Source organism: Mucilaginibacter sp. (genome assembly GCF_025359345.1).
Lineage (GTDB): Bacteria > Bacteroidota > Bacteroidia > Sphingobacteriales > Sphingobacteriaceae > Mucilaginibacter.
This window is the reverse complement of record NZ_JANYGQ010000005.1, coordinates 115344-173014: the sequence shown is the minus strand read 5'-3', so window position 1 is coordinate 173014 and position 57671 is coordinate 115344. Positions and strand designations below refer to the sequence as shown.

Genomic DNA, 57671 nt, shown 5'->3' with positions numbered 1-57671 from the left:
ATATTCGCGAAATTCCAATTCTGAGCGGCCAGTCGCGCCCGGTGTTGGGTGATGTTGCCGATTTTAAGGTTGACACTACCTACGGTGAAAACGACAACATTGGTTCTGTGCCAACATTGTCGGTAACTGCCAATATCCACAAAAAAGATTTAGGTACTGCCACCAACGATGTAAATAAGGCTATTAAAGAATTAGGCAAACCACCGCGCGGACTAAGTATAGAACTACGCGGTCTTACACAAACATTAACCGAAACGTTAGACAGCCTGCAAACAGGCTTATTGGTGGCCATTATCGTAATATTCCTGATGCTGGCGGCTAATTTCCAGTCGTTTAAAATGTCGCTGGTAGTTTTGTCAACGGTGCCTGCGGTATTGTTCGGCTCGTTGCTGCTGGTAAAATTAACCGGGGCAACGTTAAACCTGCAATCGTATATGGGGATGATTATGTCGGTAGGCGTATCCATATCAAACGCTGTGTTGCTAATAACTAATGCCGAGGAATTGCGGAAACACAATGGCGACGCGCTCAAATCGGCCCGTGAGGCCTCTGCGCTACGTATACGGCCTATATTAATGACCAGTTTGGCGATGATTGTAGGTATGATACCGATGGCTTCGGGCCTGGGTGAGGGTGGAGACCAGACTTCGCCGCTGGGCCGCGCCGTAATAGGCGGGCTGCTGGCATCAACCTTTGCTGCGTTACTGATACTGCCGCTTGTATTTGCCTGGGTACAGGGCAATGCCTCAACCGATTCTGTTTCGTTAGATCCTGAAGATAAAGAAAGTAAATTTTATGTCCCTTTGCACCATCATGAACATTCAACAAAATAAATCAAAACTTGCCTTATTGGCACTTTTTATATGCGCAGGTTTGCTGTCGTCATGCGGCCCCGATAAAAAGCAGCAGGCGGAACAGGCCGAAGCCATGCAGCAGGAAGACGCTGTTGAAACCCCGACTGTTAAACTTATCCCGGTTGAAAGGGGCATGTTAAGCTCAACCATTGCTGTTCCCGGAGAGTTGTTGCCTTACCAACAGGTTGATCTTTATGCAAAGGTAAACAGCTACGTTAAAAAGCTGCAGGTTGATATAGGCTCGCAAGTGCATACCGGGCAATTGCTGGCTTCCTTGGAGGCCCCCGAAATAAACTCGCAGCTGGCCGGCGCACAATCGCGTATCAAACAGCAGGAGGCCATTTATTATGCCAGTAAAGCCACTTACGACCGTTTGCTGAATACCAGCAAAACACCCGGTACTGTATCGCAAAACGATTTGGAACAAGCTGAAGCCAAGAAAAACTCTGACCTGGCTAATGTGGAAGCCGCTAAATCGGCCTATAAAGAGGTTGGCGCAAGTGTTGCATATCTGGAGATACGGGCGCCGTTTGATGGCATCATCACCGCCCGCAATGTAAATTTGGGCGCCTATGTAGGCCCGGGCGGCAAAGGCACCGACCCGCTTTTTGTTTTGCAGGATCAGACAAGGTTACGCCTGGTGGTATCGGTACCTGAAAGGTATACTGGCGGCTTAACCAATAAAAACGAAGTTACTTTTACTATACAGGCACTCCATAACCAAAAATTTACAGCCAAAATACAACGCCTGGCTGGTGCGCTGGACGAAAAGTTACGCTCCGAACGTTTGGAAATGGATGTGTACAACAAAAATAAAAAACTATTACCCCACATGTTCGCCGAAGTAAATGTTCCGCTACCGTCAAGAGACAGTACCATTATCCTGCCAAAAACAGCGGTAGCTACTTCAACAGAAAGAGTATTTGTAGTACGGGTAACCAACCATAAAGCCGAATGGGTGGATGTGAAGAAAGGCCTCGAAGCCGATGGCAAAATTGAAGTTTATGGCAACATTAAACCCGGCGACCAAGTGGTGCTGCATGCATCAGACGAGATAAGGGATGGCTCGACGGTGAAGTATTAATAGATTTACGAATTTAGATTTACGAATTACGATTTTTAGAAGACTAGCAATAGAACAAATCTAAAAGCGTAATTCGTAAATCGTAATTCAACCCTATCCCAGCACCTCTTCCAGTACCTCGTGCGATTTTATATTCCCAAATCCCTCAATGTGCAGGGCATAATAGTCAAGCAATTTATTGATGAGGTATCGGCGCTCGTCGTTGTTTAGTTTTATACCGGCAATATTTTCAAAGGTGCCTTGCAGCAACATGGTAAAGTTTTGCGTATGGGGTGGTGAAAGGTATAAAACGCTGTCAGGCTTAAAGCGGCTGAATGTCCCGTTTTTTAGATCGAAATAGTCGGCCTCGCCTGCCAGGTAGCGGTCCGGGTAAAAGCCGAGGTAACGGGTAAGGCGTACTAAAAATAGCAAGTGAAAGTTGGCAATTCCATCGGTCTGGTGGTCCAGCCATTCAATCGCACTAAAAACAAAATCAAACATATTTTCGTCTGCCGATTGTTGTTTAACCGCCTTATACAATATCTCGTTTAGAAACATGGCCAGGCTGCTTTTTATCACATCGTAAGGTATAGACTGCAGCTGCGGCGAGTTTTTAACCTCTTTTATACGCTGTACATTGCCGGTTTCTTTATGATAAACTACCATATCAAGCAGGTGCAGCGGCTGCAGCATATTTCGTGCTATTTTTGCTTTTGGCTTTTTAGCCCCATTTACAATGTACGACTGTAGCCCGAATTTTTCGGTAAATACCTGTACCACTACGCTGCTTTCGCCATAGTCGGTAGTTTTAAACACTATGCCGCGGGTTTTATGCAGCATGGTTAAAAAGCAGTAATATTTTAGGGAGGAAGATGATTAACCCGGTTACCAGGGCAAAGGTTGCCGCAATTACTACTGCCCCGGCGGCCATATCTTTTACACGGCCGGCCTTTTCGTTAAAACCTGGCGAAACCAGGTCAACCAGCGTTTCAATCATGGTGTTAAATATCTCGGTAACCAGTACTATGGTGACGCAAAGCATTACCCATTGCCATTCGCCCGAACTGATATGAAGGATGAAGCCTGCAATTGTTGCTAACACCGTCGCCACCAAATGGATGCGGAAATTTAGCTGGCTTGTGGTTGCATAAGCCACTCCTTTAAATGCATAACCAAAGCTACGTATTAGTTTTTTCATGTCACGTTCTTATCTATTCTCAAATTTCCGATTCCCCAAATCATCAAAGTTTCACATCTTCAAATTCAAACTACAAATCTGCACATAATCTCGTAGTTTTGCCCACCTGAAAATCATCAGTGAATAATGACCTGGAAAAAACTTGCTGACTTCATCCTGAAAAATCGATTGGCCGTATTGGTCGTCGTTATATTGGGCTGCCTTTTTATGGGCTACCATGCAAGTAAGGTACGCATAACTTTCAACGGCGGCAAAGTGTTGCCGGTGACCGACTCAGCCTATATCCGCTATAACCAGTTTAAAAAGCTTTTTGGCCAAGACGCAACTTCGATGGTGATGGGCTTTCAATCGCCAAAGATATTTGATAAAGATGTTTATAACGACTGGCACAAAATAGCCAATGATATTAAAGCAATAGAAGGCATTAACGGCGTTATTTCGGTGGGTAATGTGTTCGATGTGGTAAAGGATACTGTTCAGCATAAATATGTTCTGAAGCCTTTATCTCCGGCGTTAATTACTACTGATGAAGGAGCAGATAGCGTTAAACAGAAATTCCTTTCGCTGCCGTTTTATAAAGGGCTTGTGTTGAGCGAGGACGGCCGGTCGACTTTAATGGCCATAAGTTTCGATGGCAAAATAATCAACACCCCTAAGCGTGTCCCTATTTTGAAAGCGATTTTAAAAGCGGGGCAGCAATTTGAACAAAAGCATAATATACAGGTACATTATTCAGGCTTGCCGTTGATACGTACTGTCGCCGGCGATTTAATAAAGAACGAATTTGTGTTGTTCCTGGGCCTATCACTGCTGATTACGATAAGTATCCTTGTGCTGATATTCCGCTCGTTTTATGCGGTGTTTTTTCCGGTGGTAGTGGTTTTGTTGGGTGTAACCTGTAGTTTAGGTACGCTGGTGCTTATGCATTATGAAATTACCATCCTGACCGGCATAATGCCCTCGCTGGTGGTAATTATCGGTATACCTAACAGTATCTTTATCCTTAATAAATATTACTACGAATACAACCACACCGGTAATAAAATGCAAGCCCTGCACACTACTATTGCAAAGGCCGGTGTTACCACGTTTGTGGCAAATATTACCACTGCTATAGGTTTTGGCGTGCTTTGCTTTACCAATAGCGAATTGCTGGTGCAATTTGGCATGGTGGCGTCGGCAAGCGTAATGGTAACATTTATATTAAGCATTATACTGGTGCCTATTATTTTCAGCTACCTGCCAAACCCTAAAGAGCGCCAAAGTAAAATAAAGGATCGCCCGGTAATTCAGGGCCTTTTAAACAAGCTGGACTATGTAGTTCATAACCACCGCAAAGCAATTTACGGTGTAACTGTAGTGTTGATACTTGTTTGTATTTTTGGGATAACCCTAATAAACGTTAATAGCTACGTGGTTGACGATTTGCCTAAAAGCAACAACACGGTAAAAGATCTGCGCTTTTTTGAGGCCAATTTTAAAGGTGTTTTACCGCTTGAGGTGAGTATTGATACCAAACGCAAAAATGGGGTATTGAACAATGCTGTGATCCGCAAGGTTGAAAGGCTGGAAAAGTTGATATCATCAAAGCCCGAGTTTAGCCGTTCGTTATCATTAACACAGGGTTTGAAGTTTTTAACCCAGTCGTTTTATGGCGGCAACCCCAACTATTACCGCTTACCCAGCGGCCTCGAGCAGGGGTTTATATTAAGCTACGCCGGTAACTCTGGCAAAAGTAATGACATGCTGAAAACCTATTTGGACAGCACCCGTCAATATACCCGCGTAACTTTCGAAATGGTTGATATCGGCTCAAAGAAGATGAATGTTGTGTTAAAGGATCTTCAGCCAGGCATCGACTCCATATTCAATCCTAAAAAATACCATGTCGAACTTACTGGTTCGAGCATTATATTTATAAAGGGCGCCAACTATATGGTTAAAAACCTGTACGAGAGCCTTGCCCTGGCTATTCTTTTAATTGCAGGAGTGATGTGGGTGTTGTTCAGGGGGATAAAAATGATAGCTATATCGTTATTGCCAAACTTAATACCGCTGGTTATTACCGCAGGTTTAATGGGTTTTTTCGGTATCCCTTTAAAGCCATCAAGCATCCTGATTTTTAGCATTGCCATGGGTATATCTTCTGATCAGACGATTTATTTTATCACCCGCTACAGACAGGAGTTGAGAAGCACCAACAAAAGCATATCGGCCATTGTATCTGATACCATCCGCGAAACCGGCATCAGCATGATTTATATTGCTATTATTTTATTCTTTGGCTTTGGCGTATTTGCGGCATCTACCTTTGGCGGAACCCAGGCTATCGGTATCCTGATTTCGATAACTTTATTCGTATCGATGATCAGTAACCTTACCCTGCTGCCTGCATTTTTGCTCAGTATGGAGAAGAGGACGGCTAAGTCCGAAAGTCGGAAAAGTCAGTAAAGCCCGAAAGAAAGAGCCTCCTGCAAGTAGTTTTGAATTTATAACGTTTCAACTTTACAACGTTCAAACCTTACAACAACAAAAATGAATTTAAACCTCACCAACAAAGTCGCCATTGTGCTTGCTGCCAGCAAAGGCTTGGGCAAGGCAATAGCAACTTCTTTATCTGCCGAAGGAGCGAAGATTATCATTGGCTCGCGTGATGAAAATGAGCTGGCTAAAACGGCCGCTGAAATACACGGAATAACCGGCGGCGAAGTTATCGCTATGCCTGTTGATGTTTCGAATGGAGAAGCTGTTGAAGAGTTTATTGCACAGGCTGCCGCCAAATTTGGCCGGATAGATATTTTGTTGAATAATGCGGGTGGCCCGCCTTTTAATAAATTTGAGAATTTTGACGACGATGCATGGCAAAAAGCTTTTGAGCTTAACCTGCTTAGCTTTGCCCGCACCAGCAGGCTGGTATTGCCACATATGCAGAAAACAGGCAGTGGACGCATTATAAATATCATCAGCGGCTCGGTAAAGGCGGTATTGGCAAGTTCGGTGCTTTCAACAGCTATGCGCATGGGTGTTGTGGGTATGGCAAAATTAATGGCTGATGAATTTGGCCCGTACAACATCACGGTAAACAATGTTGCGCCTGGTATGATATTAACAGATCGGCTAAAACATACTATTCCGCAAGGCATCGACCCCGAACAGGCTCTTGCTGAAAAAGCTAAAAATATTCCGCTTGGCCGTATTGGTAAACCCGAAGAACTGGCAGCGCTGGTTACTTTCCTTGCCTCTGAACAGGCTGCTTACATTAGCGGTACTACCATTCAGGTTGACGGCGGGGCAAGCCGCGGAATATTTTAGAATAATTATTTGTTAACTTGTATGGAAAATATCGTACGGTTAACGATTTGTTAACAAGTAAAACAGTTTGATATTATAATAGTTATAGATATGACAGTATACTGTCATATCTATGAAGACACTTTACATTCTACCCCCTAAAGCACCGGTTTTTATTTTAGGCCTGTTGCTTTCCTTTTGCACTGGTGCGTTGGCCCAGGTAACGCCTATTGACACCATTAAGCCCGGCAAAGGCGACCCCAAAGAGCAATTAAAACAGATTAAAGCTGCCAAAGTAAACCAGCTTTCCGACTCTGCCGCCACCCAACCAAAGAAAAGTCCCTTAATTGATACCACCGTGCGTAACAAATATGGCGATTTATTAAATGATGATATTAAATTTAACCCCAAGTATCCTTTTTGGAAACCGGCGATTGAAGTTTTGGGCATCAACGTGTTTACCAACGGTCTCGACCGCGCTCTGGGCGAAGATTTCTCGCATGTCGGCCCCTCAACCTGGAACTATAATTTTAATAAAGGATGGGAATGGGATGCGGACCGCTTTGGTATTAACTTTATTGGCCACCCTTACACCGGGTCGATGTATTTTAATGCCGCAAGGTCGCAGGGATATGGATATTTCCAATCAATACCTTATGGTATTGGTGGCAGTTTAATGTGGGAATATTTTGGTGAGACAACGCGCCCCTCATACAACGACCTCATCAACACCACATTAAACGGCGCACTTTTAGGCGAAATGTTTTACCGGCTGAGCTCCAATATTTTGGACGATCGCACCCGAGGCGGTAACAGGGTGTTTCGCGAAATTGCCGCCGGGTTAGTTGACCCGGTGAGAGGCTTAAACCGGTTATTACAGGGAAAGTCCTTCAGGCATACCAACACCGAAGTTTATCAAAAGGAACCGCTTAACATCACCATATTTTCGGGTGTGCACAAAATAAACGATCAGAATAGCACTGTATTTGGCACAGGGCCAACGGAGATATTGCTGAATGTTCAACTTGATTACGGTAATCCGTTCGAAGACATCTACCGCAAACCTTTCGATTTTTTCCGCCTGCGTACCGAATTTAGCTTTGGCTCGGGCCGTAAATTTCTGGATAATTTGACGGGCTATGGTATTTTAGTTGGTAATAATACCAACATTGGCAAGCTATCGGTAATGTATGGCGCTTTCCAGTATGATGATTACTGGGATAATAAAACCTTTGAGTTAGGCGCCCTTGGTGTTGGCGGCGGCGTGTTTACAAAATACCCTATCAGTAAAAATGTGATGCTTTACACCAACGCCCACTTTGCGCTTGTGCCTTTAGCCGGCAATAGCACCCGTTTTGGTCCCGACACTTCTCAGGTTAGAGACTACACTTATAACGATGGAATTGAAGCCAAGGTAGAGAGCACTATTAACTTTGGTAAATATGCAAGCGTATCGATGGTATACTACTACTTTTTAATGCATACCTACTACGGTGCGCCGGGCAATAACTACATCAGCATATTAAAGCCCCGGGTTACGTTTAGGATAGCTGAGAACCTCAGCCTTGGCTTTGAACACTTTATTTATTACGACGACAGGTATTTAAAGGCACTGGCGCCAATACATTCGGCACGCACAGAACAAAAAGTATTCCTTTCCTGGTTTTTGGAAGACCCGCAGCGTAAAGGGAGATATAATTAAAAAAAGAATCAGGAAGTTAAGAATCAAGAGCCAAGATCCAAGAAGCAAGAGCTAAGACTAAAACAATACAGTCGTTTATCTTGATTCTTGACCTCTTGATTCTTGACTCTATTCCCTATAGTAGCTTCGGGTTCAGCTCCGAATCAATCTCTGAGCCAATGGGCACACCCATCAGCCACTTTTCATGATCGTTTTTTTGCCAGTTGTTTTTGTGAGGTGTCACACGGGCGCCGTCGGCTACGTAAATAATGGTCATAACCTCGCGCATTTTGTTTGAATTATTGCCGTTGGCATGATGCATGGTAAATCCACGGTGCCAGGTAGCATCTCCGGCCTTCATGGTATTGGCGCGGCTTATCGGGAACTTGTGTTCTGTCACATAATCGGCAAAAGCACTCTCCGATTCATCCGAAATCTCGTAGTTAAAAATAGATCCTTCGGTATATGAGCCCGACGCAAAAGTAAGCATGCCCATATCAACATCAATATCAACCAGCGGCATCCACATGGTTATGGTATTAAAGGTGTCTATTGGCCAATAGTATTGATCCTGGTGCCATGGGGTTGGGCCGCCACCCGGTTCTTTAAAAAGGGCTTGGTCGTGGTAAATTCGTACATTTTCCACCCCCATCAGGTCAGCAGCAATTTTCGCCATCCGTTTGGCTAACACAAACCTGCGCGTATCTTCATCATTTTGCCACAGGTTCATGATCTGCAAAAATGCTTTGCCATAGGTATCGCGGTCTTCCAGTTTACGTTTTTCTGTATTATAACGGTCGGCTGCACCTACTATAACTGGGCGGTACACGGCAATTTCTTCTTCAGAAAGTACACCCGTTACAAGTGTGTGTCCCTTTTTCCGGAATTCATCAATATTGTCTTGGGGTACTGTCTTAATATCGTCGAGCGATGGCAATGTTATGGTACTCATTGTGGCAAATTGGTTTATTCTCAAAGTAAATTATACTTTTTTCTGAAAAAAATGGTTTAAATGGAATAATAATGGATTATTTTATCCGTACATTTAATCTATCATAATAAATTATTAAAATATACTATGATAAAGGCTTCGTACGAGATACTGCAGCCGGCAAACGGCCAGTCGTTCCTCTTCCGGAAGTTCGATAGTGTTGGCTTTGATGCGCCGTATCACTTTCATCCCGAGTACGAACTCACTTACATTCTTGAAGGCACGGGCAAACGCTACGTTGGCAGCCACATGCAAAACTTTACCGCCGGCGATTTAGTGCTCTTAGGCCCCAATCTGCCCCATTGCTGGAAACTGGAGCACGGCAACCACACAGAAAACAAGGGAAGCGCTATTGTAATTCAATTTGACGGTGCTTTTTTAGGTGATGATTTTTTCGATAAGAATGAATTGCAGCACATCAAACGCCTCTTTCAAAAAAGTGGTAGCGGCATCAGTTTTCATGGTGATACCCAAAAAATTGTCAGCCAAAGCCTGTTGGCATTAAGTGATGAACAAAATGCCTTCAAATTGCTGATAGGCCTGCTGGAAGCTTTGCAACGATTAGCGCAATCGTCTGAATATGTCCAGCTTGACCAAAACCAGGTGATAGGTGAGCGTACACTCGCCGAGCAGGAACGTATTAACCCCGTATTTGCCTATTTGGTTGAAAACTTCAGGCAGCAGGTATCATTAGACGCCGCAGCCGGCATTGCCAATATGACTACCAACGCATTCTGCAAATACTTTAAAAAAATTACCCGCAAAACCTTTATGGAAACCATAATTGAGTACCGCCTTAATTATGCTACACAACAATTAGTGCAAACCGATAAACCTATATCCGAAATTGCCTTTGAAAGCGGCTTTGGTGACGTATCGCACTTTTATAAAATGTTTAAGGTGAAAATGCACCTCAGCCCGCTTAATTACCGCAAAAAATTTATGCGAAGCTTCCACGAAACTGATGATAAGAGCGTAGCTTGAGGAGAGAAGCAAGAGTCAAGAAGGCAAGAATCAAGATAGCAAGAGTCAAGAATCAAGAAGTCAAGAATCAAGAAACTTATCGCATTAAGTTTGCTGTATTACACAATCGCTGCGTCTGTGACGCAATCGGGATAACCTTTTCTTAAGGTGTCGCCTGCAGAATTCATCTGGAGAAATAGGCTTCGCATCACCACTATAGTCTTTTTATCTTGGCTCTTGATTCTTGACTTCTTGATTCTCAACTTCTTGCCTCTATTTTTCATACATCAACGCCACAACGCCGCAGTTAAACGGTGTAGCTTTCACTAGTTTTAAATTGAGTTTTTCTGCAACATCTTTAAAAATAGCCATGCCACTGCCGATTATTGTTGGGTTGATGAACAATTGGTATTCATCAATCAAATTGTGCTTTATAAGGCTCGATGCAAAGCCTGCGCCGCCATAGGTAATAATGTCGCTGCCTTGCTGGTTTTTTAAATTGTTTACCTCTTCCACAATATCGCCTTTGGCAAGCACGGTGTTTTCCCATTTTGATTCTGTCATCGTTTTTGTGAAAACCACTTTGTGGGTATCGTACATCTTTTTGCCAAATGCATTACCCTCATCTTCCGGGTTTGCTGCTACATTTTTCCAGTGACCTACGAAACCTTCGGGCATGTGGCCGCCTAAAAGAATGGTATCGATAGGGTCGGTTATGGCATTAACGTAGGCTTTTATGTCATCGCCCCAGTTCCATGTCATCCAGTCCATTTCGCCGTTTGGGCCTGCAACAAAGCCATCGAGCGATAGTTGCATCTGTAATCTTAATTTTCTCATCGTAGTTTTTTGTTTGATTTTTATACTACAAATGTATGCCAGGTATTTAACCCATGCGGGGTGCGGGCACGACAATTACAAGGGGAAAAGAGGACAGGGCATCGTTGTATCGCTTGTATCGGTGTATTGAGCAATCTGGTGATACAGAACAATCAAACGGGTTGGATATAAATAATAGAAGGTTTGGGTATCATGCTTATGTTATATCGACCGATGCAGATAAGCTGGGCGTTGTTTTAATAAGCAGGTTGTATCGCGTGTATCGGTGTATTGAACAATATAGTGATACAGAACAATCAAGTAGTTAACTGTTATTTTCATTAAGAAATATATAGATTGTATTAAGTATAAAAGGGTTTATAATAATTATATATTAATAACTCTTTCTATTGATATAGCTATACTCCTTTGTTTGTATTGCTGTATCGCCAGTTGATTCACTACAGTGATACAAGCGATACAGCTGGTATTAATTATAAAAGCATTTATAATAATTATATATTGATAACTCTTTATATTGATATATCTCTTGTTTGTATTGCTGTATCACTGTGGCGTCCATTATACCGATACAAGCGATACAGTAAGATTAATCTGCCCACACTCCAACTCCATACGCCGGCAAACTCACCGCCATCGAACTGCTATTGCTAACCGGCATTACCTTACCATAAACTATCTTAAGCTTATTGCCCAACCCGCGAATGATGTTTGCAGTTACCGGTTTATCTGAAAGGTTAACTGCTACTATAAATTGTTTATTACCGGTATACCGCATAAAGCTGAATAAGTGCTCATTATCATTAGCCAGTGTTTTATAAGTTCCGGTTGAAATTACCGGGTTGGCCTTGCGGATGGCTATTATTTGACGATAAAAGTTCCACAGTGAATTAGGGGCGTTTTGCTCCTCTTCTAACGACACACCGTCATTGGGCTTATCACTGTTAAACGAGTCTTTATGCGGCCCTTTTTGTTTATACCAGTAAGCCATGCCCTTGCCCTGGTCGGTTTTATACCATTCAAAAGCTTCGCGGTCGGGCAGTTCATTAGCATCGGTTGCGCCGAATGTTGCGCTGTTACCCGTCATCCCTAATTCCTGACCGTAGTAAATGGATGGTACGCCACCCATCAGCAGGTTGAGTGCGGCGCCAATTTTTAGTTTGTCCACATCGCCTTTTACACCAAAACTGAAACGCGGCGTGTCGTGGTTCTCAATAAATACTATTTGCTGCTTATTTGCAGGCGTTGCCAAAAAGGTTGAGTCAGCATTTTCTGTCAGCATTTTTTTGCTGAAAGCCCGAATTGAATAAGCCAGCCGGAATGCAAATACCCTGTCGACACTACCGTGATCCAGGTAATCAAGCCCGAGGCTTAGCCACTGGGCCTGTTCGGCAATAATTTTTATTGTGGGGTTTACTACGCGTAACTTGTTTATCAGCGGGTTCCAAAAGGTATCAAACAAATGGGGCATCAGGTGTTTGCCGTCAAGATCGTCCATCATATGGTCAAGCCTGAAGCCATCCACGCCATCATCAAATTTGCCATCTCCGTTGGGATCCATCCAGTATTTAAAAAGCCCGTAATTGTAATCCAGTACTTTAGGGCTGTTTAGGTTTACGGTGGTTATTTTGCGGTAAACGCTGTCGTAACCCAGCAGGCCATTTACACCAAACACAATGCTGGTGGGTTTGGTATGCTCTTTATCGTCGTAAATAATATAGTCGCTGTATTTCGATGTGGGGTTGTTTATCCCATCCTTCCACCAAATATGGTCTTCGGTTACATACTGGGTTTCCATATCCATATAAAATTTCATGCCACGGTGGTGCAGGTCTTTTACCAGCGCCAGGTAATCGGCTAACGTCCCATACCGGGGATCTATCTTCTTAAAATCGCTCGAGAAATAGTTGTGATAAAACACCGACTCGTACAGCGGCGTAAGCAATACCGCTGTAACGCCCAGCTTTTGCAGGTAATCCAATTTTTGGTGTATCCCGTTAAGGTCGCCGTGTAAATCGCCATTACTGTCGTAAAAACTGCGTTGAAAAATGTGGTATATTATTTCTTCGTGGTTAACGGGTGGTTTCTTCTGAAACGCGCTGGCAGTACTGATAGTTAAAATGCTCAGCAACAGCGCGCTTATTAATGAATTAGCTTTCATTTAGGATGTTTATTGGCAAGGTGAAAGTAAATATCAGGCCCCGGTTAAACAATGCCGAACTTATTATAAAAATGGTAAATTTTATCATTAAAGGTTAAGATAGTTGTTGACAGACAGCGTAAATGATATGATAATGAATAATATCCCCCAGCAAATAGGCTATATCTTCATTTTTTAAACTAAAAATTAACCTTTCTTTTGCGCGTTCGTTTTATGTTGTTGCTTTATTTGGATGCCGCTTAATTGTTTTATTGACAATTGTAGCAAATTGCCTAAACTATACGTTACAGCCTGGAAGCGGAGAATACATCTGCATTAAAAACAACCTTACAGCTCAAAATACAATGGTCATATTTCGTACCAGGCCGGAAACTATTACGCCAATGCCCCGATTTAAAACTTTAGAGATATCGAATCCGGCATACGAAAGTAATAATCTCCGGTTTATAACAGTAAAAACCCCAAACCTAAAAGGCCGGGGTGATATTTGCGTTTACGTTCCACCCGGTACCGGGCCTAATGATACTTTACCCATCGTTATACTTTTACATGGTGTTTATGGCAGTGCCTGGAGCTGGCCTTTAAGTTCAGGCGTTCATATTAATGCCCATGAACTTATCGAAAAAGGTCAGTTGCCGCCTATGATAATAGCCATGCCGTCCGACGGAATGTGGGGCGATGGATCGGCATTTTTACCGATCGATGGTTACAACTTTGAAAAATGGATAGCCGAAGATGTACCTGACGCAATAATTGAAACAATAAGGGGTGCAAATAAGCAATCGCCATTGTTTATTGCAGGATTGTCAATGGGTGGTTTCGGTGCATTGCGTATTGGCGCAAAGTATGGCCATAAATTCAGGGCCATTGCCGGGCACTCATCAATGACCAGCCTGCCGCAAATAAAGTTTTTTGTTGAAGAATCGCTAAAGCATTACGCGCAGGACAATATTACCGACGAAGATGTTTTTGAAACGTTTTTAAAATATCGCAAACAGTTGCCGCCGGTAAGGTTTGATTGCGGCGTCGGCGACTTGCTGATCAATTATAACCGAGCCCTCCACAAAAAAATGGATAATGAAGGCATGCTGCATCAATATGTTGAAAATGCGGGTGGCCACGAGTGGAGTTATTGGGCAGCGCACATCATCCACACCTTAAAGTTTTTTGCCTGTTACCTTTAGTTGCGCGTCAATCACAAATTAACGGTTAGTCTCAAGTCGAAAGTCTTGAGTTCTAAGTCAGAAAAGACAAGAATTCGACCAATGACTTTCGACTAAAGACTGTTGACTTAACAGTAGTTTAAGCGGGTTTTAGCTAAATTATCATAAAAACGTAAGTTTTTTAATTTTAATAAAACACTAAGGCCCTAATTGCGTTATTAGGGTGTATAAATGCATTCTCGCATTTATAATTGTGATAAGGTTTAGGTTGAAAGCCCCCAAGCAGCGAGTGCAAGGGGGCTTTCGTATTTTACAGTCTCTTCTAAACAAAAACGCTATCTTTCCGGCTTTCACTACGTCAAAAAAATGAGCCAACTCAAACAACAACTATATAATCAATGCTTAAGTTATGTACAAAAAAGCATGGAAGCTGCCCAGCTGGCAATTAACGAGGCACAAAAGGCATCAACCGACGATACAAAGAGCAGTGCCGGCGATAAATACGAAACCGGGCGCGAAATGATGCAGCAGGAAACCGACCGCAACATGAAGCAGCTAAATGAAGCAAACAAATTAAAGGTTGCCCTAAACAAAATTAACCCAAACACTGTTTCTGATAAAGCCGACACCGGGAGCGTTGTGATAACTGATAATGGTAATTTTTACATTGCCGTTAGCGCGGGGATATTAATGGTTGATGACGGAAAATATTTTGCTGTTTCGCCCGCATCGCCCATTGGAACAAAGCTTTTAGGGCAAAAAGCAGGGGCAATGTTTAAGTTGAACGACAAAACCTATCAAATAAAACAGGTTATTTAATGTATTTTTAAAATAAGTTGCGTGTATTTGTAAATAGTTGCAGTAAGTATAAAATATCTATTACTATATTTGATGTTAATAAAAGGTGGTGAGCAAAAAGTAGACTCGCCCGTAATAAATTAAATTTTGATGAACATATTCGTAGGAAGTCTTCCTTTCTCATTAGAGGAAGCCGATTTAAAAGAGCTTTTCGAAGCCTATGGTGAAGTTAGCACCGTTAAATTAATTAGTGACAGGGAAACCGGCAGAAGCAAGGGTTTCGGCTTTGTTGAAATGCCAGACGATGAGGCTGCTCAGAAAGCCATCACCGGCTTAAACGGCGCTGATGTTAAAGGCAGGTCAATTGCAGTTAGCCAGGCTGAAGAAAAGAAACGCGACGATCGCAGAGGCGGCGGCGGCGGCGGTTATGGTGGCAACCGCGGTGGCGGTGGTGGCTATGGCGGCGGCGGTGGCAACCGTGGTGGTAGTGGCGGTGGCGGCGGCTACTCAAGGGATAACAACCGTGGCGGTGGCGGCGGTGGTAGCCGTTGGTAATATAAAATACAAGTAAAGGGCCTGCCCGCCAGGGTGCGCCTTTTACTCTCTATCTACCTGTGTAAGCAAACTCACAATTTGCAGTGCTTTTAGTCCTTTAGGTCTTTCAGTGGCTTGCCTTTGGTTTTTGTGTACTAAACCTTGTTAAGTTGGTAATTGTTTAAATTACCGGGATGTATTTCCTATGCTTTTTTGGTGCGGCAGGTCAACGCCTGATTCGGTCAATCTTAAATTGATCGGGGTTGAGGTATTTTCTTAAATTTTTTGTCGTTCAATATTTATTATTGAGGATCCGCACTTGTTTTGCCCTTTGCTTAGCCAGTCCATCAGGCGCCCGCAGGTTTAATCTTACAAGTTAACGCTTTGGCGCATAAACTAATAACAACTGGCTGTTTATTTCCAGATAGTATAATCGCTGTTCACATTTTTTTCTTCCTCACTCAGCGACTTCTCTGCAATATCCGTGGTTAAATAACCTCTAACCTTACATACTACAACTCCTCTACAAAAATCTGCCCATCGCCCATGTTATTAATGTTTTTTAAAAAGATATACCTCCTTATGTAATTATAACAGAAACGATACACGAAAAATAAAATAATAGCCCTTATATTTAAATCAATTTATACAAACCTGGTTAAAAACCCTTTACAATGCTTCAGCCAAAACGCCTCTTATCTATCGACGTGCTCCGGGCAATCAATATGTTTTTCATGATTTTTGTTAACGACCTCAGCGGCGTTAGCCATGTACCCCAATGGATTGACCATGTAAAGGGCTGGGAAGACGGGATGCACTTTGCTGATACCATTTTTCCGCTGTTTTTGTTTATCGCAGGTTTGTCAATTCCGCTGGCAATAGGCCGGCGGCTCGAAAAAGCTAATTTTGGGGAAATTGCTGGCTATATTCTTTTGCGCTCGTTTGCCCTTATAGTGATGGGTTTTTTCCATGTAAATATGGAAGAGTACAGTAGCCAGGCGCTGCTGCCCCATGCCGTATGGGAACTTTTGCTCACCGCCAGCTTCTTTTTAATCTGGCTTGATTACCCCGAAACCATGGCCAAAGCCAAACGCTACGGACTAATGGGCCTTGGCATTGCGATATTGATTATTCTCGGCATTTTATATAAAGGCAATGCCGAAGAAGGAACTGGTACCCGCTGGTTGGAGCCATCATGGTGGGGCATATTGGGCCTTATTGGCTGGGCCTACCTGGTTTGTGCCGGTACATACCTGCTGGTAAAAGGCAACTTCGCCTGGCTGGTTGTTGCATTGGTTGCGCTGGTTATAGTCAATCTTATTTCGCATGGCGATGTGTTCCTGGTTTTCAAGGATAAAATTTACCGGTTGAGCATATGGGTAATTAAGGATGGGTCGTGCGCTGCGCTGATGATGTTTGGGGTGGTAGTATCGTTGCTGTATTCAAAAATAATAGCCAAAGGCAGCTACAAATGGCTATGGCCAACATTTACGGCGCTGGGTGCAGCTTTAATTGTGCTTGGCTTTATTGTGCGCCCTTATACTCATGGCATATCAAAAATTCACTCCACACCCTCATGGATATACCTTTGCACCGGGATAGGGGTATTATTGTTCGAGCTGATTATATTTTTGGTTGATGTTAAAGGCAAACAAGACTGGTTTAAAATTATCAAGCCTGCCGGCACCAGCACGCTAACCTGTTATTTGATACCTTACCTTTTGGTGGGCCTCATGTCGCTGGTTCATTTCAGGTATCCTGAATTTTTAGATGAGGGCACAGGTGGCATTATCCGGTCGTTTGCCATATCATTCATTGTGATATTAATTACCGGGGTGCTGGAGAAGAAAAGGATAAGGCTCAAAATTTAAAACATAATTTACATCGGTTTTATGAAAAACGTAAGGCAATTGGTAAGTGCTAAAGGCAATGCTATGGGCGGGGTGATGTTGCGGGAGTATAATTCAGACCTGGAAGGGGACCTGCCGGATGGGTTAAACCGGGATTTAAAATGGCTATAAAACAAAAAAAGAGGAAGCGGGCGCTCACTCTTTTTTGTAGTAACTGACCTCATTATTCATCATAAAGAACTAATTGGTTAGGACGAAAATAATAATTAATGCAAAGATATAATCTATAGAATTACGAGACTAATTTTTTCGCAACTATTTTTCAAAAATTAACACTTTTTAACTGAAAATAACTAACAATGGTCTATTTACCAACATTTACGGTGTGATTGCACTTATTTTGGACGATTTTGGCCTGTAGTTGTACCAGAATGAACCTGAATATATTCAATTTGTATCAAAAATGATGGAAACAGGGGTAATATCAGGGAAATATATGTATAATCGATTATATAATTACTAAAACCACCATAATTTGAAGCTCTCACTTTTACTCATTTGCTGCCTGTTTAGCCTGCATATTTTAGCTCAAAAGAAGAATAGCAACTACCAATATCATATCCACCGGGTAACCTCGCCGGTTAAAATTGATGGCATTATTGACGAGCAAGTCTGGCAGGACGCCGAGGTTGCCAAAAACTTCAGGATGGTGCTGCCGATGGATACCAGCGTGTCAAAAGTTCCCACCGAAGTACGGATGGCTTACGATGATAAAAACATTTACATTGAAGCCACCTGCTATAAAGCTTTACCCGGCCAAAGTATGGTTGAATCGTTAAAGCGTGACTTCGCTTTTCAGAAGAACGACAACTTTATTTTCTTTATGGATACCTATAACGACCTTACCAATGGCTTTAGCTTTGGTGCAAATGCCGTAGGGGCGGAGTGGGACGGCACCATGTACGAGGGTGGCAAGGTTGATTTAAACTGGACAAATAAATGGGAGTCGGCGGTTAAGGATTACCCTGATAAATACATTTTTGAAGCGTCCATACCTTTTAAATCTATCCGCTATAAAAAGGGGATATCAGAATGGGGTATAAATTTCAGCCGCAATGATTTGAAGACTACCGAAAAATCAAGCTGGACGCCTGTGCCGCGCCAATTTCCTACGGCATCGCTGGCGTATACTGGTACATTGGTATGGGATACACCACCACCCGAAGCAGGGCAGAATATCTCATTGATCCCTTATGTGCTCACAGGTATCAGCAAAGACTATCAAAACCATAAGAATACGGCCGTACATGTTGAAGCAGGCGGCGATGCCAAGATTGCCATATCATCGGCACTGAACCTCGACCTGACTGTGCATCCCGATTTTTCGCAGGTTGATGCGGATAAGCAGGTAACCAACCTGAGCCGTTATGAACTGTTTTACCCCGAAACCCGCCAGTTTTTTTTAGAGAATGGCGACCAGTTCAACAACTTCGGCTACGCGTCTATCCGCCCGTTTTTTTCACGCAGGATAGGTTTAACATCAAACATCATTGCCGGTGCAAGGCTGAGCGGCAAACTCGACCGTAACTGGCGCATTGGTGTTATGGATATGCAAACCAATAGCAATGACGATAACCGCGTGCCTGCCCAAAATTTTACCATGATTGCCCTGCAGCGCAAGGTTTTTGCCCGCTCAAACATTGGCTTTATGCTGGTTAACAAGGAATCGTTCAATTATCCGCCCGGTGCGGCAACAACCGGGGCTAATTCAAAATATAATACCAATTTCGGTATCGAATACAACCTGGCATCGGCCGATAATTTGTTCACAGGCAAGGCGCTGGTATTAAAATCATTCAGTCCCAATAAAAAAGGGCATGATTATACACAGGCGGGCAACCTGCAATTCGCCAATAAGTATTGGACGGTAGGCGGCCAGTACGAGGTAGTTGGCGCTAATTATGATGCGGGTGTTGGTTATGTGCCAAGGCAGGGATACATAAAGTTTAACCCTTACATCAGCCGCCTGTTTTTCCCGAAAGAGGGCATCATCCTAAGTCACGGCCCTACGCTTAACTTAACTGATTATTACGATGGCGGGTTTAAGCCGACTGATAACCGTGCCTTTCTATCGTACCAGGTAACCTTCAGAAGCAAAAGTATACTAACCGCCCTGGTTGAACACGATTATGTACGACTGTTAGCCCCTTACGACCCAACCAACTACACCGGTAACTTTTTACCCATAGGTCAGCAAAGTCACTGGAACAACGCCGAGATCTCCTTCTTTTCGGTGCCCCAAAGCTTGTTTACCTATGATTTTACGCTGGATTATGGCGGCTACTACGACGGCGGGAAGAAATTCAGCCTGGCAAACGATGTGGGTTACCGTTTTCAGCCGTATGTAAATATCCAGATGGCCACCACCTACAACAACCTGCAACTGCCGCAGCCCTGGGGGCAAAAGTCATTCTGGCTGGTTGGCCCAAGGGTTGATGTTACCATGACCAACAAGTTTTACCTCACCGGCTTTTTCCAATATAACGAGCAGGGCAAAAACATCAACATCAACACCCGCCTGCAATGGCGCTACCGCCCGGCCTCCGATTTCTTTATTGTTTATACGGATAACTACCTGCCCAGGCCATTCTTCGTTAAGAATCGGGGATTGGTGTTTAAGTTTACATATTGGTTGAATAACTAGTTGATTAGAGGTTAGTTGATTAGAGATTAGGACTCTACGCGCGTCATTGCGAGGAACGAAGCAACCTCTACATAGGACGATCACGGAACGGTAAGATTGTGTGGAGCATGCGGCCGCTTCCAATCCACAAAGTCGAAGGTTCGTTGGTCTGCATAGTTTAGAGGTTGCTTCGTTCCTCGCAATGACGTGATTTATTATTAATCTCCAATTAACTAATCTCTACCACCCAACCACATCAGCGCATCCAAAATCATCTTCGATTCCATTTCATTGGCAAAGGTGTACGATAAGGTTTTATCGGTATTATTATACTTGTGCTCATAGTCCATATCGTTGTGGCCCATGTTCATGTATATCATGCGGTATTTGGTGTTGGTCCACACTGCGGGGTAAAAGCCGCTGTGCCATATTTCGGATTGTTTTGGGCCTGTACCAAGCGGGAAGCTGGCAGAATCGATAGACGCCAGTATCCTGATGTCGGGGTTTTGGCGCAGGTCGTGTTCCCAGCGGTACCATTCGTTGGGTGCGGTGTGGAAGGTTTTGGGCAGATGTTTGGTTGCGCCGAATTTGTTATCGATATCCATCACCGCCGGTGATGGTCGCCAGATATTGCTCACGTATTGCCCTGAGCCAAGGAACTCGTTGTGGTACCAGTCCCAGTCCTGGTTAAATTTTGATGGGGTGAGCGCAAACGCGGCAAAGTGGAAGCCCATCCAGGCGCCGCCGTTTTTCATGTATTTTTCAAAGGCTTCGCGCTGGGCAGGCACGTCGGGCCGGGTATCTAAAAACAACACCACCTGGTAATCTTTTAAAAACTCCGGGTTAAGGTTGTTCCAGTTTTTGGTAGAGTCGTAAACAAAATTGTATTTGGTTGCCATTTTCGCGAACCATGGGTTAGCCTCGTGCACAAAGCTGATGTGGGCCTTGTCTTCCTGTGCGGTGTAAAAGGCTATCACCTTAAACTTAGGCTTTTTGTTTTGTGCGCTAACTGTTGCAGCTGCTGTTAATAACAGGCATATAAGAAATAAATTGGTGGCTTTGGCTAACCGCGTTAATATCGACATGGTAATTAGTGGTAATTGGTTACGGTAAAATTAAAAACAAAAATGGCCGCTAACGCATGTAGCCCTGTTTAATAACCACCTGTAGAGTGTTTGTAGTGGAGCTGTATGTTTACAGGTGTTAAGTAACTATTAGATAAAGGTGTAGTTAACGTGCGCTTTGGTGGCTATATATGTGCTATTGTTAAGTTTTAATTACTAAAGGATTAAGAATATTTCAGCGCTTTTAAAATCAATATTTAGGCTTTAATTTGCCCGGATTAAATATTATGGCTGATAGCCGGCCAGGTTAATTAAGTTTTGATATGAAACGCAGAGACTTTGTACGTAATACCGCCCTAACCGCTATAGGCGCATCATTAATAACCCCGCTGGCAGCATTTGCAGGCGACAGGGTAACCCATTTTGAAAGCGAAGACCTGACGCTTTTACCGGCAATAAAAGACGACTACGCCCTGCATTTTATGGCGCTTGGCGACTGGGGCCGCAACGGCGAATACGACCAGGTAGCGGTTGCCAAACAAATGGGTTTTTGGGGAGCTGCCCATGCAAATGATTTTGTGGTTTCGGTAGGGGATAACTTTTACCCTAAAGGCGTGGTAAGCGAGTTCGACCCGCTGTGGCATTACTCCTTCGAAAATATTTATACCGCCCATTCCCTGCAATGCGATTGGTACCCCGTGATGGGCAACCATGACTACCACTCAGATGTTGACGCCCAAATCCGTTACAGTAAAATAAGCCGTCGGTGGAACCTCGAGTCGCTTTATTATTCAAAGGAAATTACGCTGAACAAAGGGATGGGAACAGGAAAAGCGCTTTTGGTAATGATTGATACCGACCCTTTTCTGCACGAAGCAAAGGCAGCCCAGGTTGAAACGCAAATGAAATGGCTGCACGAAACCCTGGGCAATGCATCGGCCGATGTGAAATGGAAAATTGTAATCGGCCATCATCCGCATTATACTGTTGGCCCGCGTATCAATAATTCGGATACCCTCACCATGCGCAAGGCACTAACAAAAACATTTGAAGATTATAAGGTTGATGTTTACCTGACCGGTCACGAACATTCGTTACAACACTTAAAGCCGGAAGGCGTTACCCACCTTTTTATTTCGGGGGCGGGTTCTGAGCTAACCCCTGTAACATCCGGTCTACCTTACAGCAAATTCCAGGCTTCAGAACATGGGTTTATGTATTTTTCTATAGATGCAAAACGCTTAAATGTGAAAGCCATTAATTACAAAGGCGATGTTTTATACGAAACAGAGCTGACCAAATAAGTGCCATGATCAATAAGGTAGAATAAATTTTTGATGAGGCCATCCATAAGGGGTGGCTTTATTTTTTAGGAGGAATTTAAACTCCAAAAACCGCGAATTATGTTATAGCAAGGGGTTTATCAACGTTATTGCCTTACCGATTTTATTTTATCGGAGAGTATTTTACCGCCGATAGCCACGCCAACTACAATTAAAAATGCTATATTATTGTTGACTGGGGCACTTGTACCCGTATCGCTATTGTTTGTCGTTTTGTTGCTGGTTTTACTGTCATCAGCGGGGCCACTATGCCCATCGGCTTTCGCAGGCGACTGAAATGTGAACAAGCCAACGGTAAGGCAGGCAAAAAAGAGTTGCTTAATTCTCTTCATATTTTTGTTGTGAATAGGTTATTTTAGTACTATGTGAATTTAAACTCGCGACAAGAAAAATCCGCTAAACGTTGTTCAACGGATGTTGGTAAGCAAATGTTACGGAAAAGTAAAAAACCTGTTAAATAATTTAAACAGGTTTGATTAACCAAATTTACAGTTAATAGTTAATTAGGATAAACTAAGATTTTAGCGTTAAGCTTTTTGAAGCTGCACTTGTTTGCGGTTTTTAACAATTATACTGTAGCCTATTACCGCACTTGCTGCAACCATAAACCACACATTAGGGTTTACAATTAAGCTTGTTGCTACGAACGAAGATGCGGTGAACATGCCCACAGTTAATAGTTTTGTTTTTTTCATGATTGCTAAATGTTTGCCTTGATTTTAACCGGTTTATGTTTTAATCAATTGTTTGCTTAATTGATAATAGTTGTTGCGTTATAAGTATTCTTACACAAAACTTATACCGATTGGCGCAAATAGCATAGTATTGCCCCATTTACTTTAGAAATGCCTTTTTTTGAATGAAATTGAATGGTGGTTAATGTGATTTTCATTATAATTAATTTGGAAAATATTCTCAAAATGAGATTTTAATTCCCCAAAACACGCTATAATTCAGCTGGTTTACATGAGTCAATGCAGATACAAAAGAACCCTAAAAACGAGTTATAATTGTGAAATGCCGGCATAACGGCTGCGCCTGAAATCCGAAGGATTTTCGCCGGTAATTTGCTTAAACAGTTTGTTAAAGTACGAAATGCTGTCGAAACCTATTGCGTAGCAAGTTTCGCTTACGTTGTGGTTTTGCATCAGCAGGTTTTTTGCCCGCTCAACGCGGTATTGGTTTACAAATTCGGTAAACGTCATGTTATTCTGCCTTTTAAAATAGCGGCAAAAGGCGGGTGTGGTTAAGTTTACTTTTTGCGCCACTACGTTAACATCGGGCTTTTTGTGGTAATTGGCATCTATATATTCATAAATGGCGCCCATCCTTATCTTATCTTTTAAAATAAAGTTCTTGCTGGTCAGGTTGTCATTTAACTTCTCAGTTTCGGTTGAGCAGGCCAGCTGTTGGAATATATTAATGAGTTGCAACAGTTGGTCAAGCGAACTTAGACTGCTTAACTCCTTCAGCTTTTGTGCCACGACTTTTTTTGTTTCGCCGCTAAATGCTATTCCATATTCAGCTGCCTTAAATAATTTGCTGATTAGCGAAAACTCGGGTGCGAGGCCAACTGCAGTTCCCAAAAAATCTGTACGCAGTTGTATTACTATCTGGTGGTAATCGCTCCGCAACCGGTAATCAAAATTAAGGTGGGGCAGGTTGCCGCCAATAAATACCAGGTCACTTTGGGTATAGGTTGAAATATGAGTGCCTACATGGCGTATACCCGCATCGGCCTCAACATATACCAGCTCAAACTCTGGGTGATAGTGCCATAAAAAAGTATTGCGCAACCTTGGCGAAAACAGCTTAAATGATTTGCCGGGCTCAAAATCTACTTTTTCCAGCTGTATCTCATTCATGCTATATTGTTGTTATGGCTTTATCAAACTTAATAAAAATGTTAATGCAGAGCAAATTTTGGTTAATGTATAGATCAATCAGCCATAAACAGCACTGTACCTTTGGATTATCAAACCAATTAAAACTATGCAGGTAGAAACAATGAATGCGCACAAGGAGATACCGGGTAACCCTTCAACCGCAAAATCGAGCCAAATAAAATTAAACGACCGCAGCAATGGGGAACCACTCCGGGTATTGAGCGAAGAAGACTGGAAATTTTGGGTTGATAACGGCTACGTGGTAATAAAAAATGCGGTGCCAAAGGAGCAGGCCAAAAGAATGGCCGACTACCTTTGGGAATACGAAGGTAAAAACCCCGATGATATAGAAAGCTGGTACAAACGCCCAAATGTAGAAATGCAGATGAAGGAGTTGAATAACACCGGTATGGTGGAGATATATAATCACCAATATATGTGGGATAACCGCCAGTATCCCAAAGTACATGCTGCTTTTGCCGACGTTTGGGGAACGGAAAAGTTATGGGCGACGATAGACAGGGCGAATCTGAATTTCCCGCTGCGCCCGGGTTTTGAATAAAAAGGGTTTATTCACTGGGATTACGATCCCGAAACTAAGCCACAGAATGTACAGGGCGTACTGGCCCTTGCCGACCAAACCGACGAAAACATGGGTGGTTTTCAATGCATACCCGAGCTATACCGCACCTACGATACCTGGAAATTAACCCAGCCCGAAGACCGCGACCACTACAAGCCCGACACCACAGGTTTTGAAATTGTAAAGGTAAAACTGGAAGCCGGCGACCTGTTGATATTTAACAGCCTGGAACCGCATGGCATACGCCCCAACACCAGCGGCAATAAAGTACGGATTGCACAATATATTGCTATGATGCCGGCGCAGGAAGGCAATGAAGAACTTCGGCAATGGCGCATCAACAGCTGGCAAAGCCGCGACGCCATGGAAGGCTATGCTTTTCCCGGCGACCCGTTGAAAAGGGAAAAACAAAACCCCGTAGCAGAGTTAAGTGAGTTAGGGGAGAAGCTGTTGGGGCTGAGGAAATGGTAAAAGATGAATTTTATTGGCGACTGGCGACGGCTGTCATTCTGGAATTGTCGATGAATGACGTGGGCTAAGGACTTTGAGCAAATGCTAAGTGGTTTACAATCCAGTCAAAACAAAAAAGCCAGGCGAACCTGGCTCATTGTTATATAGATGGTGACAATTAGGGCATGTTTGGTAATTAAAAACTTGCTTCATCAACTTCGCAGGCCGACCGTACTTCCTGCACCGTAGCCGGTGCATCCAGCCGGAACAGACCTGAAAGACCGCGTTCAACCCTTGATGCCCGCACGGCTGCTTTAACAGCAAAGAATGCAGTTACGCCAAGCACCAGTGGCGGCTCCCCGATTTCTTTTGCCGATAAAATGTCATTTGGGCTTTCCGGAACGTCGGCGGCTAAATTCCTCGGGAAAAGGTGGACGTTCAGCTCTAACGGTATGCTGGTTGTTGCAGGTGGTTTGTAGGTCCACGTGTTTAATGTATTCAAGCGTCCTTCGTCAACACCTTCCGGCTCAAACACCAGCTTTTCCGACATCACATAACCCAGCCCCTGGATAAAAGCCCCTTCAACCTGGCCTATGTCGATGGCCGGGTTCATGCTCCAGCCGGCGTCGTACATAATATCGGTGCTTATTATTTTCGATTCCCCGGTTAAAATATCCACTTCGGCCACCGTACAGGCAGCAGAGTAGGTGAACCCGCTGAACGAATCAAAAGCGCCGGGCCTCCCGTTTTTATCACAGGTATAGCCTGGTATGTCGGGCTGCTGGTCAATGGGCTTGTAGGTAAGGTTAGGTACAGGGGTTTCGCCGCCAGATATTGGTATGGATAAGCTGGCTATCAGGTTTACCCGGTTTTGGTAAGCCATGGCAATTAAATTTTGCCAAATAAGCGGGGATCTTGCCTTTTTGCTCGTTGGTTTTGCCTTCCAGCCAAGTACACCGTGGTTCCAAAAATCAATACCCTGGTCTACACACCAGTCGTTGCCTTGAGTTTTTAGCATATCATAGCCAAACTCGGTTATACGGGATCGCATTATTTCGCAAACCCGTTTTACTGCTTCGGCGCTGTAGGTGGTACCGGTTGATGCGCCTGTGCTGGTAGGGTTAGGGATAATACTGGTTTTAGGGCTTTCTACCTCAATCAGCGTCATAGGCACGTTTAAAATGTACGATGCAACTTGCCGTACTGTTGTTAACAGGCCCTGGCCCATTTCAACGCCGCCCTGGTGCACCAGTATACTGCCATCGCCCTGGAATATCGACAGAAACGCACCTGCCTGCTCCAGCATGGTAAGGTTATATCCTGAGCCGTATTTAACAGGCACCATGCTTATGCCGCGTTTACGCCATTTATTTTCGGCGTTAAACCGCGCAACTTCTGCCACTTTAACATCGTAGTTACTTACCTTTTTCAGGTAAGCCCAAACCTCTTTCATATAGCAATAGGTGAGGGGCTGGCCAAAAGGAGTAACATCTCCGCGTACATACAGGTTTTTCTCCCGCACTTCTTCGGCAGTCATACCTACGGAGTATGCGCCATCGTCAATGGCGTTTTCCAGCATTACTTTGCCCTGCACATCACCAAAAGCGCGCATTGCAGTGCTGGGTGCCGTGTTGGTCCGGCAAACATCAATTTGCGCCTGGAAATTTGGGATTTGATAAGCATTGTCCCCACGGGTAATAATGCAATTTGATACAATGAACGAGCAATCATAAAACGCACCGCCATCGCCATACATTTTATTAACAAGCCCCTGTATTATGCCTTTGTTGCCCGGTGTGGTTTCGCCTTTATCAATTGCAATTTGGTATTGTGCATAATAGGCGTGGCGTTTTCCAATCATGCCGGTATCTTGTTCGCGGGTAAGGACCAGCCTAACCGGGCGCTTTAAAGCTTTTGCAGCAACAGCCGCAGCCGCAGCAACAAACCTTGCCGGCTCCGTTTTTCCGCCAAAGCCACCGCCTACGGGTGGTACCTGCACATCAATGCTGTTGTATTGCACGCCCAATACCTGCGCAATTGTGCCATGAATGGTCGATGGACTTTGGGTTGATGCTTTAATAATCATCCTGCCGCCGTCGGCAGGTTCGGCAATGGCTGCCTGGGTTTCCATATAAAAATGTACTTGCCCTCCTGTTGCCTGTGTTGAGCCTACAACCTGGCATACATTGCCATTTACTACCACCGGGTTGTTGGTGATGGTTTTATCCAATGGGTTTTTGTCAATCACCCAGGTTAAATTGCTGCCCGGCCTGGTAATTTGCCAAATGTGGGAGTTAAAGCTGGCCGTTGTTGGGTAGTCAGGAAAAATGCTGTTGTGTTTAATAGCATCGTCAAGGCCTATTACAGGTTTATTCCACCAGTTTTTGGCCGCTTCGGCAATTTTTACAGGCGTGTAGCCCACGCAGTTATTGGTAACATAGTCGGCAATTGTGGCTGCGTTTTGCTCGCTATTTGCGCCAACCAGGGCAATTGACTGCCCCACATATTCGACTTGTTCAGGTGCAAATATCGGCTGGTCTGAGCCCATGCCCTGCATGTTCATGCTACCGTTTTTGAATACCTCGCTGGTAACCAAATCGATAAAGCCCGGGAACTTCTCAGAAAGATGTTTACGCAATTGGTCTGAGGTTACCGGGGCCTTATCGCCGGGTATAGTAAAATGATAATTAGCAAGCGCCCTTTTGCTTTGAACTAAAGACCCGTTTATGGTATTTACCGGTACAGATAATTCGTGGGTATAATGCAGTTGGCCCTGTGCCTGCTCAACGGCAGTAAATTTAACGTACGGTTTGGATAGCGGCGCCCTGAAATTTAAAGGCTCATAGTATTGCAGTCCGTTGCTAACCGGCCAATGGCCCCAGGTAATCTTGCCAACTGAACGGATATTGGGTGGTATAAATGCACCTTGTTCAAGTAGTGCTTTAACTATTGCTTTGTAAAGGAAAGAAGTCGCCAGCTGAACCCTGTAAGATTCTGTAAAGCCCTCATCAGGCAGCCCTTTCATCCGCTTCGCCCAGTGGGCCATTACGGCCTCAACCTCTTCGGTAAGTTTGCGGATTATGGCAGGAACCATATCGAGCGACAATACGCTACCGAGTATCAGTTTTTCGGTTTCAACGGCCCGCCACGGGTATGGCGCTAAACCTCCGAACGTTAAATGAACGGCGGTTACCTTTAATGAACGGCCAAGCTGTATCAAACTGGCCGAGTTTACAATACTGTGCGCATTAACATCGCGAAGGGCAACTTTTTGGGCAAGCACCACATCGTTTTTGTCGCCAAATGGTATCGAATACGAGACCAAAATTATGCGATTGGCAAGTTCCGGCTGTTTAATAACCATAGCTGAAAGCTCATCAACTGTATTGCTTTTGAAGCTACCACTCTCCTCAGGATCGATATAATCAATCACAGTATCGATAGCTGCAAGCGCCGTAAGCATATCCGAAGGAAAAGGGTCACCGGTTCCAGCTGCTATATGCTTTAAAACCAGCATTGTATTACCGCCTATGGAGCCGGCGTTGCGCACAATACGGCCCGCGGTGCGTTTTGCCATAAATTGGGCAGCACCCCAGGGGGTAGTTTCGATATCGCGGCCTGCCGGGATGTTTTCCCGATACTTTGTTATAGCCTTTTCATAAATCGCTATAACATCGCTATAGGTGGTGCCCGAAGAAATCTTAAGGCCTTTTTCAGTTATTAAAGGCGGAGCGTTCAACTCAGGTACCAACCGGATATCGATGATATGCTCGGCATCCAAAAACTCATCTTTGTATATGCCATATCCGGTGTTTGCGTGTACAATGTAATGTTTATTGCCCTTGTGTTTGCTTAAGGCAGCCAACAGGTCGGCGACGCTTGTTGGCGTTGTCCATGTACGGTTGGGTGTTTGGATTGACGCACCGCGCATGTCGCTTTTCGCTGCATTTGGGAACGGGATTACTATCGAGGATGCGGGCAATTGCGATCGGACTGCATCATCTCCCAGGCATTTCATGCGCTCTTCTTCATCCTTTTTTGTCCAGTCGGATGCGAAGGTTTTCATCCCCGTCAAAATAGGACGATAGCCGGTACAGCGGCAAATATTGCCGTCAAAAATGTCCTCAATTTCCTTCTGCGTTGCTTTAGGGTTGTTGGCAATAAACTCCGACATATTCATTACAAAACCAACCGTACAGTACCCGCACTGAGTGCCATTGTTTATGGCCAGGCGGTGAGCGACGGGGTTCATGCCCATGTGCGTTAATTCCGATGGGTGTTCCGGTACGTCTGTTTGCAACAACAGTTTCGGTACCGCGGTGCGCTTTAATGCTTTTTGCACTTCGGCAAGCACCTGCTCACGTTTGTCCTGTGCCTGCTCGAAAGCCTCGACTACAGCTTCCGGCAAGGGCAATTCAGCCGAACCGCCACCCCGGCTTGATGTTTGTGTATGTGTAAGGTATTCGGGGTTGGGGTGCCGGGCAGCACCGGTACCTTCAACCGTTGTAACCACCATACCATCGAGCGATGCCAAAGGGCGAAGGCATGAGTTGATGGCCCGGTGCTCTGCTTTCTTATCCTTGCTGTTCCAATGCGATAGAATAACGGTACAGCCGCCGCAACCGCCCTGCCCGCACGGCTTTTTTGGGCCGGCTAAATGCACATCTGGCGAGCGCAGGTAATCAATCAGCAGGGTGTCGACATTTGGCTCTTTGATAACCACATTTTCACCATTCAGGAAAAATGATATGGAGTTTTGCATAATGTTTTCTTTTTAAAGATTTTTCAAGTTAAAAACCATCCTGTGTTTGGGTTAGTGAATCCACTTTCTGTTTCTTGCCCCGCTTCTTAATCATTTTAACTTGTTTAAATGGTATGCCGCCACGTATGGCCATGTGCTGTATACCGGCGTATTGATGCGAATAGTAGCCGCCCATCAGCGTGTTTTTCCATTGCCAGTAATATTCCAGCGCCAGCGAAACCTGTAATGAAAAGTCGGTTGACGTGGCCTTTTTAGGATCGTAAGCGGTGCCGCATTTGAAGTTGTAATAATATTTTTTCCAAGCGGGCGCATCGGTTTGGGTGAGGTACTTCATGGAGCCATTGGCCAAAGTATCGCCGATAAATGCCTGTGCAGGTACCAGCGCAGCTATCTGTGGAAATTCGCCCGTTGCATGGCACGACATACACGAGGCTGTATTTAAATCAACCGGGCCGTCAAGCCTGCCGCCCCAGCCAAGGTGCTGCGGAGGCAAATCTGCCGATGCATTAATAAAGGTCTCTTTTAGCGTGTCATTAATCATGGTTTTAACAACAGGGTAGGGGTTTATCCAGTTGGTTTTATACCCGGGGTCGTTACCAAACTGAATACCAACAGGTACAAGATTTGCCACCCTGTCTTTCATGGTTTTGCCTTTGTTCAGGTTGCCGTTGTAGCAAAAGTTTCCAAAAATCCACCCGGTACCGTATTTGTCGGCCCTTTTATCCTTAACCATAATATCCATCTGGATAAGGTTCATGGTTTTTATTATGCGGTTGGTGCTGTCTTTAAAAGTTGGGGTTATGTAGGCAAGCCTGGTATATGGGTTTTTAAGATAGGGTACATCGAGCGAATCCAGTTCAGTGTAAAGAAACTTGAATATTACAGTTCCTTCAGGGAAGCCGCCTTTTGGCCCCTGGGTTACAAACGGGTCAGGGTCAGTCGATGTGTTCCACATTTTATATAAAGTGTGACCGGCAAAATCATTGTAAAAACCCAAAGCATATACCTGGCCGGGGTGCTTTTGCTCCGGAGCCAATTGGTAAGGGCTTATAGGCGCTTCTTTGGCAAGCCCACTAAAACCTTCGGATGCAAGCGGGCCGTAGTGTAACCACGGCATATGGTACCAATCGCGCTTTTTGTTATCCTGGGCAACAAAGTCTGCATCAATCATTCCTTCAAAACAATAGTCCCTTGCTGCAAGCAACCAGTCCATCCATTTGCTTTTATCATCAAAAGGCATCTTAAAAAAAGCCGGGATTTTATCTTCGCCGGGCAATTGTTTTGGATAGTCCTGGCTAAGCTTAAATATTTTGTGACCCGGGTATTGTTTAAGAAACTGGGCCACGGGTATCATGGCGCCAAAGTCAGGGAATTCGCCCCTTTCCCTCGATGTTTTTTCGTCACCGTCTGCGGCTGGTGGTTGAGTGTTAGTTGTGCATTTCAATAAGGCGCATATTCCCAAAAGGAATAAAACGACCATCAGAATCCTGGCTTTTTTCATGATTTGTTTAGTGATTTAAGATTAATAGGTACTAGGTTAAGTTTGAGTATATCGGCTGTATTATAACAGCGGTGTTTTGTTCATTTGAAAATTTTTAATGCGTGCTATTCAATTACCTCAATTGCGGTAAAAGAACGGGCAATTACGAAATATTAAGTGGCGTTCGGATAAAAACACCGGCTGAAAAGCAATTATTGGCGAGAATAAAGTGTTGGTTTTTCTTCATTGGTGACAGGTTTTGTTTTAGGTTTTATTAATAAGAAATAAATATAAGTAAAAAACAACAACTGTCAATACCTTGTTGAAAAGTTAAATAAACTTGCAACAAAAAAGGTGATTGAATAAACCAATCACCTTTTTTACTTATTAAATAGTTACTAATGCTACTTGCCTATAGGTGCATCCAGCACCGGCGTTTTTACCGATATAACTTCTGTTTGCTTTTTATCATTCAACTGGTCTAAAACAACAATACTGTTCGATCCTTTTTTCAACCAGCAGCTTGGGAGATACAATGTTTGCTGCGGGCCAATTTTCCAATAACGGCCAATGTTAATGCCATTAATAAATACAATACCCTTTCCCCAGGTTTTCATATCTAAAAAGGTATCGCCAATTGTGTTTACGTTAAATGTTCCCTGGTATAGTGTAGGGCTGCCTGCTGTATTATCGTTTCCAGAAGTTAAAGCCGGAACTTTATCCATTGGGAGCTTGTACATTTGCCAGCTGCCGGTTATTTCATGATCGTCAATTTTAACCGGGCTGATAATGCCTTTCAGGTTATGAATAATCTCGCTGCCGTAATTTATCCGGCCGAGGTTCTCAACTAAAATATCTAACCGGCCATTAAATGGAATTTCAATTGCACAGCTAAAGTTGTTCCCCTGCCTGTTAAGCTCGCCAATCCGTTGGCCGTTTACATATATGGTAGCGTAATCTCTTAACCCTTCCAAATGCAATGTGCCGCTTATTGGCTGTGTGAATTTGCGGCTGTATAAAACATAACCATGCCCCTGGTTAAGGTTTTCGAACGTTTGTGGGGTATCGCTTAGTACTGGTTGCTGTTTCTTTGCAATCTCCAACACGTTGGCAGATGCTGTTAGTTTGATCACAGGGAGCTGTACAACCGGAATTTGCGCTGGCACCTCTGGGATTGAGTAAGAAACGTTTTTCTTCATCAAGTTACGGATTGCCATAAATTTGGATGTGGCCCAACCGGCTTCACTAATCGGTGCATCATAATCATAACTTGTTATGTCAGGCTGGATTGGATGCTCTTTATCGTAATTGGCGCCGCTGGTAAACCCAAAGTTAGTGCCGCCGTGTACCATATAAATATTGAATGAAACAGTATCCTTTAAAAATGCTTCCAAATCTTTAATTACTGAATCCTCGGGCACCTTTTCAAACTTTTCGCCCCAGTGGTCAAGCCAGCCGGGATAATATTCGGCCACCATGTAGGGGCCTTTGCCGCTGTTATACTGGTTTATCAGCTTTTTAAGGTTTTTGATATTAGTTTCGCCATTAGCAGTTGGCATAGCCCCTTTTATGGTACCGCCCTCAAAAAGCCAGTCGCCGTCTGATGTAAACAACGGAACATCAACTCCAGCGTTTAACAGCATGTCCTTTATCGCAGCGCTGTAAATCTTATGGTCGGCAAGCGGTACATCTTTCCGCTGCGCAACATACGATCCAAACTCATTTTCGGCCTGTACCATTATGATAGGGCCACCGTGAGTAATTTGCAAGTCCTTAACCTGGTTAACCAGCTGATTGATGTAAGTTTTGCAAGAGTCTAAAAAATTCTGGTTCTTGCTGCGGATAACCATATTCTTGTCGTTTTGCAGCCACCAGGGGTAGCCGCCAAACTCCCATTCGGCACACGCATAGGGGCCGGGTCTTAATATAACCATTAAGCCTTCCTGCTGTGCAGTTTTTACAAACTCACGGATATCGCGGTTACCGGTTTTAAAATCCCAAACACCGGGGCTGGTTTCATGATGATTCCAAAATACGTAGGTGGCAACAGTGTTCATTCCCATGGCCCTTAGCATTTTTAAGCGGTGGCGCCAATATTCTTTAGGGATACGGGCAAAATGCATCTCGCCCGAGTGAATCTGAACAGGCTTTCCGTCATACTGAAAAGCACCGTCGGTTATCGCAAATGTGTGTTTCGATTGGCAAATGCCCTGCAGGGCACAAAAAGCAATCAGCAGGAACGAAAGGAATATTTTTTTCATTATAGAATATGTAAACTCTGATTTTATAAATATGCAATAAATTAACAGCAAAGATAAGTCCCATTGTACTTTGATTATAGCGATTTGGCAAATGGGGGATGCGGCCTGGCAAACGGTAATAAAATTACCCCTGATCGGTTCCTTAAAAAAGCACCCCGACTACGCCGGGATGCCACTAATCAACTAAATCTCAGGATCTCATCCCCGAAATATTTTTCTCAGCACTACTCCTTTTTGTTTTCTTGACATTTTAAAGAGTAGACCAATTTTGTTTAATAACCCTTAGCTGTCTGCGCCGGCTTTAACTTAGGGTTATGATCAAGCGCGCTTTGAGGATACGGTAACAGTACAAATTTTGATTGCCAGCTGCGTTCCTGTACAATATTATTGGTGATGTCATAAATATTTTTCATCACGTCTTTCGCAACGTTCCAGCGCCTTATGTCAAAGAAACGCTGTCCTTCGGCAGCCAATTCTATACGGCGCTCGTTATGTATCACATCGCGCAAAGTTTCCTTTGTATTGTTTAAAGTTTGTGAAACTGCGGGCATCCCGGCACGGTCGCGTATATCGTTAAGTGCAGCATAAATTGAAGGGTCAGGGCCGCTTAATTCATTTTTAGCTTCTGCATAAGTCAGCAGTATTTCCGCATATCTTATTATTGCAAAATCCTGCGCGCCATCCCAATCGGCAGTTGTATAGGCAGGGTCAACCAGTTTTCGGAAGTTATAGCCTGTTTTGCTATTGTTATTGCCGCCTTTTCCCCACGTAAAAGCATAGCCGGTGTTAAAAGCGCCCCATGGGCTTGACGGGAACAGTATACTGGCATATAAACGTGTGTCACGGTTCTTAAATTCAGATACGTAAGCTGCGTTAGGACTGCCATTGTTGTAAGTTGTGGCCCTTGCACTTGCTGTCGGCGGCGTAAACATATTTCCGCTCCTATCCCAGTAAGCATCTACCAGTTCCTGGGTTGGTGTTATCGAACTCCATCCGCCCAAGTCAGACGGAGGGAATAAGGTCCTTAATCCATTTCCAAACTCGTATGATGAATTGCTTACATTTTGGGAGGCCATTATTATTTCTTTGCTGCTTTGCTCATTAGCAGCCCAAAATTGTTGTTCATAGCTGGCAAGGCCCTTATAAAACTTTTGTTTGTCGTTATCATCGGCAAAGGTTACAAAGCTTGAGTAATCATCTTTCATGTCATCAGCAGTTATTGTTGATTTTCTGAACAATTCATATCCCATACCCATAACTTTCTGCGAACTGGCGACAGCATCAGCCCATTTACCATATTGTAACTGAACTCTTGCTATTATGGCCCAGGCAGCACCTGTAGTAACCCTGCCTGTTTCATTATTAATACCGCCCGCATAGGTTGCAGGCAGATCGGTTGCTGCGCTTTGCAGTTCTGACAATACAAAAGCAATTACATCAGCCTCGGGGGTAGGAGCAACAGCCGTTGTCAATGGGTCAACGTAGCTATTTTTAAGTAGCGGAACAGGGCCGAAAATACGAGCGAGTTCAAAATACGCGTAAGCTCTTAACACCCGGGCTTCGGCAATAAACCTTTTTTTGAGCGTAGCGTCCATTGGCGCCTTGTCTATATTGTCCAAAAAGTAATTAAACCTGCGGATAAACGAGTACCGGGTTTTATAGCCCTGGTCGAGCGTCGCGTCAACGTTGCCGGCGCTAATTGAGGTAGCGTTGCTTTCCCATGGATATTGGGCAAAAGCATTGTCAGACCCGCCATCGTCATAAGCATAATAGTAGCCTGTTGTAAAATTATTATTGACACTAAAATAAGTGTAGCAACCATTAAGTTCAAGCCGTGCGTCGTTTGCCGATGTCCAAAAGGTTGCACTCGAAACCTGGTCCTGTGGCACAAGGTCGAGTGATTTTTTGCAACTGCTGAATGGGTACAGTGCAAAAATTATAAATGATGTATATAATATCTTTTTCATAAAACTTTAATTAAACAGTTTATTAAAGGGTTAGATTTACTCCGAATGAATAGGTTTTTAACTGCGGGTAAGAAGCGCGTTGTGAAGCAGCTTCCGGGTCAAAATCCTTTAGTCTTTTATCACCCCTGATAGTGAATGGGTTATTGCTTGAAGCATAAATCCTAAGCCCCCTTACATGTATCCTTTCAAGTAATGATTTAGGAATACTGTATCCTAATGTTAAAGACTTAACCCTGAAATAATCGGCATTAAATAGCCAGAAACTTGATTGTTTTAAGTTCTGCGTATTATCTGCTGATGATAAAACACGTGGATATGCGGCATTGGGGTTGGGGTTTGATGGGGTCCAGCGGTCTAAGACATAAGCTTTTACGCCGGCGCCGTTAAAAAATGCCTGTGATGCTTCATTTTCCAAGTATACTTTTACATCGCCCACGCCTTGCCCCAATAGTGAAAAATCGAAGTTTTTGTAGTTTGCACTAAGATTAACCCCGTAGGTAATATACGGTACGTCATTACCTACAATTACACGGTCGTTACCGTCAATCTTCTTGTCACCATTTTGGTCGACATATTTTATATCGCCCGCTTTAGTACTGGTTGATTGGGTGGCGTGGCTTGCAACATCGGCCGCCGAAGTAAACAATCCATCGGCTTGCCACATGTAGAAGGAGCCAATAGCTGCACCAACACGATTTACGTAATAACCATTTACCTGGTCGCCCTGGCCCCCAAGGTTAACAATTTTGTTCCATATCCGGCTGAAGTTTCCGCCAACCGAAAATTTAAGGTCGCCTATTTGGTTATTGTAATTAAGAGATAATTCAAAACCTTTATTCTGCACCTTGGCAAGGTTAACAGAAGGGCTTACTGAGGCATCCAGCCCGGCCTCATCGGGTAATGATGGGTTTACAAGTAAAATGCCATTTGTCATCCTGTTGAAGGCATCAACCTGCAAGGTTATTTTATTATTGAAAAGGCCTGCATCCAAACCAACGTTTGTCATGTTAACTTTTTCCCATGACAGGGTGGGGTTTGAAAGTTTACCAGGCCAAACACCATCCTGTTTACTTTCGTCCAAAATAGCTGCGGTACCGGTATTTAAACCGTCGTAAAAATCATAGTTGCCTACATTGCTGATGTTACCAAGCTTACCCCATGAACCGCGGAGTTTTAATTCAGACAGCCATAGTATATTCTTCATGAAGTCTTCCTGCGAAACCCGCCAGGCTGCAGAAAATGACGGGTAGGCTCCTGAGCGGTGTCCCGGCGCAAATTGCGAAGACGCATCAATACGCATACTTGCTTCAAATAAATACCGGTTGTTATACGAGTAGTTAAACCTGCCAAATACCGACTCGAAAGCGTTTTCATTAATACCGCCATAGCTTGCCGTGTTTAAAGGATCAGCAGAACCTGCATTTATTGAGTTAAGGTCGTTGGTGACGAAGTTTTTGCGTACAACTTCTATGTTACGGTCTTTATATCTTTCGTACGAAGCACCGGCCAATAGTTTTGCATAATGTTTGCCGATATTTTTTTCATAACTGGCAGTCGCCTGGGTTAACAGTTTACTGTTGCTATCCCATGCTTCATCCAGTTGGTTAGGGCTTACACCCGTACCACTTATGGGGGCGCCGGTATTGAAATTCAGGACAGGGTCAACAGTGCTGGTAAATGTTGAACTTACCGAGTTATAGGTGTTGTACGATACCAGTCCGTTTATATCCAATCCTTTTATCGGCGTATAATCACCGTTTATTGATCCTATAAACCGGTTCGTGGTATAAGAGTTTCTCCCTCCTTCTGCCAGCGTGCGTAATGGGTTGCCTGCGGCTAAAGTGCCGTCAACCTGTCCGCCGTTAATACTTCCCCATTGGCCGTTGCTTTGTTTATTTACCATTAAAGGCACTTCGCGGTTAAGGGTTGTAAAACTAACATTGCCGGCATCGTTATTTAAACCATCGCGGATGTAGGAAACATTTGAGCTTATTTTAAATTTTTCGCTAACCTGCGATTCAGTATTTGACCGGAAGGAATATCGCTGCAAAGCCTTATCAGGTAACAATGAGTTCTGGTCAAAATATGATCCGCCTAAAAAATACCGGGTTGTACCACCACCTGAAATATTTATTTCATGCTCTGTTATAGGGGCTGATTTTCTTAAAGTAAGAGCATACCAGTTATTATCGGGATAATGATCAGGATCTGAATGATCTTTTATTTTTTGGAGTGCATCAGCAGAGAATATAGGGGTTTTTCCAGCATTTGTAGCAGCTTCATTGCGTAAAGTGGCGTAATCATAAGCGCCAAGCCAATTAGGTAATACAGTAGCTTTTTGGGCACCATAGTACGCATTGTAATTAATGGTCATCTGCCCTGATTTGCCTTTTTTGGTAGTCACCAGCATAACACCATAAGCCGCGCGCGATCCATAGATCGATGATGCAGAGGCGTCTTTTAAGATGGATATGCTCTCTACATCATTTGGGTTGATGCGGGCAAAATCGCCTGAGGTTACAGGTACGCCATCGACAACAAAAAGCGGGCTGGAAGCGCCCAGGTTTCCACGGCCGCGAACGTTGATTGAACCTATATCACCACCCACATCGCCGGGGCGGGAAATAACGGTTAATCCAGGCACAACACCTTCCAGTGCATTTGTCAAGGACGTGACTGGTCTGCTTGTAAGTTGTTTAGTATTAACTGTGTTTACTGCACCTGATACATTTACTTTTTTCTGAGTACCATAACCAACGACCACAACCTCATTTAACGCTTTTGACGATGTTGATAAAACAACTTCAATGTTGGTTTTACCATCAATCTCTACGGTTTTTGTTTCGTAGCCTAAAAATGAGAACCTTAGTGTGCCTTTTGCAGGCGCATCAATGGAGAATTTACCATCGGTAGTGGTGCTTACTGCATTTGTTGTACCGGTTACGGCAACCGTAACCCCGGGCATTATTTGCCCCTCGGTGTCCTTAACAATGCCTGTAACCCTTACCTGGGCAAAGGCCATTATTGAGAACATTAACAACAAGCCGGTTAAAAAAGCTTGTCTCTTGTAAAATTTGTTCATAGTGTATTAATTTGGTTTATAAAATTGTTGAATAACATAAACTAGCTGGGGGCTAATTCGATGTCAAGGTAGGAAGGTGTGAAGTGAATGCCTAATAAATGCCCCCGCTAACTAAGCGCAAACGTTTGTTTGACAGTTATTATTAAAGTTGCGTTTTTGGGCTATAGATGGCTATAAATGGGCATGTGGTTGGTTGTTTGCAGGCAGGTAGCCGGAGGTGGATAGCTGGCTGAGGAATAAATGTCACGCAAACGTTTGTTCGTGGATGCGAATGCATCCCGGAGAAGATTTGTAGGTGGTGTAAAATGACTTAGTGTATTGTGGCCACTATCTCTATAGAAAAAAAAGTAATTGCACTATCAAATCCTTACATAAAAAGCCGCCTCATAGATGCTATGAGACGGACTTTTTTAAATAAAAGCAAAAAAAATCCCGGAGGGCTCCCCCTCCGGGTGTTGCTACACTGGGTAGCAATCAATCAACTGAACTCAATTCTTTACTGTAGCCTATTAAAAGCCGCTGTTATCAAGCGCGAATGTGTTTTTGCGATCCTTCCATTTGCCTTTTGTAAAATCAGGGAATTCCTGTACGGCATTTCCCTCTTTTATTGATTTTGTTGACAGCGGCGCTATCACACTCATGGTCACTGAATCATAAACATCAATAGGCGTTTGTTTCTTTTGTTTCACCGATTCAACAAAGGCGTTAAAAACAAACCAATCCATACCGCCATGACCTGCGCCTGCTGCAAAAGTTTCATACTTTTTCCAAAGCGGGTGGTCATATTTTTCAAACCATTGTTGTGCAGGGTCCCAGCTGTCGTCTTCTTTCGATTTATGGTCGATATAAATACTTTGATTTACATCCATCCATAAGCCTTTTGTTCCCTGTACCCTGAAACCTAATGAATAGGGACGGGGCAAATGGGTGTCATGCGTCAATAATACTGTTTCGCCATTGGCGCAATTGATCATGGTTTGCACCACATCGCCTTCTTTGTATTTGATTTTTGCGTTTTTATTTCCGGGTGCTTTTTCCTCCACATAAGCGGCTAGCCCTCTTGCTTTTGAGCTGAATGACGACAGGCTGGTAAAGCGGTTGCCGGCGTTAATATCAATATAATGCATGCATGGCCCGGCGCCGTGGGTCGGGTAAAGGTCGCCGTCGAGGTCGATATTAAACTGGGTGCGCCATTGTGCCTCGCTGGTAGCATCCGGGCCGAAAGTAACGCCATCGGGGCCGTTAAAAAGTACGTTGCGCAGGTTATGCTGGTAGCCGCCTTCAACGTGTACCAGTTCGCCAAACAAACCCTGTCTCGACATGTTTAAAGCCGCCATTACATCGCGGCGATAACACACGTTTTCCAGCGTCATGTAAGGGATGCCTGTTTTTTCCGAGGTGTGCACAATGTCCCAGTGCTCTTCAACGGTTAAGCCGGCTATTACTTCGCAGCCGACATACTTACCGGCTTTCATCGCGTCGATAGATTGCGGGTGATGAAACTGCCATGGCGTGGCAATAATTACGGCATCAATGTCTTTCCTGTCGAGCAATTTTTTATATGCATCCAGGCCGCCTGTATATTCAACAGCAGCAGGTTTGCCTTTTTTTGCGATATACTCGCGGCATCTTTTTAACGAACGTTCCTGGATATCGCAAATAGCTACAATTTCAACATCATCACGTAATAAGCCTTCTGCTATATGGCTCATACCACGTGCTCCCACACCTATGTAGCCTAAACGCACCTTGCCGCTGGCCGAATTTGCAAAGAGGCTGCCTGATGGTAAAATTGTAAATCCTGCGGCCGCTATTGCCCCGGCTCTTATAAATTCTCTTCTTTCCATATGTTAGTTATTAGTTTTAGTTGTTTTTAATTGCTGGTTATGCCGAATTCAAAAATGGTTTTGCTTTTAAATACTTCACCTTCCCTTAAAACGGTGTTTGGAAAATGAGGTTGATTAGGCGAATCGGGATATTGCTGCGTTTCAAGGCAAAACCCACTTCGGCGGTTATATACGGCCCCGCCTTTACCAACCGCGCCATCCAAAGCATTACCCGGATACAGGTGAACTGCCGGTTCGGTTGTATAAACCGTCAAAACACGACCGCTGACTGGTTCTGTTACCTTCGCTGCCAGCTTGAGCTCGCCCGAGTTTTTTGTTTTAATTACCCAGCTGTGGTCATACCCGTCGCTTAAATTTAGCTGTTCGTCGTTGGCGTTAATATCTTTACCAATGGCTTTGGGGCTCTTAAAATCAAAAGGGGTGCCATCAACAGGCGCTATTTCACCGTGTGGCACCTGGTTTTTATTTACAGGCAAATAATTGTCTAAGGGCATCATCAACTCGTGCCCAAGTATACTGCCGCTTGCATGCCCCGCCAGGTTAAAATAAGTATGTTGGGTTAAATTAAGCAGGGTTGTGCTATCGGTTTTTGCTAAAAAATCAACTATAAGCTGGTTTTCGTTATTTAAAGTATAGGTTACTTTCGCCAATAAATTTCCGGGGAAGCCCTCTTCGCCATCCGGGCTCAGGTATTCCATCTCGACCCCCGGGCAACCATCATTTATAATCGGGGTTGATCTCCACACCTTTTTATTGAACCCTATTGCGCCGCCGTGATGGTGGTAGCCACCCGGTTTAACAGTTAGCTGATGAAACTTTCCATCAAGCTCGACCAAGCCACCGTTTATCCGGTTTGCATAGCGGCCGACAATAGAGCCAACAAAGTGACCATCATTTACATAGCCATCTAAATCATCAAATCCAAAAGCAATGTCAGCGAAATTGCCTTTCCTGTCGGGTGTGGAAATTGCGATGACGGTTGCGCCGAAATTGGTAATATCAACCTTAATACCGTTTGAATTTTGCAAACGATACAGGTAAACATCCTGGCCATTTAGAACTCCCCACTGTTCCGGAGTGGGTTTTACAGTAGTCATATTTAATATTATCAGTTAGTTGATTATGGTTGGCAGCGCTATTTAATTTTTGAAATTAAGCATTATCACCGGGTGAAATTTACTTTTTATCACGCAAACGTTTGATTAATTTTTTTTGCCTGTTAATTGATTTACAGAAACTAACTGGCGCAAACGTTTGAAAAAAATGTCGTTTATTTACCGTCGTTATTAAAAAACGGTAATTTTATATTTATTTCCGGTAATTATTAAACCCTTCAGTCAATGCGATCAAAGCCAGCTACTATAAAGGAAATTGCCCAGTTATTAAAAATATCCATATCAACGGTTTCCAGGGCGCTGCACGATCATCCGAGCATCGGGTTAACTACGCGCCAAAAGGTAAAAAAGCTGGCCAGCGAGCTGAATTACGAACCCAACCAAACGGCAATATTTTTACAACAGGGCCGTACCCTTACTATTGGCGTAATATTACCCGAGCTTTCCGAAGCGTTTTTTTCATCGGCTATTAGTGCTATAGAGGATTGTGCCTATAAACGAAACTATACCGTTTTACTGGCCCAGTCGCACGACGATGAGCAAAAAGAAAAACAACTGGTGGAAAAAATGAAAAATCATCGGGTCGACGGGCTCCTGGTTTCAGTTAGCAAAAACACATCGTCGTACCAGCATTTCGAAAACCTAAGGCAATACGATATCCCCATTGTATTCTTTGACCGTATCCCTGCGATGCAAAACATTCATTATGTGGCATGCAATATGGAAATAGGCACAATCGACGCGGTAAGTTACCTGTTAAAAAAGGGGCACCGTTCCATCGGGATGATAAACGGTCCGGCTACGCTGTCTGCCAGCGGGGAAAGAAAAGAAGGCTATATTAAGGCCATGATCAAGAACCGCCTGAAGTTCGACCCATCACTAATTGTATCGTGTGACCTGACAGAGACTAGTACGCAGGCAGCGCTGGATGAACTACTGGCCAGTAAGCGGAAACCCACCGCAATTGTAACGTTTAACGACTATGTGGCACTTTTTGCTATTAAACACGCAACAAATTTGAAATTGAAAATAAACGAAGACCTTGAATTTGTGAGTTATGCTAATTTGCCGCTTATTAATTATATGGAAAGTATCCCTGCCGCTTCTGTTGAGCAATTCCCATACCTGCAAGGCCAAAAAGCTGCCGACATATTACTCGACCTGCTCGCTCAAAAGCACCAGGGGGTTACTGAGCAGACAGCATATTATAAAATTATCATCGAATCGCAGCTTGTTGAAAACAGCAGTATGACCGGATTTAAAAGCAAATAAAAAACGGGCAAACGTTTGCGCACCATTATAAATTAGCTATTGACTAAATTTGAGTTTTTGTAACCCCTTATGATGGATAATATCCTAAACGCTTTCGGCTTGACACCCGCTAATTACAATACAACACCTTTTGGTTCCGGTTTAATTAATTATACCTGGAAGGTTTCGGGCAATGGCCACCAATACATTTTGCAACGCATTAATAAAAATGTATTTAAGACGCCGCAGGATATTGCCAACAATTTGGTGAGCTTAGAAAACTACCTGAAGCAAACAGCCCCCGAATATCTTTTTGCGGCCCCGTTGCCAACCGTAAGTGGTATGTATTTAGCCGAAGATGGGAACAACTACTACCGGCTGTCGCCATTTATTAAAAATTCGCATACGGTTGATTTTATTGAGGAGGATAAACAAGCGTATGAGGCCGCCAGGCAATTTGGAAAATTCACCAGGCTGCTGAAGGATTTTGACCCGGAAAAATTAAAATATACGCTGACCGATTTCCATAACCTGACACTACGGGTTGAACAATTTAAAACGGCATTGGCTAATGCGGGTGAAGAAAGACTGAAGAGTGCGGCTGCCGAAATTTTGCAGATTGAGGCTAATATCGATATTGCCGGTGTGTATAAGCAATTAGTGGATGAGAAAAAGATACCTAAGCGGGTTATTCATCACGATACAAAAATTAATAACATACTGTTTGACGATAACAATTGCGGCCTTTGCGTAATTGATCTTGACACGGTAATGCCCGGCTATTTTATTAGCGATGTTGGCGATATGATGCGCACTTATCTTTCACCTGCAAATGAAGAGGAGCAGGACTTGAGCAAAGTGAAGATAAACGACGATTACTTTGTTGCTGTATACAAAGGTTACATGGCAGAAATGGGAGGGACTTTAACTGCCGCGGAAAAAGACCTGTTCATTTACTCGGGCAAATTCATGATATATATGCAAGCCATCCGCTTTTTAGCCGATTTTTTGAATGGCGATATTTATTACCATACCCAATACGAAGGCCATAACCTGGTAAGGACGCAAAATCAATTAACGCTGTTGGAAAGATATGTTGAAGCTGAGGACAGGTTTCATGATTATATTAAGCAAATTGAAAATGCGGCCCTTAGTGCCATTTGAAGCTAAAACGAATTTGATGGGTATTACAAATTGTTTGATTGTTGAGACTTAGTCTTTAAGGTTGAGTTAAAACTCACGTTAAAGTTATAAGAATTTTTAATTTGCAAAACCAGGTGAGGTACATAACGGCATCCGTTTAAATAAAAGCTGGTAAAACAGCTTTAGTAAAGACAATTAATCATGATTGAGATTTAGTTGGTTAATTAATTGAAGATTAAGTAAAAAAAGCACCCGCGATCGGTGCTTTTTTTGTTGATTATTATGATTTGGGATTTTTAAATTACTTAGTAGGTATTTTTTAAAAATAACCCTAATTTGAAGGTGATTTTAGTGGCACCGATAAAAATGCCATTTATCCAGATTTACTACAGACTTGAATTTTAATTTATCGCTTTCGGTAATAAACCCTTAATCAGCAAAAAATAATCATAACAACCATGTTTAAAAAAGCAACACTAATTACAGCAACGTTTCTCCTGACTGTAATTGCGTCTTTTGGGCAGCAAAAAAGCAAAACAATTCCGCAACAAAAAACAACTGATTCTATTTATTATTCAACTACCAAATACCGGGAGATAGGCCCTTTCCGCGGCGGGCGCAGCGGTGCCGCGGCCGGGAGTTATAAGAGTAAAAATACTTTTTACTTTGGCGCAACGGGGGGCGGCGTTTGGAAATCTATAGACGGCGGCGCTAACTGGAAAAATATTTCAGACAAGTATTTCGGCGGCACAATTGGTTCTGTTGCCGTAGCCCCAAGCAATGAGGCTATTGTATATGTTGGCGAAGGCGAAAATACGCTTCGCGGAAACGTATCAGAAGGGTTGCACGGTTTATGGCGCAGTAATGATGGAGGCCGCAGTTGGTTTAATTTGGGCCTTAAAGATGCCCGCCATATTGTGAAAATTGTAATCGATCCGCTCGATCCTGATAAAGTATGGGTTGCATCAATGGGGCACCTGTTTGGGCCGAACGACGAACGGGGTGTATATAAAACAACTGATGGTGGAAAAACCTGGCGCCGGACCTTGTTTGTAAACAACAACACAGGCTGTTCCGACTTAACGCTCGATCCGGGTAACCCATCCATTTTATATGCCGGTACGTGGACGGTGCGGCGGACACCTTATAGTATGGAAAGCGGGGGCGAGGGCAGCGGCTTGTATAAAAGCATCGATGGCGGGGAGACATGGAAAAACATATCATCAAAAAAAGGATTGCCGAAGGGCGTTTGGGGCATAGTAAGTATAGCTGTTGCACCCAGTAATACCGATAAATTGTATACGCTTATAGAAAACGCTAAAGGCGGTTTATTTATGAGTGAGGATGGCGGCGAAAGCTGGGTATTAACCAGCAGCGACAATAACATCAGGCAGCGGGCCTGGTACTACAATAAAGTTATTGTTGACCCTGCAAATGAAAACCTTGTTTATTGCCCCAATGTGGAGTTTATGCGCAGTACTGACGGCGGTAAAACTTTTAAAAGCATGGACACGCCGCACGGCGACCACCATGATTTATGGATAGACCCGGAAGACAACCGGAGAATGATTGTTGCAGATGACGGTGGCGCACAGATAAGTTTTGATGCGGCTAACTCATGGAGCACGCTAAACAATCAACCTACAGCACAAATCTACAGGGTAACAACAGATAATTCATTTCCTTACCGAATACTTGGTGCGCAACAGGATAATTCTACTATAAGGATAAGGAGCAGCTCGGGCAGTCCAGCAGGTATCACCGACAACGACTGGGAGGCAACTGCCGGTGCCGAAAGCGGTTATGTTGTGGCCGATCCTTTAAATCCTGATATAGTGTATGGCGGTAACTATGGGGGCTACATTTCGAGGCTCGATCATAAAACCGGCGAGAACCGGGCTATTAATGTTTGGCCTGATAACCCGATGGGGGCGGGCGCTGATGTGCTGAAATATCGTTTTCAATGGAATTTTCCGATCTTCTTTTCTCCCAACAATCCTAAAAGGTTGTATACGGCCGGGAATCACTTGTTTGTAACAGAAAACCAGGGCCAAAGCTGGGAAATGATCAGCCCGGATTTAACTACCAACGATAAGTCAAAGCAGGGGCCAAGCGGCGGGCCAATCACCAAAGACAATACATCGGTTGAATATTATTGTACCATTTTTACTGCTGCCGAGTCGGCTCTTGAAAAGGACCTGTTATGGACGGGCAGCGATGACGGCCTGATCAACGTTAGCCGGGATGGAGGCAAAAACTGGAAAAATGTTACCCCCCCGGCCGCCGGAAAATGGATGATGTGGAATTGCGTGGAAACCGATCCGTTTAATAAAGGAACAGCTTATTTTGTAGGCACCAAATATAAACTGGATGATTTTACACCTTACATTTTTAAAACCGAAGACTACGGCAGCAGCTGGAAACTAATTACAAAAGGTATAAACAGTATGCATTTTACAAGAGCACTGCGAGCAGATAAGAAACGGCCCGGCTTATTGTATGCAGGCACAGAATATGGGATGTATATTAGCTATGACGGTGGCGACAACTGGAAGAAATTTCAGCTAAACCTTCCTGAGGTACCTGTAACTGACCTGACTATAAAAAACAACGACCTGATTGTTGCTACGCAAGGACGGGCTTTTTGGGTAATTGATGACTTAAGCTTAATCCAGCAAAAGGCTGATGAATTGCCCGCCACAGATTTAAAAGTATTTGCGGTTAATGACAGTTACAGGCAAAGAGGGGATGATTACGGGTATGTGCGCGGTAAAACAGTGTTACATAACGCTGGAGCAAACCCTATAAAAGGCGTAGTATTTAATTACTATTTAAAACATGTAACCGACTCGTCAAATGTATCAGTGACGATATTTGATAAACAGAATAAGCCGATCAAAACCTTTAGCCGCAAAGCGAAGGAAGAGAAAGACAAACTTGACTTTAATCCGGGGCTAAACCGGTTTGTTTGGGATATGCTTTACCCGGCAGGCGAAAAGATAGACGGGATGATTTTATGGAATGGTGGTGTCGGGCAGGTTAAGGCGGCGCCGGGCACCTATTCAGCCCGTTTTCGGTTGGAGAAAGATTCGGTAGATGTTCCGTTTGTTATTAAGTCAAACCCGCAATACGACCTGACAACCGCTGATTACGATGACAAGGTTGGGTTTTTATTACAGGTAAGGGACAAGTACAACGAAGTGCAAAAGGCTATTAAAAATATTCGCACTTTAAGAACTCAGACAGGTGATTTTGCAGCGAGGACAGACAAGCCGGCTACAAAAGAGATAAAAACTTTAGCTGATACGATCAACAAAAAACTAACAGCTATTGAAGAAGCGCTTTATCAAACAAAAGCCAAAAGTGGTCAGGATGTACTCAATTATCCTATCCGCTTAAACGATAAGCTTGCCGGGTTGTATGGCGTGGCAAACAGCGGAGAAAACCCGCCAAGCAAGCAGGCAAAAGAAACGTTTACCGAACTAGCCAGTTTGTGCGACGTGCAATTGGCCAAACTAAACCAGGTGATAAACAACGACATCCCTGCCCTTAATAAAATGATACTGGATAAAAAGGTTCCTCCAATCAGTGTTAAAGAATAGAGGGTTAGAGAACAAGAAAGGCAGGTGCAATAAGAAACCCCTTAGTTTACCGCTAAGGGGTTTTATTGTCTTGTTTACCAATACTTGCACGCGACAGCGCGTAAAGAGGGTTGTCGAAAAAACTAATCTTAAACCATTGCCAAACCAAACACAATTATCATAAGGGCGATAGCAACATAAATTACCGATATTCCATAAAATGTAGCCCACCGCAGCCAGTTTACAAACTGCTTAAACATTTGCATAATAGGGTCATCAGTGTCCTTTATAACGAAGTAACTGTTTTCCTTCATCCTGATGGCGTTTACCCTGTTTTCTTCCACATATTGCAGGCGTCCCGCATTGTATTGTGTGTTGCAATTAGGGCATCTTTCATCCATTTTACCTGTCGAGTTGCTCCACTTTTCGCAAACGGGACATTTTATTTCACTGACTTGGCTCATGACTAATTATTTAAGTTAAAAACTGATCTTAATTAGGGTTACAAAAACAACTAACGTTGCAAATGGTTTAATAGTTTGCCTTTATCCGGTTATTTAACCCGTTGATATTGACTATACTAAAATTACGCAAAAAAAAATCGAAACAAGCAATAGCTATCCAACTATTTTTAATTGCTGCAGCAGGAGCGTGGCCGCATCCGTGTAGCCGGTGTGTGTGGAATGGGTAGTATCAATACAGTTCGGTGCGATTATTTTCTTATTTCGTAGCACAGTTCCACCATCCCGTTCTTGTACGCCTTCAGGTCTTTTAGGTGTAGTGCTTGTTCCTGTCCTATATGGTCAAAAAACGAGGTCCCGTCACCCAAAATGATGGGCAGGATTGACTGTCTTATTTCGTCGGCTAAATTTAAACGGATGAAATCTTTGACAAGGGCGGCGCCGCCTACCAGCCAAACGTTTTTGTAGTTTGGTTTTAACCGCTCATTCACCAGTTTGTGCAGGTCGCCCGAATAAATTTCTATATTCTGCCGTTCAACGGGCAGTGTCCGGTGCGTTAAAACAATAGTCGGTGTGTCTCCGTAGGCCCAGCCGTACGATTTTGAAAGTTCCAAAGCAAGTTCGTAAGTGCGGGAACCCATTAGGTAGCAGTCAATCGTTCTTAGAAACTCGGTCGCTTCCTGTTCCGAAACGCTAACCCCCTGCTCATAGCTGTCGGCGGTCTCAAACCACGAAACGCTGTTGTCTTTTTTGGCAATATAACCATCAAGACTTGAAACCATATGGATGGTTATTTTGAATGAATCTGTCGCCATATTAGTTAAAAGATCGCCTGAATTCCAATGGAGAAAGGTTTGTCTTTGTTTTGAACAATTTACTAAATGATTGCGGATGTTCAAAGCCCAATTCGTATGCCACTTCACTTACCGATAAACTGGTGGTTGATAACCTTTCTTTTGCTTTTTCTATTAATTTATGGTGAATATGCTGTTGGGCATTTTGCCCGGTGAGCGCACGCAGCATATCGCTTAAATAACTCGGCGATATGTTCAGCTTTTCCGCTAAATACTGAACGGTCGGGATACCCTGGCTTAATGATTGTTCAGTATTGAAATATCCGTCTAAAATTTCTTCCAGCTTTTGCAGCAGGTCGCTGCTTACTGCCTTGCGGGTAATAAACTGGCGCTTGTAAAACCGGTTTGCATAGTTCAGCAGTAGTTCTATTTGAGAGATAATTACATCCTGGCTAAAATCATCTATCCTGCTGTTTAACTCGTCATCAATTATCTTAAAAATAGAAATGATAGTTTCCTTTTCTTTGTCCGACAGGTGCAATGTTTCGTTTGTTGCGTACGAGAAAAAGCCATATTGCTTTATTTTTTTTGCTAACGGATAATTCCCAAAAAAGTCGGGATGTATCAGCGGGGCAAATTGGGAACATGCTTCTGCCTCATTGTTTGCGTGGTTGCCAATAACCTGGTTAGGCGCTGCAAATAACAAGCCTCCTTCATTAAAGTCATAATAAGCCTGGCCATATTTTAACCTGCCGGCCAGGTTTGGTTTATAGGAAATTTTATAGAAATTTAGTACGTGCGAACGTGGCAGGCTGCTTTGCACTACCCGGGTAGCTGCACCGTTTATCAGGCTGATTAACGGGTGCGCCGGCGCAGGCAAACCAAACGCCCGGTGCACATCTGATAACGATTCCATTCTAACATGCACTATCTCTTCCTTTTTCATATTTAAATTTAAAGTAATTATAACCGGCATTGCCGGTTATATTGGTTTATTTACCAAAAGATTACTTTGAAGCGCCTTGCGCTGCTACGGCAACACTATCCCATTCTTCCCAGGTCGCCAGCCTTTCGGCATAGGCGGTGCGCACCCACGGCAAATTATTACTGCCCAAATTAATCCGCAAAGGCGGGTTTTCCGCATCAACTACTTTAAATAGCGCTTCAGGTGTGGCATTAGGGTCGCCTCTTTCCATTCCTCTTAATCCGCTAAAAAATTGCGCTTTATAGTCCCCGTAAACATCAAGGCCTGCTGCAAATTTTAAGGATTCCTGGCTGCCGAACTCGGTTGCATATGCACCCGGCTCAATAGTGGTCACTTTAATTCCGAGGGCTTTAACTTCTAATGCTAAACTTTCGTGTATGGCCTCGAATGCCCATTTTGAAGAACAGTAATAGCCGATGACAGGTAATACCACATGGCCGAGATTGCTGGATGTCCCGAGGATATGGCCATAACCCTGCTTCCTTAAAAGCGGTAAGGCCTCCTGGATAACAGCAACCGGACCTAAAACGTTGGTTTCATACATCGCCCGTACCTCATCTGCGCTGGCCTCCTCAATGGTGCCCACCAGCGAATATCCTGCATTATTAAGCACCACATCTAACCTGCCGAAGTGGGCGTGCGCCTGTGTAACAGCCGAGTTTACCTGGTCGTGGTTAGTCACGTCAAGTTCCAGGGGCAGCACGTTCTCGCCATACATTTCTTTCAGGCCGGCGATGCTGTCCAGCTTGCGGGCTGTGGCTGCGACTTTGTCGCCGCGTTTCAGCGCCGCTTCAGCCCAAACGCGGCCGAAACCGCGCGAAGCGCCCGTAATGAACCAAACTTTGCCGGTAGTTGAATTATCATTTTGATGTTCCATGATTTTATGTTTTAATTAATGATATGGCAAAGGTCTGCAGACGCCGGCGGGTACTTGTAGCCGTATTGCGGGATTTTGTAGGCGAAATGAGGAAAGGAAATGAGATAGATGGAGGTATTTAACCGGCTTCAAAGCGTTCCATTTTTTTGCGGAACACCCTGAACATTATGGAACATGTTGATTATTAGTGTGTTTGAGTTTTGTCCAAATGTAAGTGATTGATAATTAATTATTTCAGAATTAATGCTTTTTGGTAGTTTTTTCGTAATTTGTTTATAATCAGAATGTTACACTTTTTGGTTTGAGTAGAATCCCGTCCAAAATAAGTTTACCCTTCAACTTTTTGATAATGCAGCGCAATCGCTCCTGAATTAAATACCTGGGTATACTCCAGCTGAAAGTTGAGTTTTTCCGGAGCAAGGAAATTATCAAATAGGCGTTTGTTTTCTCCCACCAGGATTGGATGGACGATCAGATAAAGTTCATCTATCAGACCAGCCTCCAGAATATTCGGGAGCAGGCTGGTGCTGCTGGAGGCGATTTTCTTTCCGGGTTGCTGTTTTAATTCGCGGATCAGGCCTTCGGGATCTTCGCTGACTACTCTTGTATTTTCCCCGGCAGTTTTGAGCGTGCGCGAAAGGACAATTTTTTCAATCGGGGTCATGGCATCAGCAAAGGCAATATCGCAGGGCCTGTCGGTCCGTTTTTTTGCGACTTCCGGCCAAAAAGGAACCATTAACTCGTACGTTTTACGGCCATACACGATCACACCCGTATCGTGCATGAGCCCGGTAAAATAGTTCATGAGGTCCTCCTTCGGGGTGAAATGGGTATGCGCGTAACAGCCGTCAATGCTGATATTCATCGCGAACATTACTTTTCTCATCGGTATGATTTTTAAAGTTCCTAATTTTACGACTTCAAATAAACGGTGATACTTACTTTAAAAAGCCATCCAGGTAACCTTGTATTATGCTGGTTTGCATCATCAGGCCCACATGACTCTGCGAAGGAACAACGGCCAAATGCGATTTCGGCATCGGTGCCATATCAGCAGATACGCCGCCTCCCAGTAATTGATAGGTTTTCGCCAGCTCAACTTTATCCAGGCCATCATTGTCGCCCGAGATGATCAATACCGGCGAGGTGATTTTCGCAATATTGCTATCGCCCATGTCGAATTGGGTCGCTAAAAAAGCAAGCATCTGGTCTATAAACTTTGTCCATTTTGTTTTGTCAGGCGCCACAGCATCATATGCCTCTTTCATCGGGCTGTTCGCAAACATTTCCGGCTTCATACCTTTAAATGCATTAGCTACCACGGGCGCCCAACCTGTACTTTTATAAGTAGAAGAAATGATCACTAATTTTTTTACCCGTTTAGGGCTTTTTATGGTCAATTGGTAAGCAATGGAACCACCCATGCTATAGCCCACAACATCAGCACTGTCGACTTTTAAGTGATCCATCACACCTTCCACATCACTTGCCATGGTGCCCAGGTCTAATTTTCCTTCCGAAAACGGAGTATGCCCATGGCCCCGCATTTCAATGGCAATAACTTTTCTTGTTTTTGATAATTCGGGTATCAATTGCCCCCAGTTCATCGCAATGTTCATAAAAGCGCCATGCAGCAAAACCAGCGGCTTACCATCACCATATACTTCATAATAAATTTTAGTGCCATTGACAGGTACGTAACCACTGTCGGCAGGTTTTCCCTGTTGCCCTTTCGACTGGAATACGGTAAACAAAAGCATTGCAATTATTAACACCGGTTTCAGGACTTCAGATCCTTTAAATACTCTTTTCATAATACCTTATTTAAGTTGTTTTGATTTGATTGACAATACAAATATCGAAGACATCCAGGATTTTACGCTATGTAAAAGTGACAAATTGAGGAGGGGATAGGGACAAATAACAAACCTGTAAAAGTCCGGGTGATTTGCCCGGGATAAGTAAACATCAGCCGGCAAAACGGGCTACCCGGTAGCGGACACAAGAGGTGCCTTGCAGATTACACGCCCGCAAAGCGTTCCATTTTTCGCACGCGGAACACCCGGAACGCTGTGAAATATGCTCATTTTCAGGTGTTTAAATTTCGAGCGATTTACAGCGGAGCCTCTCTTTTTGTGTCATTGCGGGGAACAGCCTGTCCCCATTTGTTTCGGGAAAGCAATCCCTACGCGTGCAAATCAATGGAGTGGGATGTTGTTGGGGACGAAAGCGCGCATGCATAATGGCTACTTAGCAGGCGTGGCAATTGCCCACCTCTTTGGCCTGCCCGGATACCAGCACCAGGTTAGGTGAGGTTTATCCCGGCGCGTTTGGCCATTCCTGCCCGGATCAGATTATTGATGTTGACTATTTGTTTTAAATTCCGGAGTTTCAATTACAGCCACCGAGGTGTATTAAATATCCGTTAAATATTTTCACCAAAAGGAAAATAGCCCATATATTATTCGTACCTTGCACACTTATTAATATATTATATAATGCAACAAGGAACAGTAAAATTTTTTAATGAGACAAAAGGTTTCGGATTTATTACACCCAGCAATGGCGGAAGCGAAATTTTTGTTCATTCCAGCGGCCTGGTTGACAACATTCGCGAGAACAACGTTGTTAACTTTGATGTTGAAGAGGGCCGTAAGGGACCTAACGCAGTAAACGTACAAATAGCTTAATACCTATAGAAATTATTGTGGGCATTCTCCTTAACGGGGGGATGCTTTTTTTTTACTTTTAAATCCTAACCTGCGTTTTTACATTTGTTGATGCAGAAAGGGACGATCATGAAAATGGAAAAAGAAGTTAAGAACGAGGATCTTAAAATAGAGTTACGTACCCTCACCAAGGATGATTATTTGGGCCTGAAAGCTTCAATGATAGAAGCCTACTCAGAATGGGAAGGCGCATCCTATTGGGGCGAAGAACATATTACCCAACTTGTCAGCATATTTCCTGAAGGCCAGATATGTATTTTAGTGAACGGTGCCATTGCCGGCTGCGCCCTCTCGCTGATAGTGGATTACGATAAATTTGGCGATAACCATACTTATGCTCAAATAACCGGCAACTATACCTTTTCAACGCACGACGAAGATGGAGATGTATTATATGGGATTGATTTTTTTGTACATCCCGACCACCGGGGCATGCGTATCGGGCGGAGGTTATATGATGCCCGTAAAGAAATTTGCGAACGGCATAACCTGCGGGCGATAATCGCAGGGGGCCGCATCCCAAAATATAAGGACTATGCTGATAAGCTTACACCTAAAGCCTATCTCGAAAAAGTAAAGGGTAAAGAAATCCACGATCCTACGTTATCATTTCAATTGGCTAATGATTTTCACGTACGAAAGATATTAAAGGGCTATTTACCCGGAGATACGCAGTCGCTTGAATATGCGTCATTGCTTGAATGGAACAATATTTATTATAACGAAGAAGCTGCGCATATCAACTCCAAAAAATCTATTGTACGGTTGGGCCTGGTTCAATGGCAAATGCGGCCTTTCGAAAACATGGAGTCGTTATGCGAGCAGATCGAATTTTTCGTTGATGTGATCAGCGACTACCAAAGCGATTTTGTGTTATTTCCGGAGCTGTTTAATGCGCCGTTGATGACGGCCTATAACCACTTAAGCGGAGCCGGGGCAATGCGCGAAATAGCAAATTTTACCATCCCATTGCGCGACAAGTTTATGGAGTATGCCATTAGTTATAATATTAATATTATAACCGGCAGCATGCCGTACCTTGAAAATGGGGTGCTGCAAAATGTGGGCTACCTTTGCCGCAGGGACGGTTCGTACGAAATGTACCGGAAAATTCATTTAACGCCGGCCGAACAAAGCGCATGGGGAATGGTTGGCGGAGATCAAATTGCCACCTATGACACAGACTGCGGTAAAATTGGGATATTGATTTGTTACGATGTGGAGTTTCCGGAGCTGCCCCGTCTTTTGGCAGAACAAGGTATGCAAATCCTGTTTGTGCCTTTCATGACTGACACTCAAAACGGCTATACCCGTGTTAGGAGTTGCGCGCAGGCCAGGGCTATTGAAAATGAGTGCTATGTGGCCATAGCCGGCAGCGTAGGCAACCTGCCCAAAGTCCATAACATGGATATACAATATGCACAGTCGGCAGTTTTTACGCCTTCCGATTTTTCCTTCCCAACTAATGGTATAAAGGCCGAAGCTACACCTAATACGGAAACTACACTGATTGCCGATGTTGATGTGGATTTACTAAAGGAGCTCCATAACTTCGGAGCGGTCAGAAACCTCAAAGACCGGAGACTGGACATTTATAAGATCATTAACAAAAGCAAGAAATAGTATATCGGTTTTTTTCTGCTTTACGCCGTCCGGGAGTATTGTCTTTTTCGCTGACGCTTCCGCTGCGGCCGCTTTTTCGCTGCCGCAAGACTCACGTCTTGTGGCACTCCCTACGCCGGTTCACGCGTCCCGCTTGAACCCAAACAACCAGTCAGCGTCCCGCTGACATTACCAAATAATCTGCCCGCAAAGCGTTCCATTTTTACACGCGGAACACCCGGAACACTGTGAAACATGCTCATTTTCAGGTGTTTTAATTTTAAGCGATTTCCAAATCAATGTAAGTTTGGATAAATGTACCGCTGAACCGCCGGGCTACTACTTATAAATATCTACCCAATCGCCGGTATTGATAGCCTTAAAATGTCCGGGTATCTTTAACATAAAGATTATTCAAATTTTTATTACTGTTTAACATAGGTGCGCTGGTTAAAAACCGCTTAAATTTTTTACCCTAATAAATTTAGAGCTATGAAAAAATTGTTATTACAACTATTGGCGGCAATATTGCCCATCGCCGGTTTTGCACAAAACACTCCTGTGGCTGATGCGGCAAAGGCAAAAGAAATACAAAACACTGTAGTTTATCTTTTAACAAAAGCAGAAAATAATTTTGAGGGAATGCGCGGCGCCGAGGTCACCAAAGAGGAAACGTTTGTTATGTATACGGCAACAGCCGAACCAAAAATGTATGCCCAAAATTATTATATAACCTATGTAAACAACAGCAAGCGGAGTTTTTACATGGCTTATTACACTGATCCGAAAGATATAGTGGTCGCGAAAGCGGCAATAACGGATATTCCAAAATTGGGAGATAAATGGAAAATAGAAGCGGTGAAAGGTAACAGCAACGCCGTAAATATCTCCTATCTGTATTATAACGGGGCAAGGGTAGGTCAACTTCGGGATGATTTGACGGCAAAATCTTTTGCGTTTTCCATTGGCTTATTTGACAATACGGTGAATGCTCCGGCAAAAACTACCGCCGCGGCAACGGAACCGGTAAAGACAACAAGTCCCGAAGCCGCGAAAATCAAAGAGATACAGGGTGCTATTGCCGACCTCGTATCAAAAGCCACTTCCAATTTTGAAACTATTAAAGGTTCTGAAAACGAAAGCAGCCTTTATTCAGTCATGTATAACGTGACTGCAGCACCAAAACTATATGCACAGGCCAATTATGTAAATTATTGTAAAGCAAATGGCAGGAGCTATTTTATGGCCTATTATATGATGCCAAAGGAAGATATAGATGTTGTTTTATCGGCATTTGTAAACATGCCCGACTATGGCAGCAAATGGAAATTTGAACAGGTAAAAAAGGAGGATAAATACGACGATGAAAGCATGTTTGTAAACTTGGCATATTTGTATTACGACGGTGTTAAAGTGGCCCAACTACGCAAAAGCGAACGGGGTGATCCCAGTGAATATTTCTTCCTGCTTACAATAGGGCTGTTTGATAAAACAAGCGTCATAAAACCGGCATACGATCCAATTACCCATCCATTGCATACCTATCTGCAATCGCAGCATTTAACAGTTTCGAATAATATGATCACGGTGAAAAATTGGGGGCCAAAATTTGATGGTGAGTATGATGTAACCAAACTGGCAACAGACAGTTGCGTATCCGGCAACTGTACCGATGGGCACGGCCGCAAGGTTTTGGCATCCATCAGCAACAACATTCCTCACATACGCATTATGGAAGGCAAGTTTAAAAACAAGGTGTTTTTGGGCGATGGTGATATGCTGATAGATGGCGAGGGGCCGGTTGTTGACGGCACCTATGAGCTTGGAAAGTTCAAGGTAAGCTATACGCATAATACGCTGGAGTCAAGTGCCGTTTTTTATCCGAAAGATTTTAACGAAAAAATTGAAGGTATCTTTAACGGCTATTTAGATGGTGGCATAGGTAAAGCACTGCCAACTTATCAAAAATTTGTGGTTTGTGAATTTAGGCCGGCTTATGATGGCAAAAACAAGAGCGCATCGAAATGGAATAATGAAATATATTCAAAAGATGTTGATTTGGGCCCCGCTGTGTTTTACCTTTCAAAGGAATATATGGCTGCGTACGACAAAATGAAAGCAAGTACAAACCAACAGGAATATACAAACAACCCGTCACCAACCCCCGGAAGAAGATCAGGCGGGCAAACCCAGGCATCGCCGATAAGGCGTATGTGCGGTGCTTGCAGCGGCACCGGCAAAACATATCATAACGTAACAGAGTACACCTACTATGGCAATAACAGGGTTGCAAACAGCCGCCGCGTCCCCGAAACCTGCGGCGCCTGCCATGGGTCTGGCT

At 43.7% G+C, this 57671-nt stretch carries 43 protein-coding genes (2 of these 43 cut by a window edge); 21 read left to right on the top strand and 22 right to left on the bottom strand.

Translation table 11 applies throughout. From position 1 onward, the window contains the following. Together Q0R52_RS02615 and Q0R52_RS02610 are read left to right on the top strand one after the other, a co-directional pair. Positions 1 to 833 carry the end of an efflux RND transporter permease subunit gene (locus tag Q0R52_RS02615; RefSeq protein ID WP_295791828.1) on the top strand. The gene continues 2425 nt to the left of window position 1, outside the view, so 833 of the gene's 3258 nt are visible here — the last part of the coding sequence; the start codon falls outside the window, past its left edge; its stop codon occupies positions 831 to 833. 16 nt (positions 834 to 849) lie between these two features. Next, complete coding sequence (locus Q0R52_RS02610; RefSeq protein WP_295791826.1) at positions 850 to 1938, top strand: efflux RND transporter periplasmic adaptor subunit; 1089 nt, start codon at positions 850 to 852, stop codon at positions 1936 to 1938. Positions 1939 to 2031: 93 nt separating this feature from the next. Here the strand turns inward: Q0R52_RS02610 and recO are convergent, their stop codons facing one another. After that, positions 2032 to 2757 (bottom strand): DNA repair protein RecO, encoded by a 726-nt coding sequence (gene recO, locus Q0R52_RS02605; RefSeq protein ID WP_295791824.1) that lies wholly within the window; start codon positions 2755 to 2757, stop codon positions 2032 to 2034. Then, positions 2747 to 3115: a diacylglycerol kinase family protein gene (locus Q0R52_RS02600; RefSeq protein ID WP_295791822.1), complete on the bottom strand. Its 369-nt coding sequence runs from the start codon at positions 3113 to 3115 to the stop codon at positions 2747 to 2749. The genes recO and Q0R52_RS02600 overlap by 11 nt, the downstream gene beginning before the upstream one ends. Positions 3116 to 3241: 126 nt before the next feature. On the opposite strand from Q0R52_RS02600, the gene Q0R52_RS02595 reads away from it, so the two are divergent. From Q0R52_RS02595 to Q0R52_RS02585, 3 genes are all read left to right on the top strand, one after another. Beyond that, the gene (locus tag Q0R52_RS02595) at positions 3242 to 5566 is read left to right on the top strand and encodes an MMPL family transporter (RefSeq protein ID WP_295791820.1); all 2325 of its coding nucleotides are present in this window, start codon (positions 3242 to 3244) and stop codon (positions 5564 to 5566) included. Between the two features lie 84 nt (positions 5567 to 5650). Then, on the top strand, positions 5651 to 6427 hold the full coding sequence (locus tag Q0R52_RS02590) for an SDR family oxidoreductase (RefSeq protein WP_295791819.1): 777 nt from the start codon (positions 5651 to 5653) through the stop codon (positions 6425 to 6427). Positions 6428 to 6539: 112 nt separating this feature from the next. Then, positions 6540 to 8108: a DUF3943 domain-containing protein gene (locus Q0R52_RS02585; RefSeq protein ID WP_295791818.1), complete on the top strand. Its 1569-nt coding sequence runs from the start codon at positions 6540 to 6542 to the stop codon at positions 8106 to 8108. A 115-nt stretch (positions 8109 to 8223) separates the two neighbouring features. Here Q0R52_RS02585 and Q0R52_RS02580 read toward each other — a convergent pair whose 3' ends face one another. Next, positions 8224 to 9039, bottom strand: coding sequence for a phytanoyl-CoA dioxygenase family protein (locus Q0R52_RS02580; protein WP_295791817.1), 816 nt, complete (start codon positions 9037 to 9039; stop codon positions 8224 to 8226). A 126-nt stretch (positions 9040 to 9165) separates the two neighbouring features. On the opposite strand from Q0R52_RS02580, the gene Q0R52_RS02575 reads away from it, so the two are divergent. Then, positions 9166 to 10062 (top strand): AraC family transcriptional regulator, encoded by an 897-nt coding sequence (locus tag Q0R52_RS02575; protein ID WP_295791816.1) that lies wholly within the window; start codon positions 9166 to 9168, stop codon positions 10060 to 10062. A gap of 252 nt (positions 10063 to 10314) precedes the next feature. On the opposite strand, the gene Q0R52_RS02570 is transcribed toward Q0R52_RS02575, so the two are convergent. Further along, positions 10315 to 10878, bottom strand: coding sequence for a dihydrofolate reductase family protein (locus tag Q0R52_RS02570; protein ID WP_295791815.1), 564 nt, complete (start codon positions 10876 to 10878; stop codon positions 10315 to 10317). 589 nt (positions 10879 to 11467) lie between these two features. Continuing rightward, on the bottom strand, positions 11468 to 13039 hold the full coding sequence (locus Q0R52_RS02565; RefSeq protein WP_295791813.1) for an alpha-amylase family glycosyl hydrolase: 1572 nt from the start codon (positions 13037 to 13039) through the stop codon (positions 11468 to 11470). A gap of 383 nt (positions 13040 to 13422) precedes the next feature. Between Q0R52_RS02565 and Q0R52_RS02560 the strand changes: the two genes are divergently transcribed. The 6 genes from Q0R52_RS02560 (at position 13423) to Q0R52_RS02535 (ending at position 20088) form a co-directional block, all read left to right on the top strand. Continuing rightward, complete coding sequence (locus Q0R52_RS02560) at positions 13423 to 14223, top strand: alpha/beta hydrolase-fold protein (protein ID WP_295791811.1); 801 nt, start codon at positions 13423 to 13425, stop codon at positions 14221 to 14223. Positions 14224 to 14568: 345 nt separating this feature from the next. Beyond that, positions 14569 to 15021 carry a 3-oxoacyl-ACP synthase gene (locus tag Q0R52_RS02555; protein WP_295791809.1) on the top strand — a complete coding sequence of 151 codons (453 nt, stop codon included), beginning with the start codon at positions 14569 to 14571 and terminating at the stop codon, positions 15019 to 15021. Positions 15022 to 15150: 129 nt separating this feature from the next. Continuing rightward, positions 15151 to 15555 (top strand): RNA-binding protein, encoded by a 405-nt coding sequence (locus Q0R52_RS02550; protein ID WP_252793134.1) that lies wholly within the window; start codon positions 15151 to 15153, stop codon positions 15553 to 15555. A 653-nt stretch (positions 15556 to 16208) separates the two neighbouring features. Then, positions 16209 to 17405 (top strand): DUF5009 domain-containing protein, encoded by a 1197-nt coding sequence (locus Q0R52_RS02545; protein WP_295791807.1) that lies wholly within the window; start codon positions 16209 to 16211, stop codon positions 17403 to 17405. A 21-nt stretch (positions 17406 to 17426) separates the two neighbouring features. Continuing rightward, complete coding sequence (locus tag Q0R52_RS02540) at positions 17427 to 17555, top strand: hypothetical protein (protein ID WP_295791805.1); 129 nt, start codon at positions 17427 to 17429, stop codon at positions 17553 to 17555. Between the two features lie 364 nt (positions 17556 to 17919). After that, complete coding sequence (locus Q0R52_RS02535) at positions 17920 to 20088, top strand: DUF5916 domain-containing protein (protein WP_295791803.1); 2169 nt, start codon at positions 17920 to 17922, stop codon at positions 20086 to 20088. A gap of 212 nt (positions 20089 to 20300) precedes the next feature. On the opposite strand, the gene Q0R52_RS02530 is transcribed toward Q0R52_RS02535, so the two are convergent. Beyond that, positions 20301 to 21152 (bottom strand): ThuA domain-containing protein, encoded by an 852-nt coding sequence (locus Q0R52_RS02530; protein WP_295791801.1) that lies wholly within the window; start codon positions 21150 to 21152, stop codon positions 20301 to 20303. Between the two features lie 302 nt (positions 21153 to 21454). Between Q0R52_RS02530 and Q0R52_RS02525 the strand changes: the two genes are divergently transcribed. Next, positions 21455 to 22435, top strand: coding sequence for a metallophosphoesterase (locus Q0R52_RS02525; RefSeq protein WP_295791799.1), 981 nt, complete (start codon positions 21455 to 21457; stop codon positions 22433 to 22435). A 125-nt stretch (positions 22436 to 22560) separates the two neighbouring features. Here Q0R52_RS02525 and Q0R52_RS02520 read toward each other — a convergent pair whose 3' ends face one another. The 3 genes from Q0R52_RS02520 to Q0R52_RS02510 form a co-directional block, all read right to left on the bottom strand. Beyond that, a complete protein-coding gene (locus tag Q0R52_RS02520) occupies positions 22561 to 22806 on the bottom strand; it encodes a hypothetical protein (RefSeq protein ID WP_295791796.1) in 246 nt (81 codons plus the stop codon). A gap of 195 nt (positions 22807 to 23001) precedes the next feature. Continuing rightward, positions 23002 to 23169, bottom strand: coding sequence for a hypothetical protein (locus Q0R52_RS02515; RefSeq protein ID WP_295791793.1), 168 nt, complete (start codon positions 23167 to 23169; stop codon positions 23002 to 23004). A 309-nt stretch (positions 23170 to 23478) separates the two neighbouring features. Beyond that, positions 23479 to 24339 carry an AraC family transcriptional regulator gene (locus tag Q0R52_RS02510; protein WP_295791791.1) on the bottom strand — a complete coding sequence of 287 codons (861 nt, stop codon included), beginning with the start codon at positions 24337 to 24339 and terminating at the stop codon, positions 23479 to 23481. A gap of 127 nt (positions 24340 to 24466) precedes the next feature. Here Q0R52_RS02510 and Q0R52_RS02505 point away from each other — a divergent pair, with 127 nt between their 5' ends. Together Q0R52_RS02505 and Q0R52_RS02500 are read left to right on the top strand one after the other, a co-directional pair. Continuing rightward, complete coding sequence (locus Q0R52_RS02505) at positions 24467 to 24922, top strand: hypothetical protein (protein ID WP_295791788.1); 456 nt, start codon at positions 24467 to 24469, stop codon at positions 24920 to 24922. A gap of 9 nt (positions 24923 to 24931) precedes the next feature. After that, a complete protein-coding gene (locus Q0R52_RS02500) occupies positions 24932 to 25414 on the top strand; it encodes a phytanoyl-CoA dioxygenase family protein (RefSeq protein ID WP_295792005.1) in 483 nt (160 codons plus the stop codon). Positions 25415 to 25589: 175 nt separating this feature from the next. Here Q0R52_RS02500 and Q0R52_RS02495 read toward each other — a convergent pair whose 3' ends face one another. The 7 genes from Q0R52_RS02495 to Q0R52_RS02465 all read right to left on the bottom strand — a co-directional run bounded on the left by Q0R52_RS02495 (position 25590) and on the right by Q0R52_RS02465 (position 41889). Then, entirely contained in the window at positions 25590 to 30155 is a 4566-nt protein-coding gene (locus tag Q0R52_RS02495) for a molybdopterin cofactor-binding domain-containing protein (protein WP_295791786.1), read from the bottom strand. 28 nt (positions 30156 to 30183) lie between these two features. After that, positions 30184 to 31656, bottom strand: coding sequence for a hypothetical protein (locus Q0R52_RS02490; protein WP_295791785.1), 1473 nt, complete (start codon positions 31654 to 31656; stop codon positions 30184 to 30186). A gap of 383 nt (positions 31657 to 32039) precedes the next feature. Beyond that, complete coding sequence (locus Q0R52_RS02485) at positions 32040 to 33896, bottom strand: beta-galactosidase family protein (protein WP_295791783.1); 1857 nt, start codon at positions 33894 to 33896, stop codon at positions 32040 to 32042. 272 nt (positions 33897 to 34168) lie between these two features. After that, positions 34169 to 35863, bottom strand: a complete 1695-nt coding sequence (locus Q0R52_RS02480) for a RagB/SusD family nutrient uptake outer membrane protein (protein WP_295791781.1) — start codon at positions 35861 to 35863, stop codon at positions 34169 to 34171. Positions 35864 to 35885: 22 nt separating this feature from the next. Next, a complete protein-coding gene (locus tag Q0R52_RS02475; protein ID WP_295791779.1) occupies positions 35886 to 38945 on the bottom strand; it encodes a TonB-dependent receptor in 3060 nt (1019 codons plus the stop codon). 509 nt (positions 38946 to 39454) lie between these two features. Next, the gene (locus Q0R52_RS02470; protein ID WP_295791776.1) at positions 39455 to 40792 is read right to left on the bottom strand and encodes a Gfo/Idh/MocA family oxidoreductase; all 1338 of its coding nucleotides are present in this window, start codon (positions 40790 to 40792) and stop codon (positions 39455 to 39457) included. A gap of 26 nt (positions 40793 to 40818) precedes the next feature. After that, complete coding sequence (locus Q0R52_RS02465) at positions 40819 to 41889, bottom strand: aldose epimerase family protein (RefSeq protein ID WP_295791774.1); 1071 nt, start codon at positions 41887 to 41889, stop codon at positions 40819 to 40821. A gap of 243 nt (positions 41890 to 42132) precedes the next feature. Between Q0R52_RS02465 and Q0R52_RS02460 the strand changes: the two genes are divergently transcribed. The 3 genes from Q0R52_RS02460 (at position 42133) to Q0R52_RS02450 (ending at position 47903) form a co-directional block, all read left to right on the top strand. Then, a complete protein-coding gene (locus Q0R52_RS02460) occupies positions 42133 to 43179 on the top strand; it encodes a LacI family DNA-binding transcriptional regulator (RefSeq protein WP_295791772.1) in 1047 nt (348 codons plus the stop codon). Positions 43180 to 43248: 69 nt separating this feature from the next. Continuing rightward, positions 43249 to 44322: an aminoglycoside phosphotransferase family protein gene (locus tag Q0R52_RS02455; RefSeq protein WP_295791769.1), complete on the top strand. Its 1074-nt coding sequence runs from the start codon at positions 43249 to 43251 to the stop codon at positions 44320 to 44322. 437 nt (positions 44323 to 44759) lie between these two features. Beyond that, on the top strand, positions 44760 to 47903 hold the full coding sequence (locus Q0R52_RS02450; RefSeq protein WP_295791767.1) for a hypothetical protein: 3144 nt from the start codon (positions 44760 to 44762) through the stop codon (positions 47901 to 47903). A 128-nt stretch (positions 47904 to 48031) separates the two neighbouring features. Here Q0R52_RS02450 and Q0R52_RS02445 read toward each other — a convergent pair whose 3' ends face one another. The 6 genes from Q0R52_RS02445 to Q0R52_RS02420 all read right to left on the bottom strand — a co-directional run bounded on the left by Q0R52_RS02445 (position 48032) and on the right by Q0R52_RS02420 (position 52813). After that, on the bottom strand, positions 48032 to 48346 hold the full coding sequence (locus Q0R52_RS02445) for a hypothetical protein (RefSeq protein WP_295791766.1): 315 nt from the start codon (positions 48344 to 48346) through the stop codon (positions 48032 to 48034). A gap of 248 nt (positions 48347 to 48594) precedes the next feature. After that, positions 48595 to 49158, bottom strand: coding sequence for a dihydrofolate reductase family protein (locus tag Q0R52_RS02440; RefSeq protein ID WP_295791764.1), 564 nt, complete (start codon positions 49156 to 49158; stop codon positions 48595 to 48597). Between the two features lies 1 nt (position 49159). Then, entirely contained in the window at positions 49160 to 50083 is a 924-nt protein-coding gene (locus tag Q0R52_RS02435; protein ID WP_295791762.1) for a helix-turn-helix domain-containing protein, read from the bottom strand. 61 nt (positions 50084 to 50144) lie between these two features. After that, positions 50145 to 50999 (bottom strand): SDR family NAD(P)-dependent oxidoreductase, encoded by an 855-nt coding sequence (locus Q0R52_RS02430; RefSeq protein ID WP_295791760.1) that lies wholly within the window; start codon positions 50997 to 50999, stop codon positions 50145 to 50147. Between the two features lie 328 nt (positions 51000 to 51327). Further along, positions 51328 to 51885, bottom strand: coding sequence for a dihydrofolate reductase family protein (locus Q0R52_RS02425; protein ID WP_295791758.1), 558 nt, complete (start codon positions 51883 to 51885; stop codon positions 51328 to 51330). Between the two features lie 52 nt (positions 51886 to 51937). Continuing rightward, positions 51938 to 52813: an alpha/beta hydrolase gene (locus tag Q0R52_RS02420; RefSeq protein WP_295791756.1), complete on the bottom strand. Its 876-nt coding sequence runs from the start codon at positions 52811 to 52813 to the stop codon at positions 51938 to 51940. 684 nt (positions 52814 to 53497) lie between these two features. On the opposite strand from Q0R52_RS02420, the gene Q0R52_RS02415 reads away from it, so the two are divergent. From Q0R52_RS02415 to Q0R52_RS02405, 3 genes are all read left to right on the top strand, one after another. After that, positions 53498 to 53689 carry a cold-shock protein gene (locus Q0R52_RS02415; RefSeq protein ID WP_252792842.1) on the top strand — a complete coding sequence of 64 codons (192 nt, stop codon included), beginning with the start codon at positions 53498 to 53500 and terminating at the stop codon, positions 53687 to 53689. 90 nt (positions 53690 to 53779) lie between these two features. Continuing rightward, positions 53780 to 55351 (top strand): bifunctional GNAT family N-acetyltransferase/carbon-nitrogen hydrolase family protein, encoded by a 1572-nt coding sequence (locus Q0R52_RS02410; protein ID WP_295791753.1) that lies wholly within the window; start codon positions 53780 to 53782, stop codon positions 55349 to 55351. Positions 55352 to 55822: 471 nt separating this feature from the next. Next, positions 55823 to 57671, top strand: partial view of a hypothetical protein gene (locus Q0R52_RS02405; RefSeq protein ID WP_295791751.1) — the 5' portion only. The gene runs 11 nt beyond the window's last position; only the first 1849 of its 1860 coding nucleotides appear in the window; its start codon is at positions 55823 to 55825; its stop codon lies off the right edge, out of view.

Excerpts from the sequence above, each read along its gene's own strand:
- Q0R52_RS02575 (WP_295791816.1), top strand. The coding sequence starts at position 9,166 with ATGATAAAGGCTTCGTACGAGATACTGCAGCCGGCAAACGGCCAGTCG.
- Q0R52_RS02465 (WP_295791774.1), bottom strand. The coding sequence starts at position 41,889 with ATGACTACTGTAAAACCCACTCCGGAACAGTGGGGAGTTCTAAATGGC.
- Q0R52_RS02475 (WP_295791779.1), bottom strand. The coding sequence starts at position 38,945 with ATGAACAAATTTTACAAGAGACAAGCTTTTTTAACCGGCTTGTTGTTA.
- Q0R52_RS02580 (WP_295791817.1), bottom strand. The coding sequence starts at position 9,039 with ATGAGTACCATAACATTGCCATCGCTCGACGATATTAAGACAGTACCC.
- Q0R52_RS02495 (WP_295791786.1), bottom strand. The coding sequence starts at position 30,155 with ATGCAAAACTCCATATCATTTTTCCTGAATGGTGAAAATGTGGTTATC.
- Q0R52_RS02485 (WP_295791783.1), bottom strand. The coding sequence starts at position 33,896 with ATGAAAAAAATATTCCTTTCGTTCCTGCTGATTGCTTTTTGTGCCCTG.
- Q0R52_RS02455 (WP_295791769.1), top strand. The coding sequence starts at position 43,249 with ATGATGGATAATATCCTAAACGCTTTCGGCTTGACACCCGCTAATTAC.
- Q0R52_RS02600 (WP_295791822.1), bottom strand. The coding sequence starts at position 3,115 with ATGAAAAAACTAATACGTAGCTTTGGTTATGCATTTAAAGGAGTGGCT.
- Q0R52_RS02420 (WP_295791756.1), bottom strand. The coding sequence starts at position 52,813 with ATGAAAAGAGTATTTAAAGGATCTGAAGTCCTGAAACCGGTGTTAATA.
- Q0R52_RS02450 (WP_295791767.1), top strand. The coding sequence starts at position 44,760 with ATGTTTAAAAAAGCAACACTAATTACAGCAACGTTTCTCCTGACTGTA.
- Q0R52_RS02555 (WP_295791809.1), top strand. The coding sequence starts at position 14,569 with ATGAGCCAACTCAAACAACAACTATATAATCAATGCTTAAGTTATGTA.
- Q0R52_RS02570 (WP_295791815.1), bottom strand. The coding sequence starts at position 10,878 with ATGAGAAAATTAAGATTACAGATGCAACTATCGCTCGATGGCTTTGTT.
- Q0R52_RS02440 (WP_295791764.1), bottom strand. The coding sequence starts at position 49,158 with ATGGCGACAGATTCATTCAAAATAACCATCCATATGGTTTCAAGTCTT.
- Q0R52_RS02505 (WP_295791788.1), top strand. The coding sequence starts at position 24,467 with ATGCAGGTAGAAACAATGAATGCGCACAAGGAGATACCGGGTAACCCT.
- Q0R52_RS02590 (WP_295791819.1), top strand. The coding sequence starts at position 5,651 with ATGAATTTAAACCTCACCAACAAAGTCGCCATTGTGCTTGCTGCCAGC.
- Q0R52_RS02560 (WP_295791811.1), top strand. The coding sequence starts at position 13,423 with ATGCCCCGATTTAAAACTTTAGAGATATCGAATCCGGCATACGAAAGT.
- Q0R52_RS02445 (WP_295791766.1), bottom strand. The coding sequence starts at position 48,346 with ATGAGCCAAGTCAGTGAAATAAAATGTCCCGTTTGCGAAAAGTGGAGC.
- Q0R52_RS02565 (WP_295791813.1), bottom strand. The coding sequence starts at position 13,039 with ATGAAAGCTAATTCATTAATAAGCGCGCTGTTGCTGAGCATTTTAACT.
- Q0R52_RS02425 (WP_295791758.1), bottom strand. The coding sequence starts at position 51,885 with ATGAGAAAAGTAATGTTCGCGATGAATATCAGCATTGACGGCTGTTAC.
- Q0R52_RS02550 (WP_252793134.1), top strand. The coding sequence starts at position 15,151 with ATGAACATATTCGTAGGAAGTCTTCCTTTCTCATTAGAGGAAGCCGAT.
- Q0R52_RS02415 (WP_252792842.1), top strand. The coding sequence starts at position 53,498 with ATGCAACAAGGAACAGTAAAATTTTTTAATGAGACAAAAGGTTTCGGA.
- Q0R52_RS02460 (WP_295791772.1), top strand. The coding sequence starts at position 42,133 with ATGCGATCAAAGCCAGCTACTATAAAGGAAATTGCCCAGTTATTAAAA.
- Q0R52_RS02585 (WP_295791818.1), top strand. The coding sequence starts at position 6,540 with ATGAAGACACTTTACATTCTACCCCCTAAAGCACCGGTTTTTATTTTA.
- Q0R52_RS02540 (WP_295791805.1), top strand. The coding sequence starts at position 17,427 with ATGAAAAACGTAAGGCAATTGGTAAGTGCTAAAGGCAATGCTATGGGC.
- Q0R52_RS02525 (WP_295791799.1), top strand. The coding sequence starts at position 21,455 with ATGAAACGCAGAGACTTTGTACGTAATACCGCCCTAACCGCTATAGGC.
- Q0R52_RS02595 (WP_295791820.1), top strand. The coding sequence starts at position 3,242 with ATGACCTGGAAAAAACTTGCTGACTTCATCCTGAAAAATCGATTGGCC.
- recO (WP_295791824.1), bottom strand. The coding sequence starts at position 2,757 with ATGCTGCATAAAACCCGCGGCATAGTGTTTAAAACTACCGACTATGGC.
- Q0R52_RS02480 (WP_295791781.1), bottom strand. The coding sequence starts at position 35,863 with ATGAAAAAGATATTATATACATCATTTATAATTTTTGCACTGTACCCA.
- Q0R52_RS02520 (WP_295791796.1), bottom strand. The coding sequence starts at position 22,806 with ATGAAGAGAATTAAGCAACTCTTTTTTGCCTGCCTTACCGTTGGCTTG.
- Q0R52_RS02545 (WP_295791807.1), top strand. The coding sequence starts at position 16,209 with ATGCTTCAGCCAAAACGCCTCTTATCTATCGACGTGCTCCGGGCAATC.
- Q0R52_RS02470 (WP_295791776.1), bottom strand. The coding sequence starts at position 40,792 with ATGGAAAGAAGAGAATTTATAAGAGCCGGGGCAATAGCGGCCGCAGGA.
- Q0R52_RS02435 (WP_295791762.1), bottom strand. The coding sequence starts at position 50,083 with ATGAAAAAGGAAGAGATAGTGCATGTTAGAATGGAATCGTTATCAGAT.
- Q0R52_RS02515 (WP_295791793.1), bottom strand. The coding sequence starts at position 23,169 with ATGAAAAAAACAAAACTATTAACTGTGGGCATGTTCACCGCATCTTCG.
- Q0R52_RS02430 (WP_295791760.1), bottom strand. The coding sequence starts at position 50,999 with ATGGAACATCAAAATGATAATTCAACTACCGGCAAAGTTTGGTTCATT.
- Q0R52_RS02510 (WP_295791791.1), bottom strand. The coding sequence starts at position 24,339 with ATGAATGAGATACAGCTGGAAAAAGTAGATTTTGAGCCCGGCAAATCA.
- Q0R52_RS02490 (WP_295791785.1), bottom strand. The coding sequence starts at position 31,656 with ATGAAAAAAGCCAGGATTCTGATGGTCGTTTTATTCCTTTTGGGAATA.
- Q0R52_RS02410 (WP_295791753.1), top strand. The coding sequence starts at position 53,780 with ATGCAGAAAGGGACGATCATGAAAATGGAAAAAGAAGTTAAGAACGAG.
- Q0R52_RS02530 (WP_295791801.1), bottom strand. The coding sequence starts at position 21,152 with ATGTCGATATTAACGCGGTTAGCCAAAGCCACCAATTTATTTCTTATA.